This window comes from Mycobacterium mantenii, from assembly GCF_010731775.1.
In the GTDB taxonomy this organism is placed as follows: Bacteria; Actinomycetota; Actinomycetes; order Mycobacteriales; family Mycobacteriaceae; genus Mycobacterium; species Mycobacterium mantenii.
Genome location: NZ_AP022590.1, coordinates 4,699,559 through 4,753,371, shown reverse-complemented (window position 1 = coordinate 4,753,371; position 53,813 = coordinate 4,699,559). Strand labels below are relative to the sequence as shown.

Annotated in this window: 63 protein-coding genes and 4 pseudogenes (2 of these 67 running past the window's edge); 26 read left to right on the top strand and 41 right to left on the bottom strand. The window is 65.5% G+C overall.

Going from position 1 to position 53,813, the window contains the following annotated elements; genetic code table 11:
* A protein-coding gene (locus G6N50_RS21645; RefSeq protein ID WP_083094374.1) for a nuclear transport factor 2 family protein crosses the window boundary here: on the bottom strand, positions 1 to 171 show its start. The gene continues 252 nt to the left of window position 1, outside the view; only the first 171 of its 423 coding nucleotides appear in the window; its start codon is at positions 169 to 171; its stop codon lies beyond the left edge, outside the window.
* 121 nt (positions 172 to 292) lie between these two features.
* Between G6N50_RS21645 and G6N50_RS21640 the strand changes: the two genes are divergently transcribed.
* Positions 293 to 895, top strand: coding sequence for a PadR family transcriptional regulator (locus G6N50_RS21640; RefSeq protein WP_083094375.1), 603 nt, complete (start codon positions 293 to 295; stop codon positions 893 to 895).
* A 204-nt stretch (positions 896 to 1,099) separates the two neighbouring features.
* On the top strand, positions 1,100 to 1,855 hold the full coding sequence (locus tag G6N50_RS21635) for a haloacid dehalogenase type II (RefSeq protein WP_083094376.1): 756 nt from the start codon (positions 1,100 to 1,102) through the stop codon (positions 1,853 to 1,855).
* 17 nt (positions 1,856 to 1,872) lie between these two features.
* Here G6N50_RS21635 and G6N50_RS21630 read toward each other — a convergent pair whose 3' ends face one another.
* Entirely contained in the window at positions 1,873 to 2,592 is a 720-nt protein-coding gene (locus G6N50_RS21630) for an NUDIX hydrolase (RefSeq protein WP_083094377.1), read from the bottom strand.
* Between the two features lie 82 nt (positions 2,593 to 2,674).
* Between G6N50_RS21630 and G6N50_RS21625 the strand changes: the two genes are divergently transcribed.
* Together G6N50_RS21625 and G6N50_RS21620 are read left to right on the top strand one after the other, a co-directional pair.
* Positions 2,675 to 3,568, top strand: coding sequence for an SCO6745 family protein (locus tag G6N50_RS21625; protein WP_083094378.1), 894 nt, complete (start codon positions 2,675 to 2,677; stop codon positions 3,566 to 3,568).
* Positions 3,565 to 3,831, top strand: a complete 267-nt coding sequence (locus tag G6N50_RS21620; RefSeq protein WP_083094379.1) for a YdeI/OmpD-associated family protein — start codon at positions 3,565 to 3,567, stop codon at positions 3,829 to 3,831. Before G6N50_RS21625 ends, G6N50_RS21620 begins: the two co-directional genes overlap by 4 nt.
* Before the next feature lie 30 nt (positions 3,832 to 3,861).
* Here G6N50_RS21620 and G6N50_RS21615 read toward each other — a convergent pair whose 3' ends face one another.
* The 3 genes from G6N50_RS21615 to G6N50_RS21605 form a co-directional block, all read right to left on the bottom strand.
* A complete protein-coding gene (locus G6N50_RS21615; RefSeq protein ID WP_067828285.1) occupies positions 3,862 to 4,215 on the bottom strand; it encodes a VOC family protein in 354 nt (117 codons plus the stop codon).
* 97 nt (positions 4,216 to 4,312) lie between these two features.
* Positions 4,313 to 4,828 (bottom strand): hypothetical protein, encoded by a 516-nt coding sequence (locus G6N50_RS21610; protein WP_083094555.1) that lies wholly within the window; start codon positions 4,826 to 4,828, stop codon positions 4,313 to 4,315.
* Positions 4,829 to 4,973: 145 nt separating this feature from the next.
* Complete coding sequence (locus G6N50_RS21605; protein ID WP_083094380.1) at positions 4,974 to 5,858, bottom strand: cyclopropane mycolic acid synthase family methyltransferase; 885 nt, start codon at positions 5,856 to 5,858, stop codon at positions 4,974 to 4,976.
* 348 nt (positions 5,859 to 6,206) lie between these two features.
* Here G6N50_RS21605 and G6N50_RS21600 point away from each other — a divergent pair, with 348 nt between their 5' ends.
* The 4 genes from G6N50_RS21600 (at position 6,207) to G6N50_RS21585 (ending at position 9,375) form a co-directional block, all read left to right on the top strand.
* Positions 6,207 to 6,782 (top strand): hemerythrin domain-containing protein, encoded by a 576-nt coding sequence (locus G6N50_RS21600; RefSeq protein ID WP_083094381.1) that lies wholly within the window; start codon positions 6,207 to 6,209, stop codon positions 6,780 to 6,782.
* A 299-nt stretch (positions 6,783 to 7,081) separates the two neighbouring features.
* The gene (locus G6N50_RS21595) at positions 7,082 to 8,413 is read left to right on the top strand and encodes an MFS transporter (protein WP_083094382.1); all 1,332 of its coding nucleotides are present in this window, start codon (positions 7,082 to 7,084) and stop codon (positions 8,411 to 8,413) included.
* Positions 8,414 to 8,488: 75 nt separating this feature from the next.
* Entirely contained in the window at positions 8,489 to 9,124 is a 636-nt protein-coding gene (gene phoU / locus G6N50_RS21590; RefSeq protein ID WP_083094556.1) for a phosphate signaling complex protein PhoU, read from the top strand.
* A 62-nt stretch (positions 9,125 to 9,186) separates the two neighbouring features.
* Positions 9,187 to 9,375, top strand: a complete 189-nt coding sequence (locus tag G6N50_RS21585; protein ID WP_083094383.1) for a hypothetical protein — start codon at positions 9,187 to 9,189, stop codon at positions 9,373 to 9,375.
* Positions 9,376 to 9,394: 19 nt separating this feature from the next.
* Here G6N50_RS21585 and G6N50_RS21580 read toward each other — a convergent pair whose 3' ends face one another.
* Both G6N50_RS21580 and G6N50_RS21575 read right to left on the bottom strand, forming a co-directional pair.
* Complete coding sequence (locus G6N50_RS21580) at positions 9,395 to 10,150, bottom strand: class I SAM-dependent methyltransferase (RefSeq protein WP_169926946.1); 756 nt, start codon at positions 10,148 to 10,150, stop codon at positions 9,395 to 9,397.
* 158 nt (positions 10,151 to 10,308) lie between these two features.
* Complete coding sequence (locus tag G6N50_RS21575) at positions 10,309 to 11,301, bottom strand: methylenetetrahydrofolate reductase (RefSeq protein ID WP_083094557.1); 993 nt, start codon at positions 11,299 to 11,301, stop codon at positions 10,309 to 10,311.
* Between the two features lie 162 nt (positions 11,302 to 11,463).
* Here G6N50_RS21575 and G6N50_RS21570 point away from each other — a divergent pair, with 162 nt between their 5' ends.
* Positions 11,464 to 12,822, top strand: a complete 1,359-nt coding sequence (locus tag G6N50_RS21570) for a WS/DGAT/MGAT family O-acyltransferase (protein WP_083094558.1) — start codon at positions 11,464 to 11,466, stop codon at positions 12,820 to 12,822.
* Positions 12,823 to 12,882: 60 nt separating this feature from the next.
* Here G6N50_RS21570 and G6N50_RS21565 read toward each other — a convergent pair whose 3' ends face one another.
* A complete protein-coding gene (locus tag G6N50_RS21565; protein WP_083094559.1) occupies positions 12,883 to 13,710 on the bottom strand; it encodes a formate/nitrite transporter family protein in 828 nt (275 codons plus the stop codon).
* 259 nt (positions 13,711 to 13,969) lie between these two features.
* Between G6N50_RS21565 and G6N50_RS21560 the strand changes: the two genes are divergently transcribed.
* Positions 13,970 to 15,157: a cytochrome P450 gene (locus G6N50_RS21560; protein ID WP_179970177.1), complete on the top strand. Its 1,188-nt coding sequence runs from the start codon at positions 13,970 to 13,972 to the stop codon at positions 15,155 to 15,157.
* Between the two features lie 20 nt (positions 15,158 to 15,177).
* On the opposite strand, the gene G6N50_RS21555 is transcribed toward G6N50_RS21560, so the two are convergent.
* From G6N50_RS21555 to G6N50_RS21540, 4 genes and pseudogenes are all read right to left on the bottom strand, one after another.
* On the bottom strand, positions 15,178 to 15,603 hold the full coding sequence (locus G6N50_RS21555; RefSeq protein ID WP_179970176.1) for an ATP-binding protein: 426 nt from the start codon (positions 15,601 to 15,603) through the stop codon (positions 15,178 to 15,180).
* 151 nt (positions 15,604 to 15,754) lie between these two features.
* Positions 15,755 to 16,720: a 2-hydroxyacid dehydrogenase gene (locus G6N50_RS21550; RefSeq protein WP_083094560.1), complete on the bottom strand. Its 966-nt coding sequence runs from the start codon at positions 16,718 to 16,720 to the stop codon at positions 15,755 to 15,757.
* Positions 16,721 to 17,006: 286 nt separating this feature from the next.
* Positions 17,007 to 17,647, bottom strand: a pseudogene (locus G6N50_RS21545) (SulP family inorganic anion transporter); the annotation flags it as partial.
* Between the two features lie 153 nt (positions 17,648 to 17,800).
* Entirely contained in the window at positions 17,801 to 18,223 is a 423-nt protein-coding gene (locus G6N50_RS21540; RefSeq protein ID WP_083094387.1) for a nitroreductase family deazaflavin-dependent oxidoreductase, read from the bottom strand.
* 158 nt (positions 18,224 to 18,381) lie between these two features.
* On the opposite strand from G6N50_RS21540, the gene G6N50_RS21535 reads away from it, so the two are divergent.
* Positions 18,382 to 19,281, top strand: a complete 900-nt coding sequence (locus G6N50_RS21535) for a class I SAM-dependent methyltransferase (protein ID WP_083094388.1) — start codon at positions 18,382 to 18,384, stop codon at positions 19,279 to 19,281.
* A 149-nt stretch (positions 19,282 to 19,430) separates the two neighbouring features.
* The gene (locus G6N50_RS21530) at positions 19,431 to 20,120 is read left to right on the top strand and encodes a class I SAM-dependent methyltransferase (protein WP_083094389.1); all 690 of its coding nucleotides are present in this window, start codon (positions 19,431 to 19,433) and stop codon (positions 20,118 to 20,120) included.
* Between the two features lie 21 nt (positions 20,121 to 20,141).
* On the opposite strand, the gene G6N50_RS21525 is transcribed toward G6N50_RS21530, so the two are convergent.
* Genes G6N50_RS21525 through G6N50_RS21515 form a run of 3 tightly spaced genes read right to left on the bottom strand, consistent with a single transcriptional unit; the run spans position 20,142 to position 22,692 of the window.
* Entirely contained in the window at positions 20,142 to 21,803 is a 1,662-nt protein-coding gene (locus tag G6N50_RS21525; protein WP_179970048.1) for a PPE family protein, read from the bottom strand.
* Positions 21,804 to 21,805: 2 nt separating this feature from the next.
* Positions 21,806 to 22,111, bottom strand: a complete 306-nt coding sequence (locus G6N50_RS21520) for a PE domain-containing protein (RefSeq protein ID WP_083094390.1) — start codon at positions 22,109 to 22,111, stop codon at positions 21,806 to 21,808.
* Positions 22,108 to 22,692 (bottom strand): hypothetical protein, encoded by a 585-nt coding sequence (locus G6N50_RS21515; protein WP_083094391.1) that lies wholly within the window; start codon positions 22,690 to 22,692, stop codon positions 22,108 to 22,110. The genes G6N50_RS21520 and G6N50_RS21515 overlap by 4 nt, the downstream gene beginning before the upstream one ends.
* A gap of 70 nt (positions 22,693 to 22,762) precedes the next feature.
* Here G6N50_RS21515 and G6N50_RS21510 point away from each other — a divergent pair, with 70 nt between their 5' ends.
* The 3 genes from G6N50_RS21510 to G6N50_RS28900 all read left to right on the top strand — a co-directional run bounded on the left by G6N50_RS21510 (position 22,763) and on the right by G6N50_RS28900 (position 24,255).
* A complete protein-coding gene (locus tag G6N50_RS21510; protein WP_083094392.1) occupies positions 22,763 to 23,188 on the top strand; it encodes a hypothetical protein in 426 nt (141 codons plus the stop codon).
* The gene (locus tag G6N50_RS21505; protein ID WP_083094393.1) at positions 23,185 to 23,973 is read left to right on the top strand and encodes a hypothetical protein; all 789 of its coding nucleotides are present in this window, start codon (positions 23,185 to 23,187) and stop codon (positions 23,971 to 23,973) included. The genes G6N50_RS21510 and G6N50_RS21505 overlap by 4 nt, the downstream gene beginning before the upstream one ends.
* Positions 23,974 to 24,087: 114 nt before the next feature.
* Positions 24,088 to 24,255, top strand: coding sequence for a hypothetical protein (locus G6N50_RS28900; protein WP_169926947.1), 168 nt, complete (start codon positions 24,088 to 24,090; stop codon positions 24,253 to 24,255).
* A 34-nt stretch (positions 24,256 to 24,289) separates the two neighbouring features.
* Here the strand turns inward: G6N50_RS28900 and G6N50_RS21500 are convergent, their stop codons facing one another.
* The 13 genes from G6N50_RS21500 to G6N50_RS21440 form a co-directional block, all read right to left on the bottom strand.
* Complete coding sequence (locus G6N50_RS21500; RefSeq protein ID WP_372509888.1) at positions 24,290 to 24,676, bottom strand: hypothetical protein; 387 nt, start codon at positions 24,674 to 24,676, stop codon at positions 24,290 to 24,292.
* A gap of 12 nt (positions 24,677 to 24,688) precedes the next feature.
* Positions 24,689 to 24,913: a hypothetical protein gene (locus G6N50_RS21495; protein WP_066995650.1), complete on the bottom strand. Its 225-nt coding sequence runs from the start codon at positions 24,911 to 24,913 to the stop codon at positions 24,689 to 24,691.
* A gap of 250 nt (positions 24,914 to 25,163) precedes the next feature.
* Positions 25,164 to 26,393 (bottom strand): TetR/AcrR family transcriptional regulator, encoded by a 1,230-nt coding sequence (locus tag G6N50_RS21490; protein WP_179970174.1) that lies wholly within the window; start codon positions 26,391 to 26,393, stop codon positions 25,164 to 25,166.
* A gap of 162 nt (positions 26,394 to 26,555) precedes the next feature.
* On the bottom strand, positions 26,556 to 27,341 hold the full coding sequence (locus tag G6N50_RS21485) for a mannan-binding family protein (protein WP_083094396.1): 786 nt from the start codon (positions 27,339 to 27,341) through the stop codon (positions 26,556 to 26,558).
* A gap of 12 nt (positions 27,342 to 27,353) precedes the next feature.
* Positions 27,354 to 27,953, bottom strand: a complete 600-nt coding sequence (locus G6N50_RS21480; protein ID WP_083094397.1) for an Mce protein — start codon at positions 27,951 to 27,953, stop codon at positions 27,354 to 27,356.
* A 37-nt stretch (positions 27,954 to 27,990) separates the two neighbouring features.
* A complete protein-coding gene (locus G6N50_RS21475) occupies positions 27,991 to 29,241 on the bottom strand; it encodes an MlaD family protein (RefSeq protein WP_083094562.1) in 1,251 nt (416 codons plus the stop codon).
* Positions 29,238 to 30,470, bottom strand: coding sequence for an MlaD family protein (locus G6N50_RS21470; protein WP_083094398.1), 1,233 nt, complete (start codon positions 30,468 to 30,470; stop codon positions 29,238 to 29,240). The genes G6N50_RS21475 and G6N50_RS21470 overlap by 4 nt, the downstream gene beginning before the upstream one ends.
* 2 nt (positions 30,471 to 30,472) lie before the next feature.
* Positions 30,473 to 31,588, bottom strand: a complete 1,116-nt coding sequence (locus G6N50_RS21465; RefSeq protein WP_083094399.1) for an MCE family protein — start codon at positions 31,586 to 31,588, stop codon at positions 30,473 to 30,475.
* Entirely contained in the window at positions 31,585 to 32,631 is a 1,047-nt protein-coding gene (locus G6N50_RS21460) for an MCE family protein (protein WP_083094400.1), read from the bottom strand. Before G6N50_RS21460 ends, G6N50_RS21465 begins: the two co-directional genes overlap by 4 nt.
* Positions 32,624 to 33,703: an MlaD family protein gene (locus G6N50_RS21455; RefSeq protein WP_083094401.1), complete on the bottom strand. Its 1,080-nt coding sequence runs from the start codon at positions 33,701 to 33,703 to the stop codon at positions 32,624 to 32,626. The genes G6N50_RS21460 and G6N50_RS21455 overlap by 8 nt, the downstream gene beginning before the upstream one ends.
* Positions 33,700 to 35,265, bottom strand: a complete 1,566-nt coding sequence (locus G6N50_RS21450; protein ID WP_083094402.1) for an MlaD family protein — start codon at positions 35,263 to 35,265, stop codon at positions 33,700 to 33,702. Before G6N50_RS21450 ends, G6N50_RS21455 begins: the two co-directional genes overlap by 4 nt.
* Positions 35,266 to 36,123, bottom strand: a complete 858-nt coding sequence (locus G6N50_RS21445) for an MlaE family ABC transporter permease (protein WP_083094403.1) — start codon at positions 36,121 to 36,123, stop codon at positions 35,266 to 35,268.
* A 1-nt stretch (position 36,124) separates the two neighbouring features.
* A complete protein-coding gene (locus G6N50_RS21440; RefSeq protein ID WP_083094404.1) occupies positions 36,125 to 36,994 on the bottom strand; it encodes an MlaE family ABC transporter permease in 870 nt (289 codons plus the stop codon).
* A 289-nt stretch (positions 36,995 to 37,283) separates the two neighbouring features.
* Between G6N50_RS21440 and G6N50_RS21435 the strand changes: the two genes are divergently transcribed.
* Both G6N50_RS21435 and G6N50_RS21430 read left to right on the top strand, forming a co-directional pair.
* Positions 37,284 to 37,892: a hypothetical protein gene (locus tag G6N50_RS21435; RefSeq protein ID WP_083094405.1), complete on the top strand. Its 609-nt coding sequence runs from the start codon at positions 37,284 to 37,286 to the stop codon at positions 37,890 to 37,892.
* Positions 37,883 to 38,635, top strand: coding sequence for an Mce protein (locus tag G6N50_RS21430; protein WP_142275492.1), 753 nt, complete (start codon positions 37,883 to 37,885; stop codon positions 38,633 to 38,635). The genes G6N50_RS21435 and G6N50_RS21430 overlap by 10 nt, the downstream gene beginning before the upstream one ends.
* Positions 38,636 to 38,690: 55 nt before the next feature.
* Here G6N50_RS21430 and G6N50_RS21425 read toward each other — a convergent pair whose 3' ends face one another.
* On the bottom strand, positions 38,691 to 39,416 hold the full coding sequence (locus tag G6N50_RS21425) for an esterase (protein ID WP_083094407.1): 726 nt from the start codon (positions 39,414 to 39,416) through the stop codon (positions 38,691 to 38,693).
* Positions 39,417 to 39,588: 172 nt separating this feature from the next.
* Between G6N50_RS21425 and G6N50_RS29925 the strand changes: the two are divergent.
* A pseudogene (locus G6N50_RS29925) lies at positions 39,589 to 39,854 on the top strand (LysR family transcriptional regulator); the annotation flags it as partial.
* Positions 39,855 to 39,871: 17 nt separating this feature from the next.
* Here the strand turns inward: G6N50_RS29925 and G6N50_RS21415 are convergent.
* Positions 39,872 to 40,225: a UBP-type zinc finger domain-containing protein gene (locus G6N50_RS21415; protein WP_083094408.1), complete on the bottom strand. Its 354-nt coding sequence runs from the start codon at positions 40,223 to 40,225 to the stop codon at positions 39,872 to 39,874.
* Between the two features lie 164 nt (positions 40,226 to 40,389).
* Between G6N50_RS21415 and G6N50_RS21410 the strand changes: the two genes are divergently transcribed.
* Together G6N50_RS21410 and G6N50_RS21405 are read left to right on the top strand one after the other, a co-directional pair.
* Positions 40,390 to 40,728 carry a nitroreductase/quinone reductase family protein gene (locus G6N50_RS21410; RefSeq protein WP_083094563.1) on the top strand — a complete coding sequence of 113 codons (339 nt, stop codon included), beginning with the start codon at positions 40,390 to 40,392 and terminating at the stop codon, positions 40,726 to 40,728.
* 89 nt (positions 40,729 to 40,817) lie between these two features.
* The gene (locus G6N50_RS21405) at positions 40,818 to 41,714 is read left to right on the top strand and encodes an alpha/beta fold hydrolase (protein WP_083094409.1); all 897 of its coding nucleotides are present in this window, start codon (positions 40,818 to 40,820) and stop codon (positions 41,712 to 41,714) included.
* A gap of 25 nt (positions 41,715 to 41,739) precedes the next feature.
* Here the strand turns inward: G6N50_RS21405 and G6N50_RS21400 are convergent, their stop codons facing one another.
* The 3 genes from G6N50_RS21400 to G6N50_RS21390 form a co-directional block, all read right to left on the bottom strand.
* Positions 41,740 to 42,417 carry a Crp/Fnr family transcriptional regulator gene (locus G6N50_RS21400; RefSeq protein WP_083094410.1) on the bottom strand — a complete coding sequence of 226 codons (678 nt, stop codon included), beginning with the start codon at positions 42,415 to 42,417 and terminating at the stop codon, positions 41,740 to 41,742.
* Positions 42,418 to 42,580: 163 nt separating this feature from the next.
* Positions 42,581 to 42,751 (bottom strand): hypothetical protein, encoded by a 171-nt coding sequence (locus tag G6N50_RS21395; RefSeq protein WP_158086051.1) that lies wholly within the window; start codon positions 42,749 to 42,751, stop codon positions 42,581 to 42,583.
* 111 nt (positions 42,752 to 42,862) lie between these two features.
* Positions 42,863 to 44,296, bottom strand: a complete 1,434-nt coding sequence (locus G6N50_RS21390; RefSeq protein ID WP_083094411.1) for an FAD-binding oxidoreductase — start codon at positions 44,294 to 44,296, stop codon at positions 42,863 to 42,865.
* 237 nt (positions 44,297 to 44,533) lie between these two features.
* Here G6N50_RS21390 and G6N50_RS21385 point away from each other — a divergent pair, with 237 nt between their 5' ends.
* Complete coding sequence (locus G6N50_RS21385; RefSeq protein WP_083094412.1) at positions 44,534 to 45,163, top strand: DUF5134 domain-containing protein; 630 nt, start codon at positions 44,534 to 44,536, stop codon at positions 45,161 to 45,163.
* Between the two features lie 9 nt (positions 45,164 to 45,172).
* On the opposite strand, the gene G6N50_RS21380 is transcribed toward G6N50_RS21385, so the two are convergent.
* The 3 genes from G6N50_RS21380 to G6N50_RS21375 all read right to left on the bottom strand — a co-directional run bounded on the left by G6N50_RS21380 (position 45,173) and on the right by G6N50_RS21375 (position 46,808).
* Positions 45,173 to 45,913 carry an SDR family NAD(P)-dependent oxidoreductase gene (locus G6N50_RS21380; RefSeq protein WP_083094413.1) on the bottom strand — a complete coding sequence of 247 codons (741 nt, stop codon included), beginning with the start codon at positions 45,911 to 45,913 and terminating at the stop codon, positions 45,173 to 45,175.
* Positions 45,914 to 45,967: 54 nt separating this feature from the next.
* Positions 45,968 to 46,252 (bottom strand): hypothetical protein, encoded by a 285-nt coding sequence (locus G6N50_RS29920; RefSeq protein ID WP_083094414.1) that lies wholly within the window; start codon positions 46,250 to 46,252, stop codon positions 45,968 to 45,970.
* Between the two features lie 82 nt (positions 46,253 to 46,334).
* On the bottom strand, positions 46,335 to 46,808 hold the full coding sequence (locus G6N50_RS21375) for a GtrA family protein (RefSeq protein WP_083094415.1): 474 nt from the start codon (positions 46,806 to 46,808) through the stop codon (positions 46,335 to 46,337).
* Positions 46,809 to 46,923: 115 nt separating this feature from the next.
* Between G6N50_RS21375 and G6N50_RS21370 the strand changes: the two genes are divergently transcribed.
* Complete coding sequence (locus G6N50_RS21370) at positions 46,924 to 47,319, top strand: hypothetical protein (protein ID WP_083094416.1); 396 nt, start codon at positions 46,924 to 46,926, stop codon at positions 47,317 to 47,319.
* Positions 47,320 to 47,381: 62 nt separating this feature from the next.
* Here the strand turns inward: G6N50_RS21370 and G6N50_RS21365 are convergent, their stop codons facing one another.
* From G6N50_RS21365 to G6N50_RS21345, 5 genes and pseudogenes are all read right to left on the bottom strand, one after another.
* Positions 47,382 to 47,717, bottom strand: a complete 336-nt coding sequence (locus tag G6N50_RS21365) for a GAF and ANTAR domain-containing protein (RefSeq protein WP_158086052.1) — start codon at positions 47,715 to 47,717, stop codon at positions 47,382 to 47,384.
* A gap of 287 nt (positions 47,718 to 48,004) precedes the next feature.
* Positions 48,005 to 48,241 (bottom strand): annotated as a pseudogene (locus tag G6N50_RS21360) (MCE-family protein); the annotation flags it as partial.
* Between the two features lie 352 nt (positions 48,242 to 48,593).
* Positions 48,594 to 48,743 (bottom strand): annotated as a pseudogene (locus G6N50_RS21355) (SDR family oxidoreductase); the annotation flags it as partial.
* A 406-nt stretch (positions 48,744 to 49,149) separates the two neighbouring features.
* On the bottom strand, positions 49,150 to 49,569 hold the full coding sequence (locus G6N50_RS21350; RefSeq protein WP_232068811.1) for a DUF732 domain-containing protein: 420 nt from the start codon (positions 49,567 to 49,569) through the stop codon (positions 49,150 to 49,152).
* A gap of 95 nt (positions 49,570 to 49,664) precedes the next feature.
* Positions 49,665 to 51,110, bottom strand: coding sequence for a class I adenylate-forming enzyme family protein (locus G6N50_RS21345; protein ID WP_083094418.1), 1,446 nt, complete (start codon positions 51,108 to 51,110; stop codon positions 49,665 to 49,667).
* A gap of 119 nt (positions 51,111 to 51,229) precedes the next feature.
* On the opposite strand from G6N50_RS21345, the gene G6N50_RS21340 reads away from it, so the two are divergent.
* From G6N50_RS21340 to G6N50_RS21325, 4 genes are all read left to right on the top strand, one after another.
* Positions 51,230 to 52,051, top strand: coding sequence for an SDR family NAD(P)-dependent oxidoreductase (locus G6N50_RS21340; protein ID WP_083094419.1), 822 nt, complete (start codon positions 51,230 to 51,232; stop codon positions 52,049 to 52,051).
* On the top strand, positions 52,048 to 53,190 hold the full coding sequence (locus G6N50_RS21335; RefSeq protein WP_083094420.1) for an acyl-CoA dehydrogenase family protein: 1,143 nt from the start codon (positions 52,048 to 52,050) through the stop codon (positions 53,188 to 53,190). The genes G6N50_RS21340 and G6N50_RS21335 overlap by 4 nt, the downstream gene beginning before the upstream one ends.
* On the top strand, positions 53,187 to 53,633 hold the full coding sequence (locus G6N50_RS21330) for a Zn-ribbon domain-containing OB-fold protein (RefSeq protein WP_083094421.1): 447 nt from the start codon (positions 53,187 to 53,189) through the stop codon (positions 53,631 to 53,633). Before G6N50_RS21335 ends, G6N50_RS21330 begins: the two co-directional genes overlap by 4 nt.
* A gap of 87 nt (positions 53,634 to 53,720) precedes the next feature.
* A protein-coding gene (locus G6N50_RS21325) for a phosphotransferase (protein WP_083094422.1) crosses the window boundary here: on the top strand, positions 53,721 to 53,813 show its 5' end (the start). Its footprint extends 1,026 nt past the window's final position; the window shows 93 of its 1,119 coding nt (coding positions 1-93); the start codon lies at positions 53,721 to 53,723; its stop codon lies beyond the right edge, outside the window.

Genomic DNA, 53,813 nt, shown 5'->3' with positions numbered 1-53,813 from the left:
GTAGTGGAAGTCCTCGAAGATTCGCAACACCCCGCGCAGGATGGCGGCCGTGATCGGCTTGCCGACGTAGGGCTTGAAGGCCACCGGGCTGGTGAAGACCACGGAGTCGGCCAGCATCGCCTGGATGCTCTTCTCGTCGCGCTCTTCGACGGCTTTGCGGAACGGGTGCATCTGCGGCCTCACATAATCAACTTGTTGAGTAAGTGTGCTCGACGCTAGGGTGCCGGGCGCGCGCTGTCCAGGGTGTGGTTGGTCACTTTGTTGACTAATCGCATCGTTGTAGCATCGACCAATGTCGCTGCGTGACGCGGTGTTGGCCGCCCTGCTCGAGGGCGAATCGTCCGGATACGACATGGCCAAAGGCTTCGACGCCTCGGTCGCCAACTTCTGGCCGGCCACCCCGCAGCAGCTGTATCGCGAACTCGACCGGCTCGCTGAGCAAGGCCTCATCCAGGCCCGAGTGGTGCATCAAGAGCGCCGGCCCAACAAGCGCATGTTCTCGCTGACCGAGGCCGGCCGGGACGCGATCCGGCGGTTCACGGCGCAGGCACCGAAGCCCTCGGTCATCCGCGACGAACTGCTGGTCAAGGTCCAGGCCGCCGACGCCGGAGACATCGAGGCGGTCCGGGAATTCATTCGCGAACGCCTGCACTGGGCGGGCGCCAAAGTGCAACGCTACGAACGATTGCGAGCGCGAATGCTGGACGGACGCACCGAAGGCGACTACCTGGCCCAGACCGAAAGAGTTGGACCCTACCTGACGTTGATGCGCGGAATCTCGTTCGAAGAGGAGAACATTCGATGGGCCGAGCGCGCGCTGAGCATCGTCGAACGTCGCCTGTCGGCCGGCACGACGGGCGACAGGCGGCCACGCCGCCGCTCTAGTCGCCGGTGAGTTCGTCCGCCCCGACCTCGGGCACCTGGGTTCCGCTACGGGCGATCCCGGATGGTGAGCCCGTCGCCGCGCGGTTGTGGCTGGGCCAGCAGCACGTCGTGCCACAGATCGGCGCTTGCCATGCCCCGTCCCAGGTTGCAATCCTCAACGGCGAGATTACTGTCGGTGCCCGCCGTGCCGCCGCGCGCGGCGCTAGCCTGAGGAATGGCCGTTTACCGATCGCCCTCGACCGGCCGGGCAGTCCGCGCCGTTCTGTTCGATACCTTCGGAACGGTCGTCGATTGGCGTGCCGGGATCGCCGACTCGGTGCGGCATTTCGCACGACGCCATAACATCACCCTCGACCCAGACGCATTCGCGGTGGAATGGCGTAGCCGGTACGTGCCCTCAATGTCCGAAGTCCGCTCGGGCCTGCGGGAATTCGTGTCGCTGGACGTTCTGCACCGAGAAAACCTGCTCGCTTCCTTCGAGAAGTTCGGAATCACCACCGACGCGCTGCCCGGTGACGAGGTGGAGGCGCTCGCCCGGTCGTGGCGTTGGCTGCCACCGTGGCCGGACAGCGTCGACGGCATCGCTGCTATGAAGCAACACGCCGTCGTCGGGCCGCTGTCCAACGGCAACACCGGACTGCTCGTCGATATGGCGAAGTACGCGGGCCTGCCCTGGGATGTGGTGCTCGGTTCCGACGTCAGCAAGGCCTTCAAGCCCGATCCGCGTGCCTACCAAACTCCCGTCCGGCTGCTGGGTCTGGACCCCGGTGAAGTGATGCTGGTGGCGGCGCACCCCTCCGACCTCGCGGCGGCCCAGAAGAGCGGCCTGGCCACGGGTTTCGTCGCGCGGCCAGGGGAAAACGGGCTGGGCCGGGAACCGGGTCCCGAGCCCTTGGACGCCTGGGACGTCTCGGGCACCTCGCTGAACGAATTGGCGGACTTGCTGTTCGGTGCGCCGGGCCGACGCTGAAGCGAGCCCCGCACCTACTACTTCCACGCGAAAACCGGTTGTTCCAACCCGTCGACCGGATCGGCTCGCCCTTCCAGGCACAACCATCGCAACTGCAGCAGCACGGCGCCGGTGGGCGCGTGGATGAGGTCGTTACCCAACGGGATTTGCACGACCGGTCGCGGGCTTTCCGGGATGTCGATGAAGCGTGGCGAGTCGTCGCGCAGGAGCTGGTGTAGCCCCACCCGGTAGACGGCCACAACTTCGTCGGGGGCCGGATGCGGTTCGAGCCGTCCGTCTCCCCACACCACCACCGGGGTGATCACGTATCCGGAACGGGTGGGGTAGTCGTCGAGCAAACCCAGCACCGCCGAATCGGGCAGCTCGATGCCGACCTCCTCGTGCAGTTCGCGCAGCGCCGCGTCGACCACTGTCTCGCCCGGATCGAGCCGGCCGCCCGGGAGGGCCCACTGCGCCGCATGCGAGTTGAGTCGAGAGGCCCTGCGGCACAGCAGAAACGCCGCGCCGCCGGACACATCGACCATGCGACCGTCCAGGTGTGCCGCGGGCATCGGGCGACCGGCATTCCAATCGTCCACCGACACCGGATCCACCCGGTCCTCCCCCACCTCGGAGTCGACGAGCACCACCGCGACGGCCGCGTGCCGCTTCGTCGGGTCGGTCACCACGCGGCGCTCGTGGCCGGCCAGATTGCCTCGAATCCGCTCGCGCAGTGGCTGGTCATAAGGGATGGTCACTTCTCGAGCCTAGGCTGAGACGCTTGGCGTGCCGCACAGGTCCGTCCTTGGTCGTGGCGGGCGCCGGTGGTTAACTGCCAGCATGCGACGACAACCGGTGCTGGCCCGACGCTTCTTCGATCGATACGAGCCGGTGCACGCGGTGACGTATTTCGCGCCCGAGGCGCGGGCGGCGTTGGATGCGCTGGGCTACCGGGGTTTCTGGATGGGCTATTTCGCGGCACGCTCGGCGCCGCTGGGCATGGTTCCGCGGGAGATGGTCACCGCGGTGTTCTACAACTTCGCACCCGAACGGGTCGCCAAGGCACTGCCGGCGGCATGGGAGATCGCGGGTCCGCAGGCCGCATTGCAGGCTCGGCAGGAGTCCGCGGTGGCGGCGCTACGCCGCTATGGCCTGGGATCAGACGAAAACGTCCGCGTCGCAGCCGAACTGGCGGGCAGAGCGGCCCGCCAGGCTCCGCTCGACGCGCGTCCGCTGTTCGCCGCGAACCTGGCGCTGCCCTGGCCGGACGACCCGCTGTCCGCGCTATGGCACGCCACCACGCTGCTGCGCGAACAACGTGGCGACGCGCACGTGGCGGTGCTGGCCGCCGCCGGCATCTCCGGCCGGGAATCCAACGTCTTGCATGCCGCGGCGGGCAACGTCTCCCGCGACTACCTCGCCCGCACCCGTGACTACGACGAGACATCCTGGCGTCAACACGAGCAACGGCTTGCCGAGCGGGGGGTGCTCGACGACGACGGAACGCTGACCGCAGCCGGACGGGAACTCAAGGACCACATCGAATTGACCACCGACACGCTGGCCCTGTCCGCACTCGACGCGCTCAGCGACGACGAGGTCGAGACGCTGTTCCGGGCGCTCACCCCGATCACCCGCGCCGTGATCGCAGGAGCCGACGTCCCCGCTCTCACGCCGATGACGTTGCGCCGCAACGAATTACACAACGACAGCGCGCAGTTGGTCGGCCAGTGAGCGGCCAGCGCGTGCCTGGCGGGGTGGTGCACAAGGTGCCGGCGGATCTGCGCGACTCGCTGATCGGCAACGCCACCGCACTTGCCGCCTGGAAGGACATCACGCCGCTGGCACGAAACGAGTTCATCTGTTGGGTCGAGGATGCCAAGCAGCAGGCGACCCGAGAGCGCCGCATCCGCCGGACCCAGGAGGAGCTGGAAGAGGGCAAGCGCCGGCCGTGTTGCTGGCCGGGATGCACGCACCGCGAGCGCACCGGAAAGTAGCCTCGCTCCGGCACTTTCGTAGACGCTGTGTTACCGGGCCAGGGGTTTGTAGAAGACCAAGCCGTTTCCCTTGTTGTCGTAGACGACGGCGCGTCGTTCGTGGGCATCGTCGTAGGGGCCCTTCACGATGCCGCCGCCGCTGGCCTCGACAGCCCTTGCCGCGGCGTCGACGTCCGCGGTCTTGATGCCGACCACCACCTGCCCCGGAATGGGATGGTCGACCGCGGTCGCCAGGGCCAGCGTGACCGGGCCCGCGTCGAGGGCCGCGAAGTGCGCGCCGTCGCGGAACTTCAATGGCATGCCCAGGGTCTCGCTGTAGAACCGGATCGACTCATCCAGGTCGTCGGTCGACAGAATGATCATCTTTGCTTCGTGCTCGCTCATGGCGCCTCCTGTGTCCGGATCTCTACCAGACTAGGCCGGAAACAGACCGCCGCGGCGAGCAACGCCCAGCTGTCACAGGCGGGCTCCGAATTCGACCTCAGGCGGCACCGGACGGAAGCGCTTGCCCGTCAGCGTAATCCATCGGCGGAGCCTCACCATGCCCGGCCCCGCGGTAGGCCACCGCGGTAGCCAGCGCCGTACCGCCCTCGATCGTGCCGACCACAACGACTTTGTCATTGACCGTGAAATGCGGTGCAGTGGTGATGGATTGGCGGGCGCCGTGGGTCACGACCGTGGTGTTCGGGGTGAAGCGATACGTCTGGATGTGCCCGTCGGCGCTGCGCATGGTCACCGAGTCCGCCGTGACGGCCACCACGGTTCCTTCTTGACTTACCGGTTGCGCGACGGCGGGCGGCTCGAGACTGGCGGCGACAGTCCGCTTCTCGGGTTGGGGTCCGTTGAGCACCAGCGCCATCAGGCAGGCGGCACCCAGCAGCGAAGCAGAGGCGATCTCGCACACCGTGGCGGCGCCGCACAGCCCACGGCGCCGACTACGATCGGTCGACGTCGGCTGGCGCTCGGGTTGCTCCGGCATGCGGTGTTTGGCGCTCACGGTCAGTCCTCCCAGCGGCGTTTGCACCAAAGGACATCGGCGCCCACCGAATCAGGTTGTTGCCGTGGAATTACCCGCGAAATTGCGCCGGTAAACCGCACCCCGACCAATCGGAAGCCCGACCGGCCAGGTCCTCGAATCGCCGTCAGCCCTTGGTCAGGGTGAACTGCGCGACGTCGGTGTAGCCCTCGCGGAACAGGTCCGCGCACCCGGTCAGGTACTTCATGTACCGGTCGTAGACCTCTTCGGACTGGATCGCGATGGCCTCGTCGCGGTGCGCCTCGAGCGCGGCCGACCAGGTGTCGAGCGTGCGCGCGTAATGCAGGCGCAGCGGCTGGATCAGCTTCACACCGAAACCGGCGCGCTCCGCGTGCTGCACGACACCCTTGGCCTGCGGAAGGTCTCCGCCCGGGAAGATCTCGTCCATGATGAATTTCATGAAACGCAGCTTGGTCATGGTGATGGGCAGCCCGCGCTCGGCGAACTCCTCATCGCTGGGCTTGATGATGGTGTGCAGCATCATGACGCCGTCGGCCGGCAGAGCTTCGTAGGCCGTTTTGAAGAATTCGTCGTACCGGTCACGTCCGAAGTGTTCGAAGGCGCCGATCGACACGATGCGGTCGACCTTCTCGTCGAACTGCTCCCAGCCTTGCAGCAGCACTCGCTTGGATCGCTGCGAAGGATGGCTGTCCAGACGACGCTGCACGTGTGCCTGCTGGTTGCGGCTCAGCGTGAGACCGACGACGTTGACGTCATAGCGCTCGAGCGCGCGGACGATCGTGGTGCCCCACCCGCACCCGATGTCGAGCAACGTCATGCCGGGTTGCAGCCCAAGCTTGCCCAGCGAGAGGTCGACCTTGGCGAACTGCGCTTCTTCCAGCGTCATGTCGTCGCGCTCGAAGTAGGCGCAGCTGTAGGTCCGCGTCGGGTCTAGGAATAAGGCGAAGAACTCGTCGGAGAGGTCGTAGTGCGCTTGTACGTCCTCGAAATGCGGTTCCAAGCTGACGGCATCGCCGGGGTTTTCGGACAAGGCACAACCTCTGACTGATTCTTTTGGTTTCACGGGTGCGATCGAAGCTGATCGCCTGACTGACGGCCCCCAGTGTATCCGCCCCGACAACCGCGCCTTTCCCCTGAGTTCCTGTTCAGAGCCCCGGTGCCGACGAACGCGGACCGGCGGTAATGCCGGCGACGCACGGCCAACAGATGACTTACGCGAACGTCAAATTGGTAATCCTTATGCGGCGCAGAATAACTCGGCCAAAAGTCGTAAGCCTGCCGATGAATGCGGTTGACGGATCCCGCGTCGGGCTGTTACCTCAGCTTATAAACCGGGTACGCCCCGGCTGACCGGCATTCAGACAGGCGGGACCCTCCAATGGCTGACATCACCAGGTTGATCCTTGCCGACCATGAGTGGTTCCGCGAACAGTTCGCGCGGCTGGATGATCTGCAGGCGCAGCGACCGGACGATCAGGCCGCGCTCGAACGCGTGTGGGGTCCGCTCGCCGACAAGCTGGATGTGCACGCCTACATCGAGGAAAAGATCTTCTACCCGCAGTTGCTGAAGCGCGGCGGCGCGGACGCCGAAGGCGAGACGCTGGACGCGATCGGCGATCACAACGACATACGCGACGGCGTGCGCGAGGCCAACGCCGCCGCACTCGGCAGTGAGCAATGGTGGGCCGCGGTGGGGCGCACCCGGCAGGCCAACGACGATCACATGGGCGAGGAGGAACGCGAAGGGCTGTCGGACTTCCGCCGCAACGCTCCCGTCGGGCTTCGCGAAGCGCTCGGGCGCCAATACAGCGAGTTCATGGCCGAGCACCCCACCACCGAGGGGCTGCCGATCGCCGATCGCGACCCCCGTCGCTACGTCGAGCAGTTCGAGGACTCACCGCCGCCCAAACGCACCGACTTCTCGCTGCGCATCGGGAGCCTGAAAGGCCAATGAGCCACCGTCACCCTGATCGAACGTGACGCGAATAACCAAACCCGGCTCCAGCGGCGCCCCGATGCCGTCGCCACAGGCACCGTCGACGCCCGACGAGCTGGCACTTTTTGGACCCGATCCCAGTCGGCCACAGCCCCGCCGGATCGTCGCCGCGGCCCGCCGCGAACCCGACGAAAGACGCAATTAACCGACCCCGCTGGTTCGTCCCGAGAATGTTTCGGGTAAGCCACCATTCGATGGTTATTCGCCGCCGCCGGAGGAAATGGGCACGTAAGGACATCAGGGTCGCCGATCCGGCGATGCGCCAAACCATCATGGGTACCGCCATCGGCAACTTCATGGAGTGGTACGACTTCGGGGTTTACGGCTATATCGCCACCACCATCGCCCAGGTGTTCTACCCGGGCAAGAGCGTCAGCGGAGTCCACCTCATCGCGACTTTCGGCACGCTGGCGGCGGCGTTCGTGGTGCGCCCGCTCGGCGGGTTCATTTTCGGCCCGCTGGGTGACCGCATCGGACGTCACCGGGTGCTGGTGGTCACCATCCTCATGATGACGGTGAGCACCACCATGACCGGCTTGCTGCCCACCTACAGCACCATCGGCATCTGGGCGCCGATCCTGCTCGTCATCGCGCGAATATTTCAGGGCCTGTCGACCGGTGGTGAGTATGTCGGTGCGATGACCTATCTCGTCGAACAGGCCCCCGACCACAGGCGCGGCCTGATGGTCGGATTTTTGCCGATGGGCAACCTGGTCGGATTCGTCCTGGCCGGGTTGTTGGTGACGGGGTTACAGACCTGGCTGCCGGACGAAGCCATGCTCACGTATGGCTGGCGGATTCCGCTGTTGCTGGGCCTGCCCTTCGGCCTGGTCGCGCTGTACCTGCGCCTCCGGCTCAAGGAGTCCTCCGCCTACCAGAGCGCGAATGAAGGAGCTTCCGTGTCGGGCGGCCAAGGCCGACAGCAAGTTCTGCGCACGATCGCGTCCCAGTGGCGCCCGATGCTGATCTGCGCGGCGCTGGTGCTGACCTCCCAGGTGGCCGACTTCATGCTCACCGGGTATCTGCCGACGTACCTCAGGCTCTTCGTGCGCGTCGGGCACACCGCAGGACTGGTCATGATCGTGTCGACGTTGGCGATTTTGATGGTCACGGTGGTGCTCGTCGCCGGCCTGTCCGACCGCATCGGCGTCAAACCCATCATGTGGACGGGCTGCGGGCTGCTGATCGTGGCCTCCATCCCGGCATTCCTGCTGATCCGCTTCGGTGGCGTGTACCCGGTGATCTTCCTGGGCGTGCTGCTGATCGGTCTGATGGAATTGTGCTTCGACAGCACCGGGCCGGCCATGCTCCCGGCCCTGTTTCCCACCAACGTGCGCTACGGCGCGCTGGCGATTTCGTACAACATTTCGATTTCCCTCGTCGGGGGTATCACGCCGCTGATCGCCCAGGCGCTGGTGTCCGGTACCGGCAACGTGATGGTGCCCGCGTACATGCTGATCTTCGGCGGCGTGGTGGGAGCCGTCACGTTGCTGTTCACCCCGGAAGTCGCCGGCAAGCCGTTGCCCGGTTCCGGGCCCGCCGTCGAATCCGAGCGGGAGGCGCGCGCGCTCGCCGAGGACATCAGCTAGCGGGCAACCCCGGCAGGATCCTCTGCCGTTCCGCGCGTGGGCGTTTATTTGGCGGTGGCGGGCTATTCCTTGAAGATGAGAACCGGTTTCCACCATCAGCTGGACATGCTGACCGACCAGCTCGCTGACATGTGCACGATGGCCACCGAGGCGATAGGCCAGGCCGGCGAGGCGCTGCTGGGAGCCGATCTGATTACGGCCGAATCCGTCATCGCCCGCCAACGCAGCATCGTCGCCCTCGACGCGCACGTCGAGGAAACCGCGTTCGGTTTGCTGGCATTGCAGGCGCCGGTGGCTACCGACCTGCGCGCGGTCGTCAGCGCGCTGCGGATCGCCGCGGACGCGCGACGGATGGTCGAGCTGGCGGTGCACATCGCCGAGATCGCCCGCCGCCGCCACCCCTATCCGGCCGTCGCCGCCGAGGTGCGCCCCTACGTCGCCGCCATGGGTGAAGCGGCCGAAGCGCTGGCACTCGGAGCGCGGCAAGTGCTGGTATCGCAGGATCCGCGCGGGGCCGCCCAGATTCGCCACGAAGACGACGCGATGGACGAGCTGCATCACCAGCTGTTGGCGGTGCTCAAGGATTCCGGTTGGGCGCAGGGGGTCGCCGCCGCCGTGGATGCCACCCTGTTGGGCCGGTTCTACGAACGCTTCGCCGACCACGCGGTCCAGATCGCGCGGCGGGTCATCTTCCAGGCCACCGGGCGCTAGCCGCCGGTCTCCGGCTCGGTGACAATGTGCTGACATCGGTCACCGCACCCCGGGGAGAACCAATGATCGGCAGCTACGACACGCGCGACGATTGGAGGATCAGCCATCGCCGGTGCCGCATCACGTGGTGGACCGGCAACCCGTCGGTGAACGAGGCGGTCCCCGGTGTGAAGTTCGATCTGAGCACCACCGTCTTGCGGAGCGAAGCCGATGCCGGGCGGGTCGGGATCCTTGCCGCGCTTCGCGCATGATGTGATCTCGCGTGGTCGTTCAGGCGTGACGCAGCACCAACAACTCGCCGGTCAGGGTGCCATCCTCGAGCAGCCGACCGATCCTCGAACTTTGACGTTCGGCCAGCTGCCAGGCCTGCGTGTGCCCATGCCGATCGCGCAGGACGCTCTCCACGGTGTCGACACGCTCGTTCCACGAGTCGGCGATCGGCGGAAGGGCCGCCGTGCCGAGCCACTCTTCGACGTGAAGTGCAGCCCTGGTCAGCAAGTCACGCAATCCACTTGGCGTCGGAAAGTGATTGCCTTCCAAGGTGTTTGACGGTATGTCCCGGTGCGCGACGAAAACCAGCAGCCCGATGCGCCCGGCCGGCCGTACCACGCGGCGCAACTCCGTGAGCAGCGCCACTTGATCCGGCGTCGTGCACAACACGCCCAGCGACCAGGCGGCGTCACAACTCGAGTCCCTCATCGGCAAAGCCGATCCCATTGCGCACACCACCGGAAGGCCGAACAATTTCTGCGCCGCGCGGCACGCCCCCGTCTCCGGCTCGACGAGAACGGGCCGCACCGCGCTCGCTCGCGCGGCATACGCGGCAGGGCCACCCACGCCGGCACCGGAGTCGAGCAGCGTGGCATGCGGTGTGAGCTCCATCCGCTCGATGAGCCAGTCGAGGGCGGCCGGGCTGCCGCTTCCCCGGCAGCCGGCGGGCAGGTGGTAGTCGGGCCCGAGTTCGGCCGCGACCTGTGCGGTCCATTCGGCGACGGTGTCGAACTCGGCCTCCATCGCTTCAGTCATCAGCGCCGCTCCTCCTCATCGCTCCGCTCTGCATCGTCGCCGGCGCGCGTCATCAGCGCCGCTCCTCCTCACCGCTCCGCTCTGCATCGTCGCCGGCGCGCGTCATCAGCGCCGCTCCTCCTCACCGCTCCGCTCTGCATCGTCGCCGGCGCGCGTCATCAGCGCCCGCTCCTCGGCATCGTTTCCTCCCGGATGCGGCGACCGACCTCCGCCTTGATCTCCGCACCGACGCGGGGGCCCGACGCGGACGCCAGCCCGGAGACGTTGACGCCCTCGACGCCCTCAATTGCCAGCAGCGCTCGCGCCTCGCTCACCGCAGCCGCGATGCCGGCGGCCACCGGATCCGGCGCGCTCAAAACCCGTTGCGTCACAGCGGGATCGAGTTCCAGTCCGGGTAAGCCTTCCAGCACCGCCGCCGAGATGCTGTCGGTGAACACCGCGACCGCCGCGATCACCGGAATCGTCAAGCCGGCCGATCGCGCCGTCTTCATGAAGTCGGCGACCATGTCGGGAAAAGGCACATGGTTCAGGACGGCCAGGCTCGCTCCGGCTCGCTGCTTCTCGACCAACCGGGCGGGCCGACGGTGTACGGGCGGAGCGGTGGGCGTTTCAGGCACCGCCGCGACCATGCCCACCGAGGCGGCCAGCGACACCAGGCGGGGCCCGTCGAGGTCGAACGTCTGGGTGACGTCTGGCCGCACGTCGTATCCGCGTCCGTCGCCGGTCACGCACAACACCGTGTCGACGTCGATGCTGCGCAGTCCCCTCAACTCCTGCTCGAGCACCACCCGGTTGCGGTCCCGGCACGACAACGTGATCCACGGCGTCACGCCGGCGTCGAGCAACAGCGATGCCATGAGCGTGGGAGGGAAGTCGGGTTTGTTCTGATGCTCGCCGACGAGGACGGCGTCGCAGCCGGGCGCCAGAACGGCCGCCGTGGCCGCGATGTCGTCGGGATCGAATGGGGCAGCGCTGAAGTCGGCGAGTACCCGCGGAGCGCGCGCGGGACGGGGCGCCGGGCGCTGCCCCGACCACGGCACCACGTCATCGAACACGCATGGACTCGGGAGCATCTCGCACTGTCCGTCCGGTCGCACCCCGCCGCACGGCCCGAACTGCATCCGCTTGGGACAACCCGCATCCGCCGGCATCTTCACCCCCTTTTGAGCGTCAATACCCCAACGAACCCGCACGCAAGCGCCCCGCCCCACGCGAGTCCGAACGCTCCATCGCGATTAGCAATCGCTTCCTGCGGCTAATACGAAGGGGGCATGTGCTGGATGGACGGCGCAGCGGAGTGGATGGGAACGACTATGGAACCGATATCACCGATGGACGCGTTGTTCCTCATCGGCGAGTCACGCGAGCATCCGATGCACGTGGGCTCGCTGCAACTCTTCGAACCCCCGGCGGACGCCGGTCCCCACTTCGTGCGCGACGCCTACCAGGCGATGCTTCAGTGCACGGACGTGCAGCCGTCCTTCCGTAAGCATCCGGCCTTCTTCGGCGGCGTCACCAATGTCGCGTGGTCCTTCGATAAGGAGGTCGAGCTCGATTACCACCTCCGCCGGTCCGCTCTTCCCGAACCCGGGCGGGTCCGTGACCTGCTCGAGCTGGCTTCCCGGCTGCACGGTGGCCTGCTCGACCGGCACCGTCCGATGTGGGAAGCGCACCTCGTGGAGGGCCTGCAGGACGGGCGGTATGCGGTCTACACGAAGTATCACCACTCCCTCATGGACGGTGTCTCGGCGCTGCGCCTGATGCAGCGCGCCTTCACGGCCGACCCAGACGACGACGAGGTGCGGGTTCCGTGGGACCTGGGTCCGCGGAAACACGGCGGCCGGCCGCACCGGTCGTCCCTGTTTGGCCGGGTCGGGCACACCGCGGGGTCGGCGCTCGCCTTGGCGCCGTCCACGCTCAAGCTCGCGCGCGCCGCGCTGCTCGAACAACAACTGACCCTGCCGTTCCGGGCGCCGCGCTCCATGTTCAACGTCCGAATCGGTGGCGCCCGGCGGGTTGCGGCACAGTCCTATTCGCTGGAGCGCATCAAAGCGGTCAAGGCCGCCACCGGTACGACGGTCAACGACGTCATCCTTGCCATGTCCGCCGGCGCCCTGCGCGCCTACCTCCTCGATCAGAACGCCCTGCCGGACGCGCCGCTCACGGCGATGGTTCCGGTCAATCTGCGCAAGGACGACGACGACCGCGGCGGGAACAACGTCGGGACCTTCCTGTGCAACCTCGCCACCGACCTCGACGACCCAGCCAAGCGGCTCGAGACGATCAGCGCGTCCATCCAGCAGACCAAAGAGGTGTTCTGGCAGCTGCCTCCGGTTCAACAGTTGGCGCTGTCCGCCTTCAACATCGGGGGACTGTTCTTCGGTCTGATCCCCGGCTATCTGTCGGCGGCCTCACCGCCGTTCAACATCGTCATCTCGAACGTGTCGACCGGTAACTCCGACCAGCTGTATTGGCGCGGAGCGCGTTTGGATGGAAACTATCCGCTGTCCATCCCGCTCGACGGCCAGGCGGTCAACATCACCGTGACCAACAACGCCGACAACCTCGACTTCGGTCTGGTCGGATGCCGGCGCAGCGTCCCGCACCTACAGCGGATGCTCGACCATCTGGAGGCATCCTTGAAGGATCTGGAACTCATCGGGGGCATCTGAGATGCGTTGCGACGCCTGATTCATCACGCTTTGATGCGATGACCGCGAGCGGTCCGTCGCTCACGGGGCATCGGCGTCGGTGGCTTCGGCTCGCTCCTCCTCCAACCGATCCTTGCTGCGCAGCAACCGCAGCAGCGTGACGAACAGCAAGCCGCCAGCTAAATTTCCGACCACGGTGTAGCTGAACCAGCCCAACCAGTCGAGGTAGCCGAACGGGGCTTTCCCGGTGACAAGGGCGCCAAAGATGAGCAGCGAGTCCAGGATTGAGTGGAACAACCGCAACCCGGCGAGCAGGAACGCCGCCGCGATGGCTGCGGCTATCTTGCCCGGCACCGAGTCGGTGCCGTGCTGCATCCGGGTCATCAACGTGATCACCATTCCGCCAAGCACCGCCAGACAGAAACTCTGTACCGACAGTGGCGCGGCGGCGAAGTGAGTCGCGGATTCGACCGTCTGCGAATGCAACTCGGGAAACCCCGTCATGATCAGCCACATGATCACCCAGCCGCCGGCAAGGTTGGCGAACATCGTACCGCCCCACAATTTGAGCAGCTGTGCGAGGCTGGCGCGCTTGGCCGCCACCGTGACGACGGGGATGATGAAACCCTCGGTGAACAGCTCGCTGCGGCCCAGCAGCAGGGCCAAAAAGCCGATGGAGAACGCCAATCCGGCGAGCAGCGGGCGGTGGGAGGCGTCCAGCACCGACAGATAGGCGAGCACGCCCAGCGCTACCTCGGTGCCCCCGAAAAATCCGGTGATCAGGACGCCCCGCCAGCTACGGTGCAGGCGCTGAGTCCCCTCGCTCAGCATCCTGCTGAAGGCGTCCTCGAGCTCGTCCTCGATCGGACTGTCGGTTTTGCCGAGCTGTCGCTGGATTGTCTGGTTCATGGTGAATTCCTCGTAGTTGAACGACCGGAGAAACGGTCTTATACCCATTTCGCGGGTCGTGCCGCCGCGGTGCGAAGCGTTAGCTGCGCCACAGGCGGGGGTCGGAGTGGTGGCCCGCCATCCGGGGCGTCAATTCAAGCCGACCGCGCCGAAACTTTTTGTGGGGAATACCACAGCGCCTACTGTAAGGTCCACGGTAAGTCAGTGCCTGCGGGGAGAGGGGTGAGCCGTGCCGAGCACCATTGAGATGGGCAACCAGATGCGGCCCGACGTCGATCTGACCGACGGCGCCTTCTATGCGGGCGACTCGCGGCCGGTCTATCGATGGATGCGCGAGAACGAACCGGTCTTTCGAGACCGCAACAGGCTGGCGGCTGCGGCGACCTATCAAGCGGTGATAGACGCCGAGCGAGCGCCGGAGTTGTTCTCGAACGCCGGCGGTATACGGCCCGACCAGGACGCGCCACCGATGATGATCGCGATGGACGACCCGACTCATCTGCTGCGGCGCAAGCTGGTCAACGCGGGCTTTACCCGCAAACGCGTGAAGGACAGGGAATACTCGATCGGCGCGTTGTGCGATGCGCTGATCGACAACGTCTGCGAACGGGGCGAGTGCGACTTCGTCTGGGATCTCGCCGCACCTCTTCCCATGGCGGTGATCGGAGACATGCTCGGGGTGCTTCCGGAGGAACGCCAGATGTTCCTGCGCTGGTCCGACGACATGGTGACCCTGCTCAGCAGCACGACTGCACAAGAGGACTTCCAGGTCTCGGTGGATGCATTCGCCGCTTACGCCGAATACATGACGGGCATGATCGCGGCGCGCAAGGCGGATCCAACCGATGACCTGGTCAGCGTGCTAGTGCACGCGGAGGTGGGCGGCGAGAAGCTGGCCGACCACGAAATCGTCACCGAGGTGCTGTTGCTGTTGATCGGCGGCGACGAGACCACCCGGCACACGCTGTCCGGTGGCACCGCGCAGATCCTGCGCCACCCGTCACAGCACCGGCATCTGATCGAAGACGTGGCCCTGCTACCCAACGCGATCGAGGAGATGCTGCGGTGGACCGCCCCGGTCAAGAACATGGCCCGCACCCTGACCGCGGACCTGGACTTCCACGGCGCGCAGCTCAAGCAGGGCGAAAAGATCATCTTGCTGTTCGAATCGGCTAACTTCGACGAGGCGGTGTTCGGCGATCCGGAGAATTTCCGCATTGACCGATATCCCAACAACCATCTGGCATTTGGGTTCGGAACCCACTTCTGCCTGGGCAACCAGTTGGCACGGCTGGAGCTGTCGATGATGCTCGAGCGGCTGCTGAAACGCCTTCCGGATCTGCGGCTGGCGTCGGACGATCCCCTGCCGCTGCGGCCGGCCAACTTTGTCAGCGGTCTGCAAAAGATGCCGGTGGTGTTCACGCCGACGGCGCGCTCAGGCGCCTGATCTCGAGCGGGACGGCGGCTTCAGCCCTGGCGGTGACCGGCATGCTCCGCGTCGGTGGCGTAATCCAGGTAGACGCTGGTGCCATTGGGGCGGGCATGAATGGTGCAGTGGTCGGCGAGGTTGTGCATCAGCATGATGCCGCGCGACGCGTGGGGATCGTTGGGATGCCTCGACGAGGGGTTTCGCCAACTTCCACGGTCACTGATGCAGACCCGAACCGACTCGGTCTCGGGGTCGTAGCTGGCCTGAAGTTTCATCACGCCGACCTGGTGATGCGAGCGATAAGCGTGCTCAACACAATTCGCCAACGCCTCGTTGACTCCCAGGACGACGTCCTCACGAATTTCCTCCGACGCGTGCACCTCGTGCTGCAGCCACCGTTGCAGCGCACGACGCCACTCCGCCACCGTATCGGGGCGGGCTGCGCCGGCGAGCGTCAGCCGCACCGGCGTGGCAGTCTCCGACAATAGTGGACTCATAAAAGCCGCATACCCAGTTGCGGTTCCGGCGATAACCTGCCGGGAGTATCGCTTAGGCCACAGATGAGTAGCCGTCCAGAATCACCAGGTCACTCGCCCGGGTGCGTCTTGTTCGGCCCTAGCGGCGCGGCGCGAGAACGGGTGTGACCAGTTCTCCGGTGTCCAGGTAACCGTCGAGATTGCGGATCGCCAGCAGTGCCATGGCCCGCCGAGTCCGCGCGGTGGCGCTGCCGATATGCGGGAGAAGCACCACGTTGTCCAGGTCGAACAGCTCGGCCGGCACCTGCGGCTCTTCGGCGAAGACGTCCAGCCCCGCTCCCGCCAGTTCCCCGGCGACCAGCAATTCCACCAGCGCGTCCTGATCGACGACGCTGCCCCGCGCGATGTTGATCAGGTAACCCTCGGGACCCAAGGCCTGCAGCACGGCACGGTCGACCAGCTTGTGCGTGTTGGGGTCGCCCGTGGTGGCGACGACCAGGACGTCCACCGACTCGGCGAGCTCGACACGCGACTCCGCGTAGCGGAATGGCGATCCGTCGACGCGGCGGCGGTTGTGATAGGCGATGGCGCAGTCGAATCCGAGCAACCGGGTGGCGATCGCCGAACCGATCCTGCCCAGGCCCAAGATGCCGACCTGCAGGCCGCTGACGTCCCTGGCGTAGGGAAACGGCCCTTCGCGCGCCCATCGGCCGGCGCGCACATAGCGATCGGCGGCACCGAAGCGGCGCAGTGTCATCAAAATCAGGCCCAGCGCCGTGTCGGCGACGGTGTCCGACAACACATCGGGGGTATTGCTCACACCGATGCCGCGGCGTTTCGCCGCACCCAGGTCGATCAGATCCACCCCGGCCCCGTTGTTGACGATGACCTCCAGGTTGGGCAGCGCCGCGATCGTGGCGGCATCGACGCCGGACGATCCCGACGTCACCAGCACCCGCACGTCGGCGCCGTGCCCGGCCAGGAATTCGGTTCGCGCGGCGCCGTCGGGCAGCTTCGGAATCTCGTATCGCGCGGCCAACTCTTGTTCGAACGTCGGCTCCATCTCACCGACCCTCAGCACCCCACTGACCTTCTTCACCGTCACGAGTACATCATCCTTGACGGCAGTACCGGGCTCGGTCATCCGGCCGTGGAATATCCCGACAACGGCCGTGGTTGGTCAACCCGGCGGTGTCGGCCATTCCCCCGGGTACCACACCAGAACAGTCGCTTCGAGCGACCACTTGCCGAGAGGTGAGAAGACGGCACCGCCCCCCAAATCTCTTGCTGAGCGCACCAGCATGCCGCGTTTGCGGTTGCGCGCGAAGTATCGACAAACACCTCGCCGCCTTGGAGCAGGTCGCCAACGACCTGAAGTATTGGCGCCGGCCTTACTTGCCGGCCGACGCCGACAATTCCTCGACCAGGCTCAGGTGCACGTTGCGGCGGTTGGCCTTCGATGATTTCCTAACGGGGCCAACGGGTTCCATGAGGCCACTGGCGGAAAGGCCGTCAGATGCACTCGCGTCGACAGAGTCGCGAACATGTACCTGTCCGCCGGTCGCGCAGTGCCGTCGTTGCCAGTCGCTGATCGCCTGGTGTGCCGCGTGATCGAGATAATTCGTCAGCAGGTGGATGGTCACCGACGTTCGTTCGGGGACGGACGCCAGGACGCCCGTCAGCCGGGGCAGGGCCAGGAAGGTACACGCGCCCTCGACGACGACGTGCCACCCGTCACCGACCGGCTTGGCCTCGATCCTGGCTCGCACCACCCGCATCCGGTCACCGCGACGGCCAGCGCGAGTCCGATCATGACGCCGTGCAGCAGGTTGAGGAAGACGACGCTGGCGACGGTCACCAGGTACACAGCGAGATCACCGTTACGCAAAGCGGTTTCGATATGTGCGGGTTTCAACAACTCGATGCCGATAACGATGAGCAAGCCGGCAAGGGCCGCCGTGGGGATCTTTTCGACGAGCCCCGCGAACGGTACGGCGAAGAGCAGAATCCAAATGCCATGCAGGATTGATGCCACAAACATCATTGTCCGGCTGGGCATGCCCGGCCTATGCGTTCGAAGGTAGGGTGGGACGAGCGCAAGGGGTCAACCGGACGGGCCGAGCCCATATCGAACGCAAATTTTTCGATACTCGTCGCGTGCATCAGGCCACAGGACAAAAGGTAATTACTCCAGAACGAGAACCGGGATCTGCCGTGCCGTCTTGGACTTGTATTCCGCATAGGGAGGAAACGCCTCAACGGCCCGCTGCCACCACTCCTCGCGCTCGGCACCCTCGAGCTCGCGAGCCGTCAACGTGACAACCTTGTCGCCATCTTGCAGTGTCACCGTCGGATTCGCCTTCAGGTTGAAGTACCAAACGGGATGTTCGGGAGCGCCGCCATGTGAGGCGACGATCACGTAGCGGCCATCCTTTTCGACCCGCATCAGCGGTACGTAGCGCTGCTTGCCGGACTTCGCCCCGGTGATGGTCAGCAGAACGACGGGCCGGTCGAAAACCTCGACTCCATCGGTCGTGCCCTGACTCAAGATACGTTCGGTCTGATCGCGCACCCAGCCCCTTGGGCTCAACTCGATTTCTTCAGCCATACCTACAGCGAACACCCGGGCGCTGCTAATGCATTCCCCGGGTCCCGCCGTCGGCGGCCGGCGCCGCTCGAACCGCTGCGTGCCGCGCGGCGCGTACAGTTGACTCGTCACTTATATGAGCTAACTAATCGCGCGGAAGTCGCGGAAAGGAGTTGGGCGTGGCCCGCACCGAGAACGACACCTGGGATCTGGCGTCCAGCGTCGGAGCCACCGCGACAGCGGTCGCCGCGCAGCGGGCGATTGCTTCCCAAGGCCCGGACGCTCTGCTGAACGACCCCTGGGCCGACCCACTCGTCCGCGCGGTGGGCAGCGAGGTCTTCATCAAGCTCCTCGACAACCAGCTTGACCGCAGCGACGATCCGCTGCTGAACCGCCAGGCCGTGCGGGAGCAGATCACGGTGCGCACCCGGTTCTTCGATGACTTCTTCGTGCAAGCGACCGACTCGGGCATCCAGCAGGCCGTCATCTTGGCGTCCGGCTTGGACACCAGAGCGTACCGGCTGCCCTGGCCCGCGGGCACGGTTGTCTACGAGATCGACCAGCCGGAGGTGATCGAATTCAAGACGCGCACTCTGGCCGACTTGGGCGCCACACCCACGGCCGAGCGCCGCACGGTGTCGATCGACCTGCGCGACGACTGGCCGTCGGCCCTCGCGGCGGCCGGATTCGACGCTGACAGGCCGACCGCGTGGAGCGCGGAGGGACTGCTCGTGTACCTGCCGCCCGAGGCGCAGGATCGATTGTTCGACAACATCGTCGCCGCGTCGGCGCCGGGCAGCCGCATCGCCACCGAACACATGGACCTGCGCAACATCCCCTCGGACTGGGCAAAGAAGCTGACCGAACGGTCTCGGCGCATCGGCTCGGACATCAATCTGGCCGAGTTGTTCTACACCGGCGAGCGCAATACTGCCGCCGAATACCTGGCCGCACATAATTGGCAGATCGATGTACGGACAACCGAGCAGGCGTTCGGCGCACACGGCTTCGCGGTGCCGAACGACGAATTGGCCTCATTCGGTGACGCATCCGGCTACCTCACGGCGACACTCAAGTAGGCGCATCCACTATCGACCGGGCCCGGCCGCCGAGCGGCCGGGTTTGCCGGTGCGGCAATTTATTTCGCCGGCGATCCATCGCGACTGCCTGCGGGCCCATTATATCAATTCCATTGACATATATCAGTTATGTTGATATAAACGGTGGCATGACTCAAGCCACTCAAGGGATGTTCGAATCCGCCTACCGGGGCGAGGCTCCGGAGATGGGCAAGGGCAACCGGCCGCCGTGGAGCATCGGCGAGCCGCAGCCAGAGATCGCGGCGCTCATCGAGGACGGCAAGTTCCACGGCGACGTGCTCGATGCCGGGTGCGGAGAGGCAGCGGTGTCGCTGTACCTCGCCGAGCGCGGTTTCACCACGGTCGGCCTGGACCAGTCACCCACCGCCATCTCCTTGGCAACCGAGAACGCCGCCCGGCGCGGTTTGACCAACGCCACCTTCGATGTCGCGGACATCAGCGCCTTCACCGGCTACGACGGCCGCTTCGGAACCATCGTCGACAGCACCCTTTTCCACTCGATGCCCGTGGAACTGCGCGAAGGTTATCAGCAGTCGATCGTGCGGGCCGCCGCACCGGGAGCTTCGTACTTCGTGCTGGTCTTCGACCGTGCCGCCCTGCCGGCCGATGGCCCGGTCAATGCCGTCACCGAGGACGAGCTGCGCGATGTGGTGTCCAAGTACTGGGTGATCGACGAGATCCGGCCGGCCCGCATCCACGCCAACGTGCCCGAGAGCTTCCTGGAGGGCTTTGAGGCCTTCGCGGGTGCCGACATTCGCGACGAGGACAACGGCCGCAAGTCCGTGGGCGCCTGGTTACTGTCCGCGCATCTGGGCTAGCGGCGCATTGCAGCGCACGGCCTAGTAACGGTCCCAGCTCTCCGGCAGCATCGGCATTCGGGCGCCGTCGCCGGACTCGTTGCCGGCCAACGTGATCAGGCCCGCCGCGCGCACGTCGGGCTTGGGCATCGTCCCGGTGAAGCCCTGTATCAAGCCCCCGGTGTCCGAGGGCCGAGGCCGATCGGGCGACGCTGACGCCACGGCGACGGATGTTTCGTCGGTCTCGATGAATTCGTAGCGGTAGCCGGGGTCGACTACCGAGCGTGGACGCCGGCGTAGGCGCCCCTGGGCCTGCTCCACCGCTTGGACGCCCGCCGCCGACGCCGCGGTCTGTGCGGCGGGTAACGCGCTTCTGGTCCGGGTCTGCGCCTTCGCCTCCATGCCGAGGCCAACGCCGCCCACCATGTAACCGAAGCCCTCGGCTCCGGTCACCGGGGCGGGGGGTGTGGGCGGCGCCGGTGGCGCCGCGACCGCGGAGGCCACGGGCGCGGGAGTCGTGGCGACCGAGGTCGCCGGTGCCACCGGGCTGTTCGGGGCCATCGGAGCCATCGCCGGAGCGGCCGGCACCACCGGTGGTTGCACGCTCACCGCGGCGGGCTGCGGCACGGCCGCGGGAGCGGGAACGCCCGCCGACGCGGGCACCGCGGTCAGGCCCGCTAAACCCGCCAGGCCGGCCAGGCCTCCCAAGTAGTTGATGGACAGGCTCAAACCGACCTGCAGCAGCAGCGGCAGCTCCTGCAGGATGAACCGCAGCGTCCGGATCGTCCAGTTGACGATCCGGTAGAGCTGCCACTCGATGAAATACGTGATCAGGGCCGGGAATTGCGATGGGTTGAGCAGGCCTTGGAGGTTCTGCTGGAGCCAGGCCACGGCTTGTGCGTTGCCGTTGACGAAGTTCCCCAGGTTCTGCAGGTACTCCGACGGGCTCCAGTTGGGCTGCCCCTGCCCGGGGATCTGTTCACCATCGGGCCCGAAAAGCATTTCCCAGATCTCTTCCGGCGTGGGCAGCTGGAAGGAGCCGGTGCCGCCCCCTCCACCCGCGCCGGTCCCTCCGCCGGTACCGCTTCCCGCTCCCGCTCCCGTTCCCGTTCCGGTGCCGGTTCCTGTTCCCGTGCCCGTCCCCGTGCCGGTCCCAGACCCGCTGCCGCTACCTGCCTTCCCCCCGGTGCCCGATCCGGCGGCGCTGCTCATCTGCACGGCGTCGGTCGTCGCCTGGTAGGTGGTCATGGTGGTGGCCGCCTGAGTCCACATCCGCGCGTAGTCCGCCTCGTTGAGCGCGATAGGAACCGTGTTCACCCCAAAGAAATTCGTGGTCACCAAGACCGCGTGCGCGGCATGGTTGGCGGCCAATTCCGGCAGCGTCGGCATCGCGGCCAGGGCGGCCGTGTATGCGGTGGCCACCGCCTGATGTTGGGCCGCCTCCTCCGCGCTCAACGCACCGGCCAGCTCCAGCCAGGCCACATATGGCATGTGGGCGGCAATGTACCTTTCGGCGGTCGGGCCATCCCAAACCGGAACGGATGCTGTCAGCACGGCCGTCAATTCCGTTGCCGCCGAATCATATTGGGTGCTCAACGACGTCCACGTCGCCGCGGCCGCAAGTAACGGACCCGGCCCCGGGCCGCTGCTCAGCAGCGCCGAGTGCACTTCTGGTGGAAGGGCCATCCACACCGGCGCGGTCATCGTCAGCCGGCGCCCAGATAGCCCGCCGCACCCGCGACATCGCCCGCGGCGTAGCCGACGCCGGCCAGACTCACCCCTAACCCGGCCCGGCCCAATACCTCGACGCCCTTGGCTGCCGCGGCCGAATGCTGGCTGCCCCGTTCGCTGAACACGGCGGCGGCCGCCAGCGATACGGGATCGGCCGCCGGCGGAACCACCACCGAGACCACCGGCGCCGCCGCCGCGTGCGCGGCCGCCAGTTGGGCGGTGATCACGTCGACCGCGGCACTCGTCGCGGCCAGGCCCTCCGGAATCACTCGCAACGTCATAGCGGCCGCTCCTCGTAACTGCTTCTGTCGAAAAACACACCGGCCGTGCTCGACGGCTGGGCCCGATCCAGACCAAGTGCCACCACCCAGGCGAGCAGACCGGCCACGAAGCCGAACACCAGATGCCAGCCTGCCCGCTCGAGCACCCCGTTCGACGCCCATGCCGACATACCGGGTCCGGCGTGCCACGAAAAGAGCGAACTCATAAGCGCAACAAGGTGAATGGGCGCAGCAGCCACCGCCAGTAACCAGCGGCGCCGCCACACCACCGAAAGCGAGCCCGCGGCATACAGCAGCGCCGCCGCGGCCACATAACGACTGCTCCACAGCGGATCGCTCAACCCGTGCATCGGCAATGCCGCGATCGATGACACCGCCCCGACCGCCAGCACCGCCTCACGCCGCGCCGTCACCAGCGCAACGGCCACCAGCACGGTCAACCAAATCAATCCACGGTGCCCTGGGAGGCCCACTGGAATCCGGATATCGGAAGAAGCGACGATGACGCCGATTGCAATCAGGGGCAACATCACCTCCCGGACGGCCACGTACCCCGCCGCCGGTCGCTGCATCACGGTCATTCCGAAAGCATAAGCGTCAGCGCCTACACTGATCCTTACTTACGGATTATTCACAGGATTGGGCCCGTGAATGCGCGGAAATACTGGCGTTGTTAGGAAATTTGCGGTTTTCGCCGTGAGCGCTGTGCTCGTCGGGTGCGGCGCATCCGAGGTCGAGGTTCAGCTTGTCGTGGAGGAGAACCACCGGGTGCTCGATCGATTCACCTTCCCGCAGCTCCAGCAGCTCCCTCAGCTGGAGGTCGCGACGCCGCAATCGCACGGCGCGCAGGTCCAGACGGGACCCAGCGTGCGGTCGATCCTCGACGCCGCGGGCGCGACCGACGCCATCAGGGTCCGAGTGCAAGGGCGCGACCCAGCCCAGACCCTGGCCGTCGCTGGGCTGGACGATCAGACCATTCTCGCGTTCACCAAACGCCAGACACTCAAGCTCACTGGCGCAAAACTCGGCCGTGATCAGTGGGTTCGCGACGTCACCGACCTCGTGGTCAATCCATGACCGGCCGCACCGCGCTGGCCGGTGTGGACCTGCTCATCGGGATCGACGACACCGACAACCCCCACACGCCCGGCACCGGGCGGCGGGCCCGCGCCCTGCTACACGAGCTGCACGCGGCGGGCCTCGGCTCCCCCGCGGGCGCAACCCGGCACCAGCTGCTCGTCGACGATCGGATCCCGTATACGTCCCATAATTCGAGCGCATGCCTGGCCTGGCGGAGCCCCGACGGCGATCCGCACGCGGTGCGAACCCGAATCACCGAACTCGCCGGGCAATTCCTGGAACGGGTATGCCCACCCGACGCCGACCCTGGGCTTGCCGTCGCCGTTCCCGGCGAACTCGCCGCCGCCACGGCACAGCTAATCGAGTTCGGTCGCCGCGCCAAGCGAGAAGTACTGCACGCCAACGAGGCTCGTGAGCTCGCTCCGGCGCTAGGCGTACACCTATCCGGGCATGGCGGCACCCGGGAGGGTATGACCGGCGCACTCGCGGCAATTGGTCTGCACCTGTCCGGCAACGACGGACTGTTCATCACTTTGCCCGGAATCCGCAAGTTGCCCGACCAGGCCACCATCGAGACCGTTTTCGCGCTGGCACCCATCGACGTCGCTCGCGACGACATGCACCGCCGGCCCCGATCCGGCGAGATGATCGAATTGGGCGACTGGGTGCGTCCGGTGCTGCTCGACGGGCTGGCCGTCTTGCTTCTCGAACCGCCCCGCCAGCTGGACGACGACAACAGAATGTGGCGGACGGCACCGCGCGCAGTGGTCAAGCAATATTGATTCTCACGATGCCGTGAGCAGCGCGATCGGCATTGAGGGATTCGGCCGGGTTTCGGCGCCGGTCATTCGGGAGATCCTGCCTGAAGGCATTGCAGACCTTCAAAGGAGATCTCGGTGGATCAGCAAGTTAACTTCGACCCGCCCGCGGCGCCCGAGGACGCGCGCAAGGCGACCGAGGAACAGCGCAAGCTACAGGAACAACTCGAGCACCAGAACGAGGACCCCGACGGTCCGGGATTGCACCAGTCTCGGCACGACCTGCCCGACGAGAGCACGCGGTAGCCCGCACGAACGTCTCCTGGCGTGTGAAAGTCAGTTATTGACAGGGCATTTCGCCCCGCCGGGAAGTTGTCCCGCTCCACCGCGGTGATTGCGCCTCGTCCCGTGGCGGTGTCGGCCGGCGACGGTCGTGGGCGAGCGCGACCCCTGCCTCCCAGGTCAGCGCCATCCCGCCGAGGACCGCGGCGGGGATGGCCCACAACCGGCGAACCATCAGCGCGTCGTTACATTGGGCGACATCGTTGTTGCTCGTCGTGCCGACCGCATTCGATGCCTGGGTCAAGTCGGTCGTAAAACCGTTGCCGCACTTCACTTGCCAGCCGTACTGATCGTAAGCGTCGATGAAGACGGGAAGGTACAGGGCGAACAGCCCCCCGACCAGGAACACCACGGCAGCGAAGACGACCAACGGCCCGCGGTTGATCATGGGCGTCCCCTAGGTCATGCAAACGTTGGCGAACAGCAGCACGGGCCAGGACACGATCGAGCCGAGAAACGACACCACCAAATCGACGCCGTGCATGTCGTGCAGATGTTGGGTGTGGGTGCTCGACCAGATGACGCCAACGATCAGGTAGGGCGTACCGAGCAGTATCGCCAGGCCCAGCAGTTCGGCGATGGTCAATTGATACTCCAGGAGTGTGCGGATCCTGCTGAGCATGGGCATGCCTTTCGCGCGGGCGCTGCCGGGTGCGAGGTCGGCCCGGCGTCCGGACGCATCTATGTTAATGTCCATTCGGGCGGATCGGTAGTCCGACGGCCCGATCAGCAGCACTCAGGCACGGCCCCCGAACGCCGGAGATTTACTGCCGGAAAAAGACGTTCGGCTCACCCGGGTATATCCGCGAGCCCGATGTCGAATCCGCAAGTGGAGATTAATTCTTCGTTAGGGTCCATGCCGCGAAGCCCGGTCAGTGGCGCTGCCGGCCGCCGCGAGGCGCATTGCGGGAGGCTTCGGCCGGTCGTCCCAGCACCGTGACCTCCATCAGGCGGCGCACGGTGAGGCCGGCGGCCGCGTTGGTGTTGGGGTAGACCAGGCGCCCGATGTCCACCGCAAGCGCGAACGCGGCGTGGACTGCGTATCGGGCCCGGCCGAGGGTGAGTTCCGGGTTGGCCGCGACGGCGAGGGTGGCCCAGGATTCGACGGTGGAGCGCTGAATGTTGTACAGCAGCACGGCGTCTGTGTCCGGCAGGTTGTGCCGCTCGGTGTAGTACACGCAGGCCAGTTCGGGGTTGACGAAGGACCGGGTGACGTAGGCCTCGATGAGTTGCGCGAGCGCCTGTTCCGGGTCGGCGTTGGTGGCCAGGATGCTGGAGAGGTCACCGGAGAGTTGGTCGGCCGCGCGTCGGTAGTACACCGCCAAAATGGCGGCCTTCCCCGGAAAGTACTGATAGATGCTGGCCACCGGTATGCCCACCGCCGCGGCGATGTCTTCCATTCCGGTTTCGCGATAGCCGCGCTCGTTGAACAGGCGCATCGATTCGTGCAGGAGAAGCTCATAACTTCCGGCGGCGCTGGTCAGCGTCGCTGCCTGCAACCGGTCGGATCCGCGACCGCGCTGCGTCGGCAACTCGGCCCGTAACACCGCGTTCGCGATCTCGCTCAGCGCCGCACGGATTTCGGCGTTGTTCAGGCGGGACCGATGGTCGGTGATGCTGCCGATGACGCTCAGCGTGGCCGCCGACAGGATCCAGCGTTGCCGCGACGTCAATTTCGGCCGAAGCCTCGTGAGCGGACGCTGCAGGCGCCGGTTGGTCAATTTGATCTGTTCGGCCAGGGCGTGCTGATCGTCGCCGCGTAGGTAGCGGCCCTCCCACCGATACAGCCCGCCGGCGGTGCGGTTGACGATCGTGGTGTCGATCAGCGCATCGGTCAGCGCGCTGAGTTGCTCCTCGGGATCGCCGTCGGCGGGCAGGGCATCGGCGAACGCCGTGGCGTCGACCAGTTGCTGACCCAGCGCCAAGAAGACGTCGCGAAACAGGTCGTATTTGCCCTGCGAGTGGCGATACAACGCGGCAGCGGAGATTCCGACCCGCGCCGCGATGTTTTCCATGCTGACCGCGTGATAACCCAGCTCGCTGAATGCATCGGTGGCCGCGCGGGCGATCTGGATCTTGCGGTCCTTCGGGCGCCGCTTCACTTCATCTGCGGACGAGCGGCCAGCCGACGGCATACAGATCACCGTAGCCGCAGCGGCGGCGGTGCGGGCGATCGGTCGACGTCCGGATTTGCGGAGCCCGCATGCTGGCCGCGCACGGCTGGGCGCGGCGTCGTACCCGAGGTCATCAGACGGCTAACCCCGTTACGCTCCGCCGAATTCCGGACGCAGGACCGGGCCGAGCGCGTTGAGTGGAATGTGAGGCTCGACGGCGCCCCCGTCCATCGACCACTGCTCGGATTGCCCGTACTGGATCGGGGAGTCGTGTCCGACCGGATAGTCCGGCATGTACAGGATCAGCTCATCGGGGGTCAGCGCCCACGCCTTGTAGCCGCCCGAGAAAACCTTGTCCGGCGTCCACCGGTCCACGGTGAACGGATACGTCGCCGGGTTGTGCTGCCATGCAGCGCGGTCGAGTGCCTCCTGAATGAACGGCTCGGCTAGCGGCGGGATGGCGGTCAGCGGATCGATCCCCGGTTTGGTGATGTCGGCCAGTTGTAGCCGCTTTCCGCCCGCCATGTCGAAGGTGAACGTGCGATAAGCGTTGTTGAACGCCGGGCCGTCGGCGTGGTAGTCCTCGTGGAAGACCACACTGAGGGCGTGCCCATGCGAGAACACCTGGTAGTTCTCCTCGCCCCAACTGTCCTGGACCATCGAGGTGCCCTTGGTGCGCCAGTTGTTCATCAGGTTGCGCAGGTATTCGCGGATGGGCGGCCCGCTGGTGGGGTTCTCGACCAGGTCACCGGGGAGCCCTATCTTGATGTCACGGACGGCCTTTCGTTCGGACTGCACCGAGGTGTGGCAGTACTGCCCGTCCCAGTCGCCGCCGAGATCGCCGCAGAACGACTGTGCCGAGGCCGATGCCGCCGGTGCGCTGAGCACCGCGGCCGCCACCGTCGCCACACTGGCCGAGAGCCGAATCACCCGCATGATCGAAACGTCCTAAGGTAGTTCCACTTTGCTGGCGAGCCAACGGCCGCCGGCATTTTCCATCGTGATCCTCATCCGGCTCCGGTCGACCCGGCCGTCGGGACGCACCGCGTTGCTGACGGTTTGGTCGACCATCAACAACACCACCACCTTGTTTTTCGTCTGCGATTGGATCGCGGCGTCCACCACGGTGCCGTGCGCGGCAGCCTTGTTGTCGATGAGCAACTGCCGAAGCTGCACGCTTGCTTTGGTGTACGTGTCCTTGAATTCGCCTGTGGCGCCGTCAAGTACAGCGGAGAAGTTCTGATCGACCTGGTTGGAGTCGATGCTCGTCAGTACCTGGGCATAGTTGATCGCGGTCCGCTGTGCTGCCTGTCCGGCCTGGCTCACCGCATGCTCATCCCACAGCTTCCAGCCCAGCCCGCCCGCCAGGCCGAAAGCTCCCGCGTAGACGGCAGCGACGAGGACATAGCGGGCGTAGCGTTTCCACGGCCGGGTTCGGCCGTTCACCTTTTGCTCCCCGTCGGCGTCCACCGCCGCTTCCCGCTCGTCGCCAGGCGGATTTTCGGTGTCTTCGCTCGTGCCGCATTCCTGGTCGTCGGTAATCGTCACGGTGGTTCCTCCTTGCGGTCTTGAATGCTCGTGGGGCTTAGTGGGGCGGCTCTATCGGCAGCGCGGGCCCCCCGTACGGCGTCGGAATGGTGAAGCGCCCCTTGGGTGTTGGGTCAGCGGTTTGCCCGAGGTCGGCCCCGGGAGGTGGGCCCGCCGTGTCGTCGCCACCCGGTCGGGGCGCATTTTTGGCGCCCCGGATCAGTACCTGTGGGTCGTCGTCTCCGCAGTAGGTGTGCAGGAAGGGCTCGGGGTAGTCCGCCGATGACGACGGCCGGCGCGGGGTGCCGTAGTCGCACGTGTAGCGCGGGTAGATATCGGCGGTCGCCCACAGGCCATGCTCGTGCATGGTCGTCATCAGGGCCTCGAGCGTGGAGCCCCGATAGTCGGGAAAGACCGCATTCAACGCCGGAACACGGACATAGATGATCCGCGCGGTGGTCACCAGATTGGCCAGCAGCCCGACCATGGTGTCGGAGTTGTCGTCGAACAGGTTGTCTACCGAGGACAGGGCGTGGGGGGTCTGATCGACGAATTTGCGGTAGCCGCGGTCCATTTTGTTCACGCCGGTCATCAGGTCGCCGACATTGCGAGACGTCGCACCGAGTCCGGCGTTTTTGTCGGCGAGCGTGGTCAGGACCACCCGGCTGGTCTTGAGCATGCTGACGGTCTGCGGCAACACCGGATCCATTGTCGACAACAGGAACGTGGCACCGTCAATGATGTCGGTGAGCTTCTGCGGGCCCTCTTTGCTCAAACTCAGTTCCCGCTTGACGATTTCGAGCTTCTTCGGATCGGTTTGGGCCAGCAGTCCGTCGGCGTCGGCGAGCACTTGCGACAGCGGGATGGGCGTGGTGGTGTGCTGTGGGCCGATCACGCTCCCGTTCGACAGGAACGGGCCGGTGTCGGATGCGGGTTCGAAATCGATGTACTGCTCGCCCGCGGGCGATAGCCCGGACACCCGCACCGGGCTCGCGAGGGGGATCTTGGTGTTCTCATTGATGTTGGCGATCACCTCGACGCCGGTGGGTGTGGGCCGCAGCGATTGAATCCGCCCGACCCGGATGCCGCGGACGGACACGTCTTGATTAGCCAGCAGCCCACCGGATTCGGGCAGCCGGATCGTAATCCGGTAGGTCGAGTTGAGCGGGTTGATGCGCAGCGCTCCGACCGCCAGGTAGGTCACGCCCACCACGAGGGTGAATACCAGCGCGATGCCGGAGAGCCAGGCGCGCCGGCGGTGGCCCGCTCTGACCACCCCGACGATGAACCGGCCGATACTGTCGATCACCGCGGTGGCTCCGGGATCATGGGATCCGGTGGTGCCTCCCCGGCGGGCGCCGGCGGAAGCGGCGGACCGACCGGCTTCCAAGGACTTTGCCCCATCGGCGTTTGCGGGCCCCGGCCCACGACCCGTTCTTGCAGGCGCCACAGGACGTATTTGATGGAACCGATCATGTAGTTCCAGTCGCGGCGCATGGGGCCATGAAATGCGGGATCGCCCTTGAAGCCCCCCGTCTCCGCTCCGGTGCCCGGCCGCGATCCCATGACCAGCCGATCGAAGCTGCCGCGCACCGAGATCGCCTGGCTAGGGGTAGATTTCACGAACGGCGGGATCAGCCGGTTGAGGCCGGCGAGGCTGGTGTCGGGGCTCAACACGACATCGTTCCACGCGGCGGCGATGGTGTTGGCGTCCTTGATGACGCTGCGGCCGGTCTTGTCGGTGCCGGCGATCGACGGGAACTTGGATAGCTGATGCGTCGTCGCGCCGAGCTCGTCGACCACGTCGGCGATCTCGTCGGCGTTGCTGGACAACACATTCGTCGCCGGCCCGATGGCCTGCAGCACGTCGGTGAGTGCTTGGTCCTTCTGGTCCAGCCGGTCGGCGAGGGCCGCCGTCTCGGTCACCGCGGCGTCGATCTGCTCCGAGCGTGAATTGAGCTTGCCCAGCAGTAAGTTGGTTCGATTGATCAGGTCGCCGAATGCGCGTCCTTGGTCGCCCGTCGCCTTGCCGGCGCCGTTGACGATATTGGTGAAGTTGCGGACCGAGCCACCGTTGACGAGCAGCGCGGCCGAGCTCAGCACGCTCTCCACGGTGGCGGCGGCGCGGGTGGCTTGCAGGCCGATGGTGTCCCCGCTCTTCAGTAGCGGCGCGCTGGGGTCCATCGGCGTGGGCGGCTTGATCGCGACGAACACGTCGCCAAGCGGGGTCGCCGACCGCAGCTCGGCGGTGCTGCCGACCGGTACGCGGACGCCGTCCATGATTCGCAGGGTGGTGACCGCGGTGTAGTTGCGCGCGACCATCGATTCGAGCTGCCCGATGTCGGCGCCCGCGAGTTTGACCTTCGCGTGGGCCGGCAGGTTCAGTGCGTTGGAGAAGACGGCGTTGAGCAGGTATCCCCCATCGCCGATTCCCGGGGCCGGCAGCGGCAGGCTGGACAGCCCGTTGGTGGCGCAACCGGAGCTGACCATGACCGCACTGAGCGCCACCGCCAGTGCTTTGCGTTTAGCCGCATTCATCGCTATTGCCCCATCGCCGAGAGACCGTCGAGGATGTAGGTCAAGCCGAAGTCGGGTCCATAGTCTTGCAATGTGCCGGTGCTGCAGCCGAGTTGGCGCAGGTGCATGAGATTGCAGAGTTCCTTGGCGGACTGGCTGTCGGTCAGGGCCTTGTCGAGCAGCCCGTGCACGCGTATCGCGCCGTTGTTCTGATCGACGGTGTTGTAGAGGTTTTCCAGCGTCATGGGGAGGACATCGAGCATTTCGGACACTCCGCGCTGATCCTCGACGATCGTCTTGGCGACGGTGTCGCCGTTGTGCACCGCCTGCTTGAGGTCCTCCCGGTTCTGCTCGAGCAGCGTGGTGACTTCTTCGAGGATCCTGTTGATGGTGTGTCCGGTGGTTCCGGTGCCGAATTTTTCGTCGGCGAGTATCTGGCTGAGCTGGCGTGTTGTGGAACCGAATTGGCGCACTTTGGCGTCGTTGCGTGCGGCGGCCTCCGTGATCGAGCTGAGGTCGGTGATGATCGTGGTCAACTGCTCGCGGGTGGTTCCGCCCCGCTCGGAGCTGAGCCGCAGCGCGTTGGAAAGCTCGTCCAGGGCCGACAGGATCTTCTTCCCGTTGCCGTCGGTGATGGCGACCGCGGAGTCAGTCAGGTCGGCAATGGGTCCGCCGCCCTTGCCGTCGCCCTTCAGCGATTTGGACACCTTGTCGAGCATGTCGAGTACGCGATCGAAAGCCACCGGTGTTTTGGTTCGGGTGAGCCCGATCGTGTCGTGGTTCTTCAGCACCGGACCGCTCCGGTAGGGCGGGGTGAGTTCAACCTGTCGGTCGGTGAGGATCGAGGTGGTGATGGTGACCGCGCGGGCGCCCGCAGGGATTTTGACCTTCTTGTCCACCGTCAACTCGGCCTCGACGTAACTGCCTTTGGACGTGACCTTGCTGACCTTGCCCACCGGCATACCGAGAACTGCAACGACATTTCCTTCGTAAAGGCCCGCGGCGCTGTCGAATTGCGCGGTCACGGTCATGGTGTCCAGGCGGGACTTGACGTAGTGGCCGATTGCCCCGATAGCGACGGCGGCCACCGCCGCTATCGCGGCGCCCACGGCGATGAGTTTGTGCCTACCGGAGGTCATTTGCAGTCCTTGAAGTACTGGATCATCTTGAATTCTTTGGCGCGACCACTGATGGCACACATCCAGGAATCGATCGCGAGGCCGTTGGGCAGGTTGAACTCCACCACCGGCCCGTAGCCGGTGGCGTTGGTCAGGCCCCGCAGCGCCACCGGCGCAACCTGCAGCAGATTGCGCAACAGATCGTCGTGCTGGCCGACCATATTCGTCAGCTGGTGCAGGTTGGCGAACAGCTCGTCGAGCATCGGCCGGTTGTTGACGACGATCTTGTCGAGCTGGTCGACAAGGTCGGTCAGCCCTGCGAACATGGCGTGAAAGGTGGCCTCGCGCGCCACCAGGTGACCGAGCAGATCCTGCCCCTGATCCATCAGATGTCCGATGTTGGTCTGCTGACGCCGCAGGGTATTAACCACTCGCTCAGTGCTTTTCAGCAGCGTACCGAGTTGGCCTCGTCGGTCGGCGGTGATCGTGGACAACGTCTGCAGATTCGCGACGGCCTGCGGCACCAGCGGCGGCACTCCGCCGAGTTGCTTGCCCAGCACCCCAAGTGACTGCGCGAACTGGTCGGAATCGACCTGCTCGAAGGTGGTGGTGGCGTCCTCGAGTAGCGACTGCAGGTCGTACGGCACCTCGGTGTGAGCCAGGTTGATCGTCTTGCCCGGCAGGGAGCCCGGGCCGTCGGGCTCCAGCTCGAGATAGCGCGAACCGAGGATGGTCATCACCTTGATCACCGCCCGGGTGTCCCTGCCCAGCGAGACGTTGTCGCGCACGCTCAGACCGGCCTCGACGTGGTCGCCATCGAGCCTCATGCTGGTGACGTGTCCGACTTCGATGCCGGCGACGGTGATCGGGTTTCCGGGTCGCAGCGTTGCGGCCTGCAGGAATTCGGCCGTGTAGTGGGTGTAGCCGATACCGAGCAGCTTGATCCCCAACGACACCGCGACGAGAGCGGCGACCACCGCCAGTCCCGCCAGCCCGAGCCAGGTCCGGTTGTACGACTCGAGCGGTCGGCGTCGCAACCACCGAGCCTTGAGCGAGTCACCCATTAGCCATGTTCCTGCATCGCGGGGTGTGCCACCCCATGTTCTTGGTGGTGATCGGATGGGCGTTGCCCGGTGTGGCCGCGTTGACGATGAAGGTGGTGATGTCGTTGAGTCCCGGGAAGAAACCCGTGGCGTTCAGATCGCACGCATAGGCATTGCCGTAGGTTCCCTCGCCGGTGGCGCGGGCAAAGCCCTTCAGCAGCAACGGCAGGTTGTCGCCGGTGAACGCCAGCTGCGGTTCGATGCCGACCATGTGCTTGCTGAACCCCGGCTCTCGGGTGATGAGTTCGTTCAGCGCCGGATCCACATCGTCAGCGATCGCCGAGAGCCGGCGGGTCACCCGGGCGATCGACCCCACCGAGTCCTGCAACGACGCGCGGCGATTATCGAAATTGGTTACCGCATCGCGCGTTTGGTCGAGCGCGTGGTCGAGGTCGTCGTTTTGGCGGGCGACGGTGTCGGTGACCCTCGTGAGACTGCTGATCAGATCGCCCAGGGATTGATCGCGTGCGGACAGCGTCCGGGTGATCGTCGATGTCTGCTGCACCAGCAGCGGGATGGACGCCTGATCGCCTTGCAGCGACTGCAATACGCCCCTGGTCAGGTCGTCGGCATCCTTGGCATTGAGCAAGGTGAACAGCGGCTCGAAACCGTTGAGCAACTTTCCCACATCGAAGGAGGGGTCCGTCTGTTGCACCGGTATCACGCCGCCGGCGGGCAGCGGGCCCCTGTTGCCGATTTCGCCCAGCGACAGGCCCAGATACCGCTGTCCGATGATGTTCTGATAGGTCACCGATGCGACGGTGTTTCCATACAGGTGCTGATCGTTCTCGACGATGAACGAGACTTTCGCCAATTTGCCGGTGAGTTCGACGTTTTCGACGCGGCCGACCCGCACACCGGCCATCCGGACGTCGTCGCCGATCCGCAACCCGTAAACGTCGGTGAACACCGCCGCGTACGGCGTGGTCGGCCCCGCCACGTCTCGCCGCAGGGTGGCGTACACCATCCACGTCACGGCGATGGCGATCGCCATGAAGACGGACAGGCCGATCAGGGGACCCCGCACTTTCATTTCGGGCCGCCCGCCGGCTGCTGTTCCCGGGGTTGCAGCGATACCGCTGTACCGCGAGCCACCGGACCGAGCAGCAGTTGGGTCGCCACCGACGCGGACCGGCCCTGGCCGGTGATCATGCCCAGCTGGTCGCGCTCGTGTTGGCTGCCAACGGGTCCGACGTTGCCGCCGTAGCCCGATGGTGCGACCGCATTGATCGGGCCCGGGGGCGGGGTCGGTGGCGCGCCGGGTGGCGGTGGCGGTGCGTCATCGGGATCGGCGGTTCCCGGGACTCGCGGAGCCGGGCCGATCGGCCACGGCCACCACGGCAGCGGCGGGTTGGGGTCTTGCAGGCTCGGGTTGGGGTTGTACAGCGGCGGGCCGACCGCAACGAGATTGCCGTCGGGTCCGACCTGGGTGCCCGGGGGCGGCGCCAGATCCGCGGGCGGGTGGTAGTTCTGCGGCAACAGAACCTCGGGCAGATCGGGCCGGACCGCGATCGTCGGTGCGGTGTAGCAGCTCGGCCCCAACAACTGCCCGTAGCGCGGGCAGTCGGCGCGGGTGTAGGTGTAGGTCGGCGTCAGCGCCAGATTCACCCGCATGTTTCCCGTGTCGAGCTCGGGATCCCACACCTCTTTAAAGAACTTGTCGGACAACCGGTTCAGCCTGGTGAAGATGGGCACGAACTTGTCGCTGTGCAGGGCGAACACGCCCAGGGCGGGTGTGAGGTTTTGCGTCATCTCGATCAGCTGATCGGTGTGGTTATCGAACGCCTGCCGGCTGACGCCGAAGGTGTGGTGCGATCCGGTGACCAGCGACCGGAATTGTTCCCGCTTTTCGGCCAAGGTCTGCATCGGTCTGACCGCGTCGTGCAAGACGTCGACGAGGTCGGGAGCCGTGGACTGCAGGCCGCGAGTGGCATCCAGCAATGCGGACACCGTCGACGGTCCCGGATCGGTGGTGACGATGCCGTTGAGCTCATCGAGCACGCGGGTCATCTGCGCACCCGCGGTGAGCAGCGCACCGCGTCTGTTGTTGGTAGCGGCCGCGACGGCGGCCAGAATCCCCACGCTGTGGTCCTCGCGGCCCCGGCCGGTCGCGGCGAGGATGTCACGCAGCTTGCTGATCGTCGTCTGGAAGATCACCGTCGAAAGCTGTAGGTCTTCGGGGATGCGCGCCCCACTGCGGATGCTTGGGCTGGGGCCGCCGTCGACGAGTTGCACCGATGACACCGCGAACACATTGCTGGGCACCACGCGGGCGGTCACCGCGCCCGGAATGTCCCTGGCGTACTCGGGTTTGAGGTTGATGTGGACGTAGTTGGGTTTGCCGTACGCCGCCGGAACCACGTTGTCGACGGCGCCGACCAGCAGCCCGTGATACTTCACATCCGAGCGGGCCGGCAGCCCGTCACCCACGTTCGTCAGCTCGGCGACGACGCGGATGTAGTCGTTGAGCCGTCCGGTGGACTTCAGCAGGAGGCTGCCCGTGATCAGTCCCGCTATCAACAGCACCGCGCCGCCCATAGCCAGCAGCTGTTGGTCGGAGGGTCCGCGTCCGTCGAGATCTAGCGAATTCGGCATTCAGCCACCGAATCTCGCGCCGGCGTCGATGCTCCACAACGCCATCGTGAGCAGCATGTTGACCATGATCACGACGGTGATGCTGGCACGCATGGCATGTCCGGCGGCCACCCCCACGCCCTCCGGGCCGCCCGCGGCGTAAAACCCGTAGTAGCACTGTACGGTGGACGAAAGCCAGACGAAGACAACGCACTTGAGGACCGAATAGGCGATGTCCTTGGCGCTCAGCATCATGGTGAAGTAGTGCAGGTACGGGCCGATGGAGCCACCGCTGATCACACCGGCGACGACCTGGCATGTCAGATAGGTCACCGCCAAGCACGCGATGTAGAGCGGGATCACCGCGATGACGGAGGCCATGAGCCGCGTCGTTACCAGAAACGGGATAGGGCGGATGGCCAGCGATTCCAGCGCATCGATCTCTTCGGCGATGCGCATGGCGCCCAGCTGCGCGGTGAACCGGCAGCCGGCCTGCATCGCGAAGGCCAGCGACGCCATGATCGGTGCCAACTCGCGGGTGTTGACCAGCGACGAGATGATGCCGGTCGCGGGACCCAAGCCGAGCAGGTTGAGGAAGTTGTAACCCTCCACGGCCACCAGTGCGCCGGCGGTGAAGCCGAGTACCACCGCGACCCCGGCCGTACCGCCGCCGACGACGATCGACCCGTTGCCCCAGGCGATATTCGACAGCAAGCGTACGAATTCCGTGCGGTACTGCCGCAGCACGGAGGGCACGGCAAGCACGGCCCGCACGAAGAACACCAGCATGTGCCCCAACCGCATGATCGGGGCGGCCGTGGCCCGATAGGCACCGAGAATCGGCCGGGCCAGGGTGGGGACGTACGCAGAGGCCGTCATGTCACAGTCCCGTCCTGGGGAACAGCGCGTTGTACAGCTCGCTGATCCCGACATTGACGATCATCAGCACCAGAATCGACTCCACCACCGCGGCGTTGACCGAGTTCGCGACGCCCGCCGGGCCGCCTTTGGTGAAAAGTCCTTTCTGACAGGCGATCACCGCCACGATCGCCCCGTAGATGACGGCTTTGAGCAGCGCGACGATCATGTCCTCCGTGGTGGCGAACGACGAAAATGTCGCCACGAAGCTGCCCGGTGCGCCGCGCTGAAAGTAGACATTGAACAGGTAGCTAGCCAAAAACCCGACGAAGCAGGTGATTCCGGTGAGTGCGACACCGACCATGATGGCCGCGGCGAAACGGGGCACGACCAAGCGCCGGATCACCGAGACACCCATGACCTCCATCGCGTCGGTCTCCTCGCGCATGGTGCGGGAACCAAGGTCAGCGGTGATCGCCGAGCCGACGGCGGATGCCATGAGCACCGCGGCCACCAGCGAGGCGGCCTGACGGATCACCGCGAGTCCACTGGCCGCACCGGCCAGCGATGTCGCACCGACTTGGTTTGCCAGCAGCGCGAATTGGATGGAAAGGGTCACCCCGATCGGCAGCGCTACCAACACGGTCGGCAGGACCGCCGTGGCAGCCATGAAGGCGCCCTGGCGGATGAACTCGGCCCATTGGAAGCGCCCGGTGAACAGGTCGACCATGCAGTACTCGATCGTGCGTACAGCGAGGATGTACTGCTCACCGAGGGTGTTGAGCGAGGCCAGGGGGTGCCGTACGACATAGCCCGCGGACCACTCTTGGATGGTGGCCACGCCGTCGGGCGCTCGGCCGTCGTTGAGCGAGCGCTGGTCCTGGGTGGTCATCGCCGGATGTACCCAAAGGTCGGTTGTGCCCCCACGGGCGGCTATGTTAACGGCTACTCAGCCCTCTGGGGAAGGCCTGGCTATGCGGAACTGTGCCAATACCAAGGATCTTATGCCGTAATGACTGGTGGTCATTCGTCGTATTTGCCTGGTGGCGGACCCTTGACGCGCTGCTGACTTCGCGGGAAGATCCCTTGTCAGGACACTGATGTTAATAGAGATTTCGAGGAAAAGTTTGACGGTCCGGTATTTGGGGGCCCGGGGCTATCGTTTTTGTTGGGAAGAGCGGATGGATCTGACGAGGTTGCGACGGGCAGGTAGCGGCCTGGCGTGTGCCGGGCCGGCATTCGTCGCCGCCCTGGCGCTCGCCGGCCACGTCGCCGCTGATCCTGGCCAGCCTCCGCCGCCGTTGCCGGTGTTCACGCCGGTGCGCAGCGATTGGTCACCGAACTTCGACATCTGGCCATACAACACCTTCACGGCACGGGTGACGCCGGAAATGATCGGCGGAATGTCCGACTCCTGCCAATGGTTCAAGTCGCAGTTCGATCCTCTGATGGGTCAGATCAATGACTTGAACCGCTACCTCGGTGACCAGCATGACGATTACTCGGCCGGTGGTGTGCAGGGAAACGCCCACGCAGTGGTCGCCAACATCGACCAGTCGACGGCGTTTCTGGCACCACGAGTGAAGCCGCTGATCATCACCAACCAGCCCGACAATTTCGGGCCGTATTCGCCGGTATACGGTGGGGAATCGATGACCCACTTAGCATTCCAGCTGTCGCGGATCAGCGACAGCATCAAGAGAAAGGATCCGTCGGGGGTCACCCATGCGAACATCGTCGCCGCTACCGGCTGGGCGAACGCACTTCGTGACTCCGGCGCGTGCAACTGATGAATCGTCAATCGCTACGAACTGCCGGCAACCCGGGAACCTGGTTGGTAAGTCGCTTTCGCATCGCCGCGGAAGGGGCCGGAGAAGAGGTGAAGCAACCGCCAGCGATCGCGGTGGCCGAGGCCGATGAGGCCGGCTACGACGCGACACCGGCCGTTGCATCGCCCGCCGGGGACGGCGAGGCCGCGGACCCAGCCGAGCCCGAGGAGGCCTGCGACGGCGACCAGGACACGCCCGACGAACAGCACTGTCGTGGCCGAAATCTTAGGTGCAGAAACGCAGTTCGCGGGGTTGCTGCCGGAGTATTGGCGGTCGTGCTTGCGGGCGCGGGTTATGAGGGCTGGCTACTGTTTCAGCATCACCAGAAGCAGGTTGCCGCCGAGCAAGCACTCGATGCGGCGAAGAAATACATCCTCACGTTGACCAGCGTGGACAACAACGCGATCGATAAGAACTTCGCCGATGTACTCGACGGTTCAACCGGTGAATTCAAAGACATGTACACCAAATCCAGTGCGCAGCTGCGCCAGACGCTCATCGACAACAAGGCTGCGGCGCATGGGAACGTGATCGACGCCGCGGTCCAGTCCGCCAACCAAGACAAGGTGGACGTTGTGCTGTTCGTCGACCAGTCGGTCAGCAACGGCGCCGCGCCCACACCCCAGCTGGACCGGAGCCGAGTCAAGATGACCATGGAAAAGGTGGATGGTCGGTGGCTGGCCAGCAAGGTCGAGCTGCCCTAAGCCCGTTGCGCCACTAGCGATCTCCTCACGAGCGTCACGCCGCCGGTTCGGCCGGCTATGCGATGTCGGGGCTGATCATCGACGCGATCGCGCTGCGCGGCACCGATACTTGCGTGGCCTCCATCGCCGGCTGCAGCGCGTTCTGGTCGAAGAAGAAAACGATCGCATCATTGGTGATGGCGAAACTTTGGTAGTTCGCCGGCTGCAGACCGGTGGCCGGCGGAATCGACACGGCTGCCCGATACCGGTCGGCCAACGTCTTCTGCACGATCGGCAATATGACCTGCAGCGGTTCAGTTCCCGGCCGGAACAACGAATCGAGGGCGATCGACTGCTGATTGGCCAGGTTGTAGTTGAAAGACCTGTACCAGACCAGCGGGTGAGCGGCGCCGAGGTTCTGATACATCTCGGTGACCACCGATTGGGTACCCGTCGCCTGGGGCCCGGAGCTGTATCGGGTGCCGGTAATCTTCAGCGCGGTCGGCGATTTCAGCGTATTCAGCGGTCCGCGGGCGGTCTGGAAATCGTCGTCGACCTTGGACAAGTAGCCGATCATCGTTGGCTCATCGGGATAGTTGGCCGGAAACGCCATGCTGATGTCCGACAACGGGCCTGAGGCATCGAAGTGGCACATTTGATTCGCATCGACGCTCGCTGGATTGCACAATTGCGCGTCCGCGTTGGCCACCGGGGAGCGGGTGAATGCGGCCGCCGATGCGAGGACCGCTACCGCCGCCGCTACCCGCCGTGACCCGACGCGCCGCCCGCTACCAAAGTTCACTACGCCTCCGTTGAATGTTCCGCAGGGTGATTGTCACAGATCGGCTGCGCTGGATGAGCGGATGGTGGACAAGCCTATTGGTAATGCACCCCTGCAGGAGGCGTCCGGGATCTCAGCGCGGTGCGTCCTGCAGTTCGACCTGCGGCAGCGCCGCGGCGGGCGCGCTCTCCCCTTCGCAATCCTGGAAAACCACCGCATCGAGTATGAGATCGCCGCCGAGTCCAGCGATCTCTCCGGCCTGTACGCGGCGGTGCGGTCGGGGCTCGGAGTAGCCCTGCTGCCGATGATCGGTGAGTTCCCGATGGGCTCAGCCCGGCCGAGGGACGGCCGTCCGCCAACAGCGCCTCGATACTGGTGCGCGGTCGCGCCGGCATCGGCCCCGACCTGCTGGGCACAGTTGACCACGCGGTACGCGACTTGCTCGCCGCCGCAATGTAAACCGGCCGATCACATCGTCAGTCGTCGCGGTGGCGGAGCAGCGCGAACCAGTCATGTGGCACCCGCCCGCGCGGTCCGGGAACCGATTCGCCCTCCGGACGGCACTCGGGTGGCGCAAGCTCGGGGCCCTCGTAGTAGTCGTTGGTCTCGTAATTCCAGAACCAATCCTCGCCCGGCTCGAACGATCGCATTATCGGATGCCCGGTCTGCTGCCAGTGCTTGGCCGCATGACGAGAGAGCGAGTCGTCGCAACAACCGACGTGCCCGCAAGCGGCGCAGCGCCGCAAGTGCACCCACCAGCCACCGGCCTCGTCGCACTCGACGCAGCCCGTGCCGCTGGGCGGCACCGACGGGTCGACAGAAGCAGTCATCAGCGCCCTCTTCCTCGCCTATGGCGACCGCTGGAGCATCTGCGCGGGGATGCTACCTCCCTGTCCACCGAACCGGCACCACGTCGAACTCCCGCGGTCGACTATTCGTTGGAATTTGCTGCGATACTTTCCACGTGAGTCCCGACGATATCGGCCGTCTCGTGATGCGTGCCGCGCCCGTTTTCAATGCACCGGTAGCGGCGCTGGCCAACTCCCGTCGCTTTGGCCGACTGCTCAGCCGCAACATCACGATGCTGACTTACACGGGTCGACGCTCCGGACGCACATTCAGCATCCCGGTGGCCTACCGACGTTCCGGGGGCGACATCGTCATCAACGTCAACATGCCCGAGGCGAAGACGTGGTGGCGAAATTTCCTGAACACCGGCGGACCCCTGACGTTGCGACTCGACCAGACCGAACGCGCCGGACATGCCGTCGCCACGCAGGACGACAGGGGACGCGTTACCGTCACCGTGCGGCTCGCCGAGGCGAATTCTTGACTTCCACATTTCCGGCCCAGCCGAACCGCTATTGGCCGCATGGCAAAGCCGGATCACGACAAAGCGTTTGAATCCTCGGAGGTTGAAAACTGTTTTCCCGTTCGCCCCAGACGCCGATCACACCATCCTGGTTCACCGCGGCAATCGACCAAAAGCCAGAGCACAGCGACGTCGACGTCGACGGGTGCCGCATTCACCTGCGCGTCTGGGGTGACGCCGACCAACCCCCGGTGGTGCTCGTCCACGGCGGCGGGGCGCACTCCGGTTGGTGGGATCACGTCGCACCGTTCTTTTCCCGCACCCATCGGGTGATCGCGCCGGATCTGTCCGGGCACGGCGACAGCGAGGCGCGGGGCAGTTACGACCTGCGGATCTGGGCAGGCGAAGTGATGGCGGCCGCTGCGGCCGCCGGGCCCGCGGGACGACCGACCATCGTGGGCCACAGCATGGGCGGTTGGGTGGTATCCACGGCGGCGATGCACTACAGCCGCCAGATCAACAGCATGCTGGTGATCGACTCGCCGCTGTGGGACCGTGCGCCGGAGGAAGGGCGGTTACGCAGGCGCAAGCACACCCACTACCGAACGAAAGATGAGATCCTGGCCCGCTTTACGGCCGTGCCTTCGCAGGAGTTGATCCTGCCCTATGTCCGACAGCACATCGCGGCCGAGTCGGTGCGCAAAACCGACGACGGCTGGAAATGGAAATTCGACCCGGCGGTTTTCGGCGGTGGGTTTCTCGAGGCGCCGCCCGCCGATGAGGAATCATTGGAGTCCATGATGGCCGCAATGCGTTGCCGCATGGGATATTTGCGCTGCGAAGCCGGACTGGTGCCGCCCGCGATGGCCGAACGGATCCGTTCCCTGCTTCAGCTGCGTGGCCCATTCGTGGAGTTGGCCCTGGCCGGCCACCATCCCATGCTGGATCAACCGCTGTCGCTGGTCGCGACGTTGCGGACGCTCCTGGAATTTTGGTCGATCACCTAGGGCGTGACGGGCTTTACCCGGGGCGTCAAGCCCTTGCCCGGCGGGCTAGTTTCGCCGGCTGGTCGATGATGAGGGTCTTGCCCTGCTGCCGGATCCATCCGCGTTGGGTGAAGTCGGACAGCGCCTTGTTCACCGTTTCACGCGAGGATCCCACGAGTTGCGCGAGTTCCTTCTGAGTGAGGTGGTGCTCGACCAGCACCGAGCCTCCGTTGCTGCTGCCGAATCGCATTGCCAGGTCGAGGATTTGCTTGGCCACCCGGGCGGGGACATCGGTGAAGATCAGGTCGCACAGGGTGTTGTTGGTATTCCGGAGCCGGCGGGCCAGCACCCGCAGCAGCTGCTCGGCTATTTCGGGACGTTCGACGATCCAGGTTCGTAGCGCTTGACGGTCCATCCGGACGGCTTCCACCTCGGTCAGGGTGATCACCGTCGAAGTCCGCGGACCCGGATCGAACAGCGCGAGCTCCCCGAACACGTCGCCGGGACCCAGCACCGCGAAGACGGTTTCGCGACCGTCCGGTGTCTGATGACGGATCTTTACCGCGCCCGACAGGATGACGTAGAGGTCGTCACCCTCCTCGCCTTCGACAAAGACGGTGCGCCGACGCGGGAACGATATGTGCTGCAGGTGGCGAGCCAACGCCTCGACCGCATCCGGGGCGATCCCCTGGAAGATGCCGGCCCGCGCCAATACTTCGTTCACGCCGCCCCTTTCAGCGAGTTGCGCACTGCGTCTGCACGCACCAGGCGCTGCTCCAGTGTGGGGGCGTCTTTACTCGCGGTCCGGACTTTACACCAGCAACGAGATCCGTAATTTAGCAGGTCACGCGCGCAAAGGCAGGCGTGACGACCGCCGAGGTTGCCGCCTACGCGGCCGGCGTGGTGGCGGTCGAGGCGATGGTGACCTCGGAGTACAGGTTGCCGCACGCATCGCAGTGAACCTGATACTCGAGCTTGTCGTCATCCCGCTCAAGAAACCGGTACTGCGCCCACGCCATGCAGCGCGGGCACCGTGCACGACCGTGCTCGATTGCCATTCGCCAACCCCTCTAACTCGCCACAGACATACAGGAAATACCCAGTGCCAAGCCCGGCTAACCATCGACTGTCAGCGGCCCGCGGATCCCGCACGGCGGGGCGTTCGCCGGCTAGTAATTCAGCCCAGAGAACATGACCCGGCCGGGATCGTATTTCTGCCGCACGGCGCTCAGCCGGGATAGGTTGGGGCCGAAATAGCGCGACGGCGACTGGTTGGCCTCGATATAGTTCACGTAGCCGCCGACCGAATATTGTTGCACCGCTTGATGTGCCGAGTTGAGCCAGTTCGTCGCGGCCGCGGGATCGCCGGTCTCTACGTACCACTGCACCAGCGCCCCTTGCCGGCGCCACGGAAAGGCCGTGGCACTCGGCGCCACCGTGGCAAGCGCGCCGTCCAGGGCGTGCATGATGGCCAGCATGCGGCCGGCCCCGCGGGGAAAGGCGTTGACCGCCGAGGCGATCCCCTGTGCCACGCCGGCGTTGACGGTGGTGAAGACATCGGATCCGCCGACATACCCGAGCGGCGACGGGTTGAGGTTACCGACAGCCAGGTAATTGACCAGGTCCATGTAGTTGAACGTGTGGTTCTCGGTGCCCGACGGTTGCAGTCCCACCGCTTGGGTGATGGCGGCCGCGGCGCTGCTACCCGACCCGGCCGGGCAGGTCGCCAGGATCCGGCAATGCATGCCCATCGGGTCGACGGTGGCGTCCGCCAGCGCCCAACTGTTGCGGTCGGCGGTGCGCAGCCAGTTCTGCCAACCGACGAGGACCTGCGCGAACGACTGCGGCGGAAAGTTCAGGTTGACGACGTCGACGTCCTTGGTGGGAAACGTGGCGAAGGTCAGCGAGGTCGTAACACCGAAGTTGCCGCCACCGCCGCCGCGCAGCGCCCAGAACAGGTCGGGGTTGCTGGCGGCCGACGCGGTGACCGCCTGGCCGCTGGGCAGCACCACCGACGCCGACGTCAATTGGTCACAGAGGAGCCCGGCGTGCCGTGATTGGGCGCCCATGCCGCCGCCCAGCGCGTGCCCCGCCGCACCGACCGACGGGCAGGTACCGGTCGGGACGCCCCGGCCGGCCGCGGCCAGTGTCCGGTGCATCGTGTACAGGCTCGTGGCCGGAGCCACCGTGACCTGACCGGTGGCGGCGTCGTAGTTCGCATCCCCGGGCAACTGGCGCAGGTCGAGCACCATGGTGCCGTTCGCGGTCGATGCTCCGATGTAGGAGTGGCCGCCGCTGCGCGGGGCAACCTTGAGGTTGTGGGCGGCGGCGAAGGCCATCGCCTTCTGCACATCGGCGGCCGACGTCGGGGTCACGACCGCCGCCGGCGTGAACCCGTTGTAGTTGGTGTTGAAAACCTGTTTGGCTCCGGCGAATTGGGGGCTGTCCGGCAGCACCACCTTGCCGCCGAGGGCGGTGGATAGGCCCTCCCAGCCGGTAGGTCTCGGGTCTGCCGCCACCCGGGGTGCGCCGAGGACCGCGCTGGCGGCTAACGCACCGACCGCGCCCCGCAGAAACGTCTGCCGCGAGATTTCACGCGCCATCGTCGGGCTCCCGCGATTGCGTCATGCCACGAATTGTCAACCACGAGAAGCGTGGTGCCGCACGACGTGTCGGGGGGTGATTGAAACGTGCCCGAACCGTTACCGCACCCCTCGGGGCGGGGCTGGGTCCTCGACACTCTTGACTATCGTTGGCTCGGATACCCCATAGGGGTACGGTAGCGGCATGGACGCGACAGTACGGCGGGCGGCATTCGCCAGGTCACGAAATTGCAGGCCATGATCGACGCAGGCCCGCTGCGCTGCGCGGTCACCATTCTTTTCGGCGTCAGCATCACAATGTACGCGTACCTCGCTGTCGCACAACGTGATCGATGGACATGCCGGGTCAACCATCTGCTGCATCTGGCGATGTCGGTCGCGATGGTCTCGATGGTGTGGCGCGTCGGGCTGGGCCTCCCGACGATAGGACCGATGCTCTTCTTTTTGCTGGCCGGGGTCTGGTTTGTGGGCGCGGCGGTGTGGTCCTCATCGGCATCCCGCCAGCGGCTGAAGACGTCGTACTACGCGGCGATGATGGCGGCGATGGCGTGGATGTATGCGGTGATGAGCGGGGGTGTGCCGGGCATCCACTCACCGCCGGATTCTGCGGTGATGGACATGCCCGGCATGCGGTCGCCGGGACCCAACATGTCGTCGGCGACGACGGGATCGTCCTGGGTAGCCGCGGCGAACTGGCTAGGTGTGGTGGGGTTCGCCGCGGTGGCGTTGTATTGGGCATACCGCTTCGTCGGCGAACGGCGAATGGTTAGTACACCGGCCGCGGCACGTCTTGCGCGCATGGAACCCGTGTATCAGGCGTTCACCGCCGCCGGCACAGCGCTCATGTTCGACGCGCTGATCAGGTGACCGGTCGGGCTATCCGGCCCCCTTGCCGTTGTCGACTCGATAGACCGCGCCATGGATGGCGGCCGCGGCGTCGCCGGCGAGGAAGGCGATCACGTTGGCGACGTCGAGGGGCTGCATCATGCCGCGCGGTGACGCTGTGCGCATGATCAGGTCGTAGTTGGGATCGTCCGGCGCGCTGAATCGTTCGATCTGCGGTGTGAGCATGCCGCCGGGGCATACCGCGTTGACCCGCAACCGATCCGCCGTGTACTCCACCGCCAGCGCACGGGTGAGACCGATCAGGCCATGCTTGGCGGCGCAGTAGCCGGCCGAATACGCCTGACCCTCGACTCCGGCGATGGAGCTGACGTTGACGATGTTTCCGCCGCGTTCCAGCAGATGGGGCAGCGCCGCCCTGCTCAGGAAGAACGGCCCGTTCAGGTTGACCGCAAGGTCGTGTTCCCAGTCGTCGTCGGTCATCGACTCCGTCCGGCGCATCTGGTGATGCCCGGCCACGTTGACGAGGACGTCCAATCCACCGAAATCACGGACGCACTGCTCGACCGCATCCTGGCAGGCCCGCGCCGAACCGATGTCCACCGAGGCAAATCCGCCACGTTCGACGTCGGCGAACACCTCGGCCAAGCGTCCGGGGTCGCGGCCGATGCCGAAAACCGTTGCGCCCTGTCGGGAGAACAACCTGGCCGTTTCGGCGCCCAGGCCCGACGACGCCCCGGTCACCAACGCCACTTTGTCCTGGAGTGCAGCCATGCCAGTTTCGGTCCTTCTTCGTCACCGTCGAATCCGCGGAATACCTGGTGCACCTTAGTAGGGCCGTGACCGCACCACACCACCGCGTCGAAGTTGAAGTGGCGCAATTACTCTCAACCCGTATCTGCCAGCCAGGTCGGAGAGGAGGCGCTCGGCCTGGAAGCGCTGCTGGATCCGGCGTGCCGTGATCAGTGCGAGCAGGTTGATGGCCTGCCTGCCCAGCGCGATCCGGCTAGTGCGCTTCCGCCAGCTTGGCGGTGTCGAGGCCGCGCGCCGTCCGAGAAAGTAGCCGACGCATGTTGCCGTCGCGAGCGCGGCGATGACCGCGATTACCGTCACGTGTTGAGCGTCCTGGGTCTCCGTCGCGGCAAGGTCACGCGCGGGCTACACCTCGGCCACCAACTGCGCGTCGGCGCACGGGTCAGCGGCGGAAGACCGCCCACCGCATCGCGCTGTACATGTACACCGCCTCACACATGCCCGCCACCAGTCGAGACAGCTGATAATGCACTCCGAAGGCCGTCAACGCGGTAGTGACCCCGAGGATGAACGCCAAGTAGTTGACGACGACCACCACGACGTAGACCACCACCTGGGGACCGACCGGCGCATGGGACCGAAAGTTGAAAATGCGATTGAGCGCGTAGCTGAGCGCGAAGGCGCAAACGTAGGCAACCGTCACGGCGATCGGCACCGGCAGGCCGAGCACCCCGCGCAGGCTGGTGAGGATCGTCAGATCGAGGCCGAAGGTGAAGCCGTTGATCACGCAGAAGCCGACGAACGTCGGTGCGACGATTGCCCCGATCCCGAACGGCAGCCGCCTGACGAACGCCTCACACCAGGCGTGGAACCGGCCGGCCAGGCGTGATTGGCCCACCGACGGTTCCGCTCGCACATGAGCACGGTGACATGACCAGGTATCCACCACATGATCACTTGGCCAACAACGGCGAACGGTGGGGTCTTCGCGTTGCGCCGATCGCCGGCGTCGAGGCCCTACGATCTGGGTTGTGGACGAGATGCCCCACTACACGGGCCCGATAGATCCCGCCAACCGCAATATCTTTGGGGCATGCTTGTCGCTGCTCGGGTTGGCGACGATGATGCTCGCACTCCTTCTATCGCTGACGGCGACGAACAACCGCGCTCTGGCGTTCAAGCTGGAGGCCGGTTTCTTTCCACCGTTGTCCGAATCCGCGGTGCAGTCAGCGCGGACCGAAATCGTCATCGCCACGGTGCTGACCGTTTTGTCGACCGCTTCGGCGGTGACGGCGGTGATCCTCCGCTCGACCATCGCGTGGCGGATCATGGGCGGCGTCACCCTGCTGGGCTTGATTCTGGTCGGCCCGCTGTTGTGGGCCTGCTACGACATGGCGTTTCTGACGTCTGCCGAGCTATCAACGTGATTCGCATCCGGCACGTCCACGATTTCAAGGGCGGGGAGCCGCTGTTCGGCGACGATCCGTGACTAGGGGATGACGACTTGGCCGGTCGCGGCAAGGTCTTGGGCGAGGTCGACCACCTTGCGATTAATTTGCTTTGAGGCTCGCACGAGCAGATCGTGGGCTTCGTCGGCGGTGATGCGATGCCGTTCTATCAGGATGCCCTTGGCCTGGCCGATGACGTCGCGGTTGGTCATCGCCTGGCGCAGCCGCGTGGTCCGTTCGGCATCGCCGATCGCCAACGCGGCGTGGGTGGCGACGAGTTGGGCGAGGTTGCGCGCGGTGTCATCAAGTGCCCCGGGGTCACTCGCATAGAGACTCAACGAGCCGAGCGTTCGGTCGTCGACCAAAGGGGCAGGCACAGCATCGACAGGACACCGAGTTCGATCGCGCGGTCCACGAACCGGGGCCACCTGTTTTCCTCGCGCATGTGAGCGATCTCGATGGTTGTTGATCGCGCGATGCGTCGATGCTGGGGCCACTGCCCATCCGGTGTTGCAGGCTGTCCAGAACAGGCGGCGCGTCGCCATGCAGGGCCTGGGGCACCAACTTCCGTTTGTCCACCAGGTTGATGCCGGCGGCCTGGGCCCCGCTGGCCGCGGCGGTCGCCGAAGCGACGATTCCGTCAAACGGTCGCGGTTGTGACGCATCAGTAGTCGTCTCGTTCGGCGTAGGCGCCGTGGAAGAGAAACTGCGACGTCGACGGAGCGTCGATGGACAGCTCAGTGTTGGGTTGGTAGGGCACGTAAGCGTTGTCGGTGACCAGGAACGGGGAGCGGTACCACGAACCGCCGGTTTGCTTGCTGGGAATGTCGGGCAGGCCTCGGCAGTTGGGGCCGCCGGAAGCATTAACGAGGGGCAGGCTCTCGGGGTAGGTGTAGGCGGGTTGTCGGTCGGAGTGAACGCGGCGGTATAGGCCAGGTAGGTAAACGCGGTGGCCGCCGCAAGAAGGACGGCGAGAACCAGCGCGGACAATCGTCTTGCACGCTTGCTTCCCCGCAACTGCACTGCGCCTACCTCCCGTGATCGGCGGCTGTCGGTCTAGATCCGTGGTTACCTCGGTCATGGCCCCACGCCGCTCTCACCGGCCAGGACCGGGGTCTTGGCCGGGCACGACCCGTGAGTGCGCATTCGGTCGAGATTTCCTTGTCCAGCGAGATCGCTTGTCTGGTCATCGGATACGGTCGACGCACTCTCCTTTTGCGCGCTGGTCCTGGGGCGCTGCGTTCCCGACTGTCCTATTTGGCGACATAGCCGCCGTCGATCGGGAGCAGCACGCCAGTGATGTTTCTGGCCTCGTCCGAGCTGAGGAAGACCGCCGCGTCTGCGCAATCCTCGGCGGTGATGATGCGGCCCAGCGGATGGATGGATGCGACGACGTCGATGAAGCTCGCTCTCGGGGACGAACTACGTGATTTGGTCGCTGGCATCAACTGTCCCACAAGAGTTTTACGAGGAGAGCGAAGCAAGGTCATCGATATCGATGCTGCGAAAGAGCTCGCCGGACTGATTCCCGGTGCCACCTGGGCGCAGGTGCCCAACGCCGGACACACCATCCAATCCAGCAACCCCGTGGGCGTAGGCACCGAAATACTCGATTTCCTCGAAGCGATGTTCGATCGTTCAGCCCGACCCAGTGGCTCGTCACCGCGATGAGGCTGATGAGTCGAGAAAGTGAGCTGGTAATCCGATACGCCGGTCGCGTTTATAAGGGCGGCCCAGTCGGTGTGAAGGTCGAACGTCACGTCGAGCGGCTGGACAGCCGGCGCCCGAGTGATTATCGACGGGGCAGCTTCAGTAATAAGTGCTGGAGCTGGGTGCTCCGTCCGGCGGTATGTATCCGCCTGCCGAGTTCCGCAGCTGCCATATCAGCTCAGGGCAAAGCAAGTTGACGGCATACCCGACCACGTAGTTGGCCGCGAACTGGTCATTGGGGGTGACGTCGCGCTTAACGTCGCCGATGACTTGTCCGTACCCTTCGCCTTGGCCGACCTTGTCGCAGACTCCGTGGCCGTAGGCAAGCGCGTCGTTGTTCGGAAAGTGGTATTGCCGCCTCACCGTCATGTCGTAGACGTACTCAACCTCAGGATTTGGGGCAGCATTCGCCCGCGGTGCCGGCGCCAGAGGAATCCCGCCGACGACAGCCGCGGCGACGATCGCGGCGACCAGCGACTTCCGACTATTCATGTGACCCGCTTGCACGACGATCGGCATAGATTCAGACGTTAAACTATATAACGGGATCAGGACAGCTATTTCGCTCGACTATGCCAGCAAAACCGCCTGTTACTGGCGGTATTGCGACTCGCTCACGTCGCCCTGGCGCGTTGACGCTTCAAGTGTGATTCCCGAAGTTGGGCGCGAACGACCTTGCCCGCACCGTTGAGTGGCAGCTCGGCGACCAGGTACCAATAATGCGGAATCTTGAAGCCGGCGAGCGTGAAGCGGGCGAAAGAACTCAGCTCCTCGGGCCGTGGCGGCCGCGCCGCGTCTGTCGGAACTATGAACGCGGCCAACGTTTCTCCGAGTCGCCGATCCGGCACGCCCACCACGCCGACCGCGGCGACCGCGGGGTGGGCGCTGAGCACATTCTCGACTTCCGCCGGGTAGATGTTCTCCCCGCCGCGAACCACCATGTCGTGCCGCCGACCGCAAAGGCGGAGATAACCGTCGGCATCCAGCACGCCCAGATCACCGGTGTGCAACCACCCATCGGCGGTTTGGGCGGACAGGTGCGCCGCGGCCGCGAGCACTTCGCCGATTCCCGCCCGGTCCGGCCCGTCAATCTGCAGACGAAGGCCGCTCACCGGCCGGCCCACGGTGTGCAGAACGTCGGGGTTTTTGGCCGCGGCCAATCGGTGGTCGTCTGGGCCCAAGCTGGTGATCGGGCTGCCCTCGGTCTGACCGTAGAGGCTGACCATTGCGACGTCCGGCAGGACGTCTAGAACGCGTCGCAACGTCTCGACGGTGATAGGCGAGGCGCCATAGATCATGGTCTTTAGCGGAACTGCGTCGAGAAGCGCCTCGCTGAGCAACATCTCGATCATGGTGGGCACGAGGAGGCAGTGGGTGGCATCGAGTTGCTTCAAGTTGCGCCACCAATCGAAGGAGAATCTGGTGGTGGGAATAACCGACGCCCCGGCAGTGAGAGCTACCAGAACGTTGCCAAGGCCGCCTATGTGATGAAGCGGTGAGCCGGTGGCGTAACGGTCGTCGGGCCCAATGCCGATCAGGCGACGCAATAGGTCGGCGCGTGCGTCCAGCACTTGCTCGGTGAGCGAGACTCGCTTGGGAATTCCAGTCGTCCCCGCGGTGTGTAGGTAGATCGCTGTAGGACCTGGTTCCGGATGCAATGGACGCCTGGACACCGGCAAGAAAGGTATCGTCATCGCTCGTATCCCAACCGCATCTGCAACGTGGCGAGCCGTCCCAGCGAATGCAGTCTCGGCGAGCAGGACTGACGAGCCGCATCTGCGCACCGTCTCAGCCAGTTCTGCGGGAGTCTGCCGCGGCCCGAGCGGAGCGAGCGGTCTGTTGGCGGCGGTACCGCCGAGTAGCAGTGCAAGCGCGTCGGCGTTGGTGGTGAGCAAAGCAGGGATCGGCCGGCCTGCCTGCACGTCGAGGCCGCCGAGCAGGTCCGCGGCGGTGACGGCCCTTCCGATCAGTTCGCGACCGCTAACGGAGCCCACTTCGCCGATGACCGCTGCACGTTCACTGTGTTCGTGGACTGCGCAGATCCGTTCGAGCCACGTCATCCGAGCGGTCGAACTGGACCAGTCAGGTGCTTATCTATCAACGTCTCCCCTCACGGTTTCGCCAAAGCGATAAATAGTTTACTGTTTGCGTGAACTGTCGCGAAGGAGGGCACGGTAACGTGCGGATCATCGTAACGGGCGGAAACAGCGGCGTCGGCAAGGCGACCGCACACGCAATGGCCGCTGCCGGCCACGACGTGGTGATCGCCTGCCGGAGCCTGACAAAGGCGTACGAAGCCGCGTCCTCGATGCCCGGCGACGTCGAGGTGCGTGAGCTCGACCTGGCCGACCTCACCAGCGTCCGCAAGTTCGCCGATACCGTCGACTACGTCGATGTGCTGGTGAATAACGCCGGTGTGCTGGGCTTGCCACTGACCCGAACGGCCGACGGCTTTGAAGCTCACATGGGCACCAATCATCTTGGCCACTTCGCGCTGACATGTCTGCTGGGCGACCGAATCCGCGATCGAGTCGTGTCGGTGGCCAGCACCAATTACAACACCGCCCGCATTCACTTCGACGACCTCAACTACCACCATCGCCGCTACAACCCATGGTCGGCTTACGGGGAGTCCAAGCTGGCAAATCTGTTGTTCGTGCGCCAATTGGTCGCCCGCGGCAAGACGGCTTATGCCTCGGACCCCGGCATGACGGACACCGCGATCACCCGCGACGGTTCGGGTGTCCTGCAGTGGGCCGGCCGGGTGCTCTCGCCACATATCGCGCAAAGCCCGGCCGACGGCGCCCGCTCGACCGTTCAGGCGATCACCACGACGCTGCCCAATGGCACCTACATCGCGCCGCGCGGCCTGATGCACCAGTGGGGAAAGCCGAAGCCGACAAAACTCAAAGACAAGGCCCGCGACGCCGACAGCGCGCGACGGCTGTGGGATCTCTCTGCGGAGTTGACCGGTTGCGACTGGCAGGGCAGCCGTCCATGACAGTCGAGCGGCTGCTGCCGACACCCGAAGCACGCGAACTCGTTCGACTGGCCGCCGATTTCGCCGACAAGGTGCTCGATCCGATCGTCGACGAGCATGAGAAGAACGAGACCTATCCCGACGGAGTCTTTGCAACCCTAGGTGAGACCGGGCTGCTGACACTGCCGCACCCGGAGGAATGGGGCGGTGGCGGCCAACCCTATGAGGTGTACCTACAGGTCCTCGAGGAATTAGCGGCTCGCTGGGCCGCAGTCGCCGTCGCAGTCAGCGTCCACGTCCTGTCCTGCCATCCGTTGATCGCGTTCGGCACCGCCGAGCAACAACAGGAGTGGCTGCCGATCATGCTGGGCGGCCAGACGATCGGCGCCTACAGCTTGTCCGAGCCGCAGGCCGGTTCCGATGCCGCCGCCCTGATCTGCAAGGCCACCGCGACCGACGGCGGTTACCGGGTCAACGGCGCGAAGGCCTGGATCACCCACGGCGGCATAGCAGATTTCTACAGCCTCTTCGCCCGCACTGGTGAAGGTGGACAGGGTATTTCGTGCTTTCTGGTCGACAAAGACACCGACGGACTCACGTTCGGCAAGCCCGAGGAGAAGATGGGCTTGCATGCCATTCCGACCACCACGGCACACTATGCCGATGCGTTCGTGTCTGACCAACGCCGGATCGGCGCCGAAGGGCAGGGCCTACAGATCGCCTTCAGCGCATTGGATTCCGGGCGCCTGGGCATCGCCGCGGTCGCCGTCGGACTCGCCCAGGCAGCGCTCGACGAGGCCGTTTCCTACGCCCAGCAGCGGACGACGTTCGGCCGCAAGATCATCGATCATCAGGGCCTGGCCTTCCTGCTGGCCGACATGGCCGCCGCCGTCGACTCCGCGCGCGCCACGTACCTGGACGCAGCGCGGCGCCGCGATGCGGGACTGCCCTACTCGCGCAACGCTTCAGTGGCGAAGCTGATCGCCACCGATGCCGCCATGAAGGTCACCACCGACGCGGTACAGGTGTTCGGCGGCTACGGCTACACCAGGGACTACCGAGTCGAGCGCTACATGCGCGAAGCCAAGATCACCCAGATCTTCGAGGGCACTAACCAGATTCAGCGACTGGTCATCGGCCGATCGTTGGTTAAATCATGACCTACCAACGTCCCCAGTTGCGGTTGGCGCCCAGCCCTACCGCCGAGTCGGTTGCGTTCTGGACCGGTGGTCGCAATGGCGAATTACTGATCACCCGCTGCCACGGCTGCGGCCACTTCTTCCACCCGCCGGGACCGGCGTGTTGGCGCTGCCGCAGCACCGACGTTGCGCCGGAACCCGTCTCCGGGCGGGCAACCGTCGTGGCATATACGGTGAACCGCCAGAACTGGATTCCTGGTTTCGAACCGCCCTACATCGTGGCGATGGTTGAGCTTGCCGAGGAGCCCGATACCCGCCTGATTTCCAACTTGGTCGACGTCGCCCCGGACGAGATTCATGTCGGGATGGCTGTCGAAGTCTTCTTCGAAGACTGGACCGCGCTTTCGGGCGAGGAGGACAGCCGGGTGTGGTTGCCGTTGTTCCGCCCGGTCGAACCGACGTAAAGGCGCTCCAATCCGGCTCAGTACTAAGGCTTCGCTGCTAATGTGACAGTTAACTGTCATACCTGAATCTCAACGGTGAGGATTGCGATGACCGGCCAAGCCCTGCACGTCACGCTCCAGTCCGCCGACGACCTCACGCCCGAGATTTTGACGTCGCTGTTACGCCGACACGATCCCGAG

What these genes read in the sequence shown, in the direction of transcription:
- G6N50_RS21640 (WP_083094375.1), top strand. Translation starts at nt 293, where the DNA reads ATGTCGCTGCGTGACGCGGTGTTGGCCGCCCTGCTCGAGGGCGAATCG.
- G6N50_RS21635 (WP_083094376.1), top strand. Translation starts at nt 1,100, where the DNA reads ATGGCCGTTTACCGATCGCCCTCGACCGGCCGGGCAGTCCGCGCCGTT.
- G6N50_RS21625 (WP_083094378.1), top strand. Translation starts at nt 2,675, where the DNA reads ATGCGACGACAACCGGTGCTGGCCCGACGCTTCTTCGATCGATACGAG.
- G6N50_RS21615 (WP_067828285.1), bottom strand. Translation starts at nt 4,215, where the DNA reads ATGAGCGAGCACGAAGCAAAGATGATCATTCTGTCGACCGACGACCTG.
- G6N50_RS21600 (WP_083094381.1), top strand. Translation starts at nt 6,207, where the DNA reads ATGGCTGACATCACCAGGTTGATCCTTGCCGACCATGAGTGGTTCCGC.
- G6N50_RS21595 (WP_083094382.1), top strand. Translation starts at nt 7,082, where the DNA reads ATGCGCCAAACCATCATGGGTACCGCCATCGGCAACTTCATGGAGTGG.
- phoU (WP_083094556.1), top strand. Translation starts at nt 8,489, where the DNA reads ATGAGAACCGGTTTCCACCATCAGCTGGACATGCTGACCGACCAGCTC.
- G6N50_RS21585 (WP_083094383.1), top strand. Translation starts at nt 9,187, where the DNA reads ATGATCGGCAGCTACGACACGCGCGACGATTGGAGGATCAGCCATCGC.
- G6N50_RS21580 (WP_169926946.1), bottom strand. Translation starts at nt 10,150, where the DNA reads ATGACTGAAGCGATGGAGGCCGAGTTCGACACCGTCGCCGAATGGACC.
- G6N50_RS21575 (WP_083094557.1), bottom strand. Translation starts at nt 11,301, where the DNA reads ATGCCGGCGGATGCGGGTTGTCCCAAGCGGATGCAGTTCGGGCCGTGC.
- G6N50_RS21570 (WP_083094558.1), top strand. Translation starts at nt 11,464, where the DNA reads ATGGAACCGATATCACCGATGGACGCGTTGTTCCTCATCGGCGAGTCA.
- G6N50_RS21565 (WP_083094559.1), bottom strand. Translation starts at nt 13,710, where the DNA reads ATGAACCAGACAATCCAGCGACAGCTCGGCAAAACCGACAGTCCGATC.
- G6N50_RS21560 (WP_179970177.1), top strand. Translation starts at nt 13,970, where the DNA reads ATGCGGCCCGACGTCGATCTGACCGACGGCGCCTTCTATGCGGGCGAC.
- G6N50_RS21540 (WP_083094387.1), bottom strand. Translation starts at nt 18,223, where the DNA reads ATGGCTGAAGAAATCGAGTTGAGCCCAAGGGGCTGGGTGCGCGATCAG.
- G6N50_RS21530 (WP_083094389.1), top strand. Translation starts at nt 19,431, where the DNA reads ATGACTCAAGCCACTCAAGGGATGTTCGAATCCGCCTACCGGGGCGAG.
- G6N50_RS21525 (WP_179970048.1), bottom strand. Translation starts at nt 21,803, where the DNA reads ATGACCGCGCCGGTGTGGATGGCCCTTCCACCAGAAGTGCACTCGGCG.
- G6N50_RS21520 (WP_083094390.1), bottom strand. Translation starts at nt 22,111, where the DNA reads ATGACGTTGCGAGTGATTCCGGAGGGCCTGGCCGCGACGAGTGCCGCG.
- G6N50_RS21515 (WP_083094391.1), bottom strand. Translation starts at nt 22,692, where the DNA reads ATGACCGTGATGCAGCGACCGGCGGCGGGGTACGTGGCCGTCCGGGAG.
- G6N50_RS21510 (WP_083094392.1), top strand. Translation starts at nt 22,763, where the DNA reads ATGCGCGGAAATACTGGCGTTGTTAGGAAATTTGCGGTTTTCGCCGTG.
- G6N50_RS21505 (WP_083094393.1), top strand. Translation starts at nt 23,185, where the DNA reads ATGACCGGCCGCACCGCGCTGGCCGGTGTGGACCTGCTCATCGGGATC.
- G6N50_RS21495 (WP_066995650.1), bottom strand. Translation starts at nt 24,913, where the DNA reads ATGCTCAGCAGGATCCGCACACTCCTGGAGTATCAATTGACCATCGCC.
- G6N50_RS21485 (WP_083094396.1), bottom strand. Translation starts at nt 27,341, where the DNA reads ATGCGGGTGATTCGGCTCTCGGCCAGTGTGGCGACGGTGGCGGCCGCG.
- G6N50_RS21470 (WP_083094398.1), bottom strand. Translation starts at nt 30,470, where the DNA reads ATGAATGCGGCTAAACGCAAAGCACTGGCGGTGGCGCTCAGTGCGGTC.
- G6N50_RS21465 (WP_083094399.1), bottom strand. Translation starts at nt 31,588, where the DNA reads ATGACCTCCGGTAGGCACAAACTCATCGCCGTGGGCGCCGCGATAGCG.
- G6N50_RS21460 (WP_083094400.1), bottom strand. Translation starts at nt 32,631, where the DNA reads ATGGGTGACTCGCTCAAGGCTCGGTGGTTGCGACGCCGACCGCTCGAG.
- G6N50_RS21455 (WP_083094401.1), bottom strand. Translation starts at nt 33,703, where the DNA reads ATGAAAGTGCGGGGTCCCCTGATCGGCCTGTCCGTCTTCATGGCGATC.
- G6N50_RS21450 (WP_083094402.1), bottom strand. Translation starts at nt 35,265, where the DNA reads ATGCCGAATTCGCTAGATCTCGACGGACGCGGACCCTCCGACCAACAG.
- G6N50_RS21445 (WP_083094403.1), bottom strand. Translation starts at nt 36,123, where the DNA reads ATGACGGCCTCTGCGTACGTCCCCACCCTGGCCCGGCCGATTCTCGGT.
- G6N50_RS21440 (WP_083094404.1), bottom strand. Translation starts at nt 36,994, where the DNA reads ATGACCACCCAGGACCAGCGCTCGCTCAACGACGGCCGAGCGCCCGAC.
- G6N50_RS21435 (WP_083094405.1), top strand. Translation starts at nt 37,284, where the DNA reads ATGGATCTGACGAGGTTGCGACGGGCAGGTAGCGGCCTGGCGTGTGCC.
- G6N50_RS21415 (WP_083094408.1), bottom strand. Translation starts at nt 40,225, where the DNA reads ATGACTGCTTCTGTCGACCCGTCGGTGCCGCCCAGCGGCACGGGCTGC.
- G6N50_RS21410 (WP_083094563.1), top strand. Translation starts at nt 40,390, where the DNA reads ATGCGTGCCGCGCCCGTTTTCAATGCACCGGTAGCGGCGCTGGCCAAC.
- G6N50_RS21395 (WP_158086051.1), bottom strand. Translation starts at nt 42,751, where the DNA reads ATGGCAATCGAGCACGGTCGTGCACGGTGCCCGCGCTGCATGGCGTGG.
- G6N50_RS21390 (WP_083094411.1), bottom strand. Translation starts at nt 44,296, where the DNA reads ATGGCGCGTGAAATCTCGCGGCAGACGTTTCTGCGGGGCGCGGTCGGT.
- G6N50_RS21385 (WP_083094412.1), top strand. Translation starts at nt 44,534, where the DNA reads ATGATCGACGCAGGCCCGCTGCGCTGCGCGGTCACCATTCTTTTCGGC.
- G6N50_RS21380 (WP_083094413.1), bottom strand. Translation starts at nt 45,913, where the DNA reads ATGGCTGCACTCCAGGACAAAGTGGCGTTGGTGACCGGGGCGTCGTCG.
- G6N50_RS21350 (WP_232068811.1), bottom strand. Translation starts at nt 49,569, where the DNA reads ATGCCGATCGTCGTGCAAGCGGGTCACATGAATAGTCGGAAGTCGCTG.
- G6N50_RS21345 (WP_083094418.1), bottom strand. Translation starts at nt 51,110, where the DNA reads ATGACGTGGCTCGAACGGATCTGCGCAGTCCACGAACACAGTGAACGT.
- G6N50_RS21335 (WP_083094420.1), top strand. Translation starts at nt 52,048, where the DNA reads ATGACAGTCGAGCGGCTGCTGCCGACACCCGAAGCACGCGAACTCGTT.
- G6N50_RS21330 (WP_083094421.1), top strand. Translation starts at nt 53,187, where the DNA reads ATGACCTACCAACGTCCCCAGTTGCGGTTGGCGCCCAGCCCTACCGCC.